Genomic DNA, 54500 nt, shown 5'->3' on the forward strand with positions numbered 1-54500 from the left:
CCGTCGGCCCACGCGCGCTCCAGCGCCCGCACCCCGCGCTCGGCGTCCGCCTTCGCCTCCCGGTTGGTCCACCACAGCTGGTGGACGACGAGGAGCAGCACCAACACCCCGGCGGTGACGACGACTTCGGCCCCGCACCACAGCACGCGCCGTCGCCGGGCGCGCCGTCGGCGCAGGCCGTGGTGCACGACGGGAACCCGCACGCGTACCCCTCCTTCCCTCCCGGCCGCCCGCACCATAGGCGCGGTGCCGTGAGGTCTCCAGCGTCCGGGGCTCGAACACTTCCTCCACAGGTTTGAGAAAGGGCTGTCAAAACCCTCGACAACACCACAGGTCACACCCGATGCTTCCAGCCGACACCAAAAGCGGGGGACCACGGTCCGGTTGGGGACGACCGGCGAGTCGACCGAAGCGAGGGATTTCCTTGATCCGACGCAGAACACTGCTGGCCGCCACCGGCGGCGCGCTCCTGGGGAGCGGCCTGGCGGCCGGCACGGCCCACGCCGACGCGACGATCGCCGTCAACCCGTCGACGACGTACGGGACGTGGGAGGGCTGGGGCACCTCGCTCGCCTGGTGGGCGAACGTGTTCGGCGCCCGGGAGGACTTCGCCGACATCTTCTTCACCACGAAGTCGGTGTCGTACGGCGGCCGCACCCTCCCCGGCCTCGGGATGAACATCGCCCGCTACAACCTCGGCGCGTGCAGCTGGAACAGCGTGGGCGGCGAGACGATGGTCGAGTCGCCGAACATCCCCGGCTTCAAGCAGATCGAGGGCTTCTGGCAGGACTGGAACAACGAGGACCCCACCTCCTCGGCCTGGAAGTGGTCGGCGGACGCCAACCAGCGCGCGATGCTGGTGAAGGCTGTGCAGCGGGGCGCGGTGACCGAGCTGTTCGCCAACTCGCCGATGTGGTGGATGTGCCTGAACCACAACCCGTCCGGCGCCTCGGGCGGCGGCAACAACCTCCAGTCGTGGAACTACCGCCAGCACGCCTCCCACCTGGCGGCCGTGGCGCTGTACGCGAAGAACAACTGGGGGGTGAACTTCGCGACGGTGGACCCCTTCAACGAGCCGTCCTCGTCCTGGTGGACTGCGACGGGCACCCAGGAGGGCTGCCACATGGACGCGACGGTCCAGGCCGCCGTCCTGCCGTACATGCGCAGCGAGCTGGACAAGCGCGGTCTGACGGGTGTGCGTATCGCGGCGTCCGACGAGACGAACTACGACACGGCCCGCTCGACGTGGGCGGCGTTCGGTTCCTCGACGAAGGCCCTGGTGAGCCAGGTGAACGTGCACGGCTACCAGGGGTCGGGCGGCCGCCGGGACCTGCTCTACACGGACGTGGTGACGACGTCCGGGAAGAAGCTGTGGAACTCCGAGACCGGCGACAACGACGGCACCGGCCTCAGCATGGCGAGCAACCTGCTCTACGACTTCCGCTGGCTGCACCCGACGGCCTGGGTGTACTGGCAGGTCATGGACCCGACGGCGAACTGGGCGATGATCGGCTATGACGCGAACACCCTCCAGCCGGGCGCGGTCACGACGAAGTACTACGTGATGGCCCAGTTCAGCCGGCACATCCGCCCCGGGATGACGATCCTCGACACGGGCGTGAGCTACGCGGTGGCGGCCCTGGACCGCGCGGCGCGGCGCCTGGTGATCGTCGCCGCGAACACCTCCTCGTCCGCCCAGACCCTGACGTTCGACCTGTCCCGCTTCTCCACGGTGACCGGTGGCTCGGGCGGCCTGGTGCCCCGCTGGAACACGGTGACGAACGGCTCCGGCGACCTCTACACGGCCCGCTCGGACCGCTTCCTCAGCGGCAAGACCGTGAGCGTGCCGTTCGCGGCGGGGGCGGTGCAGACACTCCAGGTGGACGGGGTGACGGTGTAGCTCTGACGTTCGTCACCGGCGGGCAGTACGGTGTCGTGCATGCGCCCCGACACGCCCGCCGAGAACGTCGACCACTCCGCCGAAGCGGCACGCCTGGAGCGGACCGCCGGCCTGTACCCCGAGGACGCCGAGGCCCTGCTGCTCCAGGCCGCGGCCCACCTGGAACTGGCCGGCGACCGCCCCGCCGCGAGCACCCTCTACGACCGCCTGCTGTCCTCCGGCACCCACCTGGACAACCCCCACCTGGTCCGCGCCCTGAAGGCCTCCAACCTCTGGGAGTACGGTCACGAGGCGGAGGCCCGAGCGATCATCGACGGCATCCGGGGCGCCGCCCCCCGCGACCCGGCCCCCTGGGTGATCGTCGCGGAGGCCCTGGAGTCCCACGACGAGCTGGAGGCGGCGCAGGAGACGTTCACGGAGGGCGTGCGGCTGCTGCTGACGGACGTGGCGGAACCCCCGTACTCCACCCATCCGCTCCTCTTCGGCCGCCACCGGGTGCGCAGGATGCTGGGCGCGGCGCACGACGAATGGGACGCCCTCGCGGACGTCCTGCACTCCTCCCCCGTGTCCCTCGACGAACTCCACGACCCCAAGCGGGTCTGGTCCCTGGGCTCCGAGAACCCGGCGGAGCTGGAGGCGGAGATCTCCCGCCTGCGCGCGGAACTGGGCACCTACCGCCAGGCCCTCTCCCGCCCCTTCCCGGTCGCCGTCCTCCACTGGCCGGCGGACGAGCTGACGGAACTCGTGGCCGCCTACCCGTCCCTGGCGGCGGAGTACCCCTCCCACGAGACTCACCTCGCGACGATAGAGGCGTCCTTGCGGGAGCTGGCGACCTCGGGCACGGCGAACCTGGGCATCGTCACGGGAACGGTCCCCTCCTACGAGGCCTTCGCCGCCTCGGAGGGCACCTCCCCGGGCGACACCGACCTGCTACCGCAGTACGCGACGACGCTGGCAGCCCGAGGCAGGGCAGTGGCTTGGCCGCCGCAGCGGGGGGCGGGGTGTTGGTGTGGGTCGGGGCGGGCGTATGAGGCGTGCCACGGTCATACGCATGGATAGGCCGGCTGCTCACAGCGGTGCAGACAGGGCGAACACATAAGGTTGGGCCCTCGGCCAGGGCCCAACTCTTCTGTTAGCTGGCTGGACTGCCCTGGTTCGCCCACCACTCGCGGTGGTAGCGAACGTAATCCTCATGCACCTTGTGCTCTCTGTGCATCTTGAGCTTCGCCCTCAGACCATCACCGAACACGCCGGCGCGCACAACGACGGACCAGTTGTCTTCGATAACGACAGCTCCGATGTCCAAGCGCACGTGGCAGTTGGGGCAGAGACAGAGGATGTTGCGCTCGACGTCAGGCCCGTGATGCGGGCTTCCGAGGGGCCTGATGTGGGCGCCCTCGCTATACGGCTTCTCATCGAGGCCAACCAAGCGCAGGCCACACATCTGGCATTCATGGTCATAGAGCGCCTTGACGCGCCGCACCGTGGCCGCATCCCGCACGAGGCGCTGGACACGCATAACCCGCGCCTTGGGGAACTTTACTTCCCCGGAAAACGCCGAGGTGCCCTGAACGTCTCCGACCGGCGTCTCTTCCTGTTGCTTCAGCACCTCGGCAATTTGACGTTCAGCAGTGGTGAGCTCCTGCTCCGGGTCCGCTAGACGCTCCAAGTCGAACTGGCAGATCATGATGTCCGAGCCATCAGGCGCAGGCGACTTGGATGTGGCGTCGCGGATAGCCGTGATCTTGTACAGGCCGTCGTACCTGTATCCCACGGCGGGCGAGTACCGCTTGTCACCATTACGACCGCGGATGATCCGAATGTGATAGCCACGCTCAAAGCTCATCTTGAGCGCTGCATTGTCCCGGTATTCCCAAGATTGGCTCCGGAGCAGCGACTTGCCGTCTTTCGCCTTGTCCTTGTCAGGCGACGCACCCGTGTACTGGACCCAGGACCAGCCATCCTCGTCGTCCACGTACCCACCGTTGAGCACGATGGCGTCGGCAACGTAGGTGCCATCCGTGTCCTTGAGCTGCGAGATGCCTCGCCTGACATCGCCGTGCAGATGGACGTTCTTCACTTCCTCACGCCCACTGAAGGCCTCACCAGGTAGGACGCCGTCTATGTGACCAATGACCCGCTCTCCCATCAGGCCATACTGATCGAAGATGATCAATGATGTCACTTCATATTCCCGTTCTGACCGGTAAGTGCTCACGATGCAGGTGCGCACGCTCGCTGTCAGACGTCCCTGTTACAACTGGTCGTGGCGCAGTCAGCGATCGAGGGGGCCGCCATGGTTCAGCCAGGGGATCTGTCACAACCTGTCGCAGGTGTGTACGAAGAGCTCATCACCGAAGGCATGCAGGCACAGATCGACCAGTTGAACGCGGCCGGTTGGAAGCCGATCCACACGGAGGTCAGTGCAGAGTCCTCACCACATGTCTTGGCCCGCTACATCGCGGAGGCCGCGCGGCAACGGCTGAGTCAGTTGCCGCCGAACCAACAGGTGGTCGTGGCGAACCACATCATGCAGTCTCTGATCACTCGCGTGCCGGATCCGGATGTAGACGAAGCGGTGACCGCCATCGTCGAGGGTCCGCGGCAGCTCCTGGCCCTGGCTGAGCAGGAAGCGCCTGGCGTCTACGCCATCCGGCCTTTGACGCCCCTATCCGAAACCGCACTGATCACCAACGCTCCCGACGATCCCAGCCTGGGAGCGGAGCTACGGGCAGAGCTCGCTACAGCAGACCGCATTGATCTCCTCTGTGCGTTCGTGAAGTGGTACGGCATAAGGGTCCTGGAGGACTCCCTCCGCGCAGCGAAGGAGCGCGGCGTCCCGATCCGAGTCATCACCACGACCTACATCGGCGCCACGGACCGCCTTGCCTTGGACCGACTCGTGCGCGAATTCGGCGCCAAGGTCAAGATTAACTATGAGATCCGGTCAACGCGCCTGCATGCCAAGGCCTGGTTGTTCCGACGCAACACGGGCTTCGATACGGCATACGTAGGCAGCTCCAACCTGTCGAAGGCCGCCTTGCTCGATGGTTTGGAATGGAACGTACGGCTGTCATCAGTCGCCACACCGAGGGTGCTCGACAAGTTCGAAGCAACCTTCGATGCCTACTGGGCCGACGCCGCCTTCGAGCTATACGACCCGGAGAAAGACGGCGAGCGGCTTACCGAAGCGCTCGCCCGAGCTGGAGGAGCCCACACCACCGGAGAGCTCAAGATCAGTCTCTCTGGTCTAGAAGTACACCCGCTCCCCCACCAGAAGGACATGCTGGAACGCCTTCGTGTCGAACGGGAGGTGCGCGGCCGCCATCAGAATCTGCTCGTCGCAGCAACCGGCACGGGCAAGACGGTCATGGCGGCTCTGGACTACCGAAACATGCGCGACAAAAGCCGCGGAGAGCTCCCCCGCCTCCTCTTCGTCGCCCACCGCAAGGAAATACTTAACCAGTCCCTGCGGACCTACCGCGAGGTGCTCGACAACGCCTCTTTCGGCGAGCTCCTCCACAGCGGGCAAGAGCCCAGCGACTGGACCCACGTGTTCGCCAGCGTCCAGTCGCTCAACGTCGAGCGGCTGGAACAGTTCGACCCTGAGCATTTCGACGTCATCGTCATCGACGAGTTCCACCACGCCACCGCTGAGACCTACAGGCGGGTCATCGATCACTTCAAGCCGGCCGAGTTGCTGGGTCTCACCGCGACTCCGGAGCGGATGGACGGGCGCAATGTGCAGGACGAGTTCTTCAACGGTCGTATAGCGGCTGAACTACGGCTCTGGGAGGCCTTGGAGAACGACCTGCTGTGTCCCTTCCACTACTTCGGTGTCCCGGACGGTACGGATCTGAGGCAGCTCGGCTGGCGATCAGGTACATACGACCGCGAGCAGCTGGGGAGCCGCTTTTCGAAGGATGAGGCGCGGGCTCGCATCGTCATCAAGCAGGTCGAGGAGAAGATCTCCGACCCGGGGGCCATGCGTGCCCTCGGCTTCTGCGTGACCAAGGCGCACGCGCACTTCATGGCCGAGTGCTTCCGCCGCGCGGGATTCCAGGCAGCCGCTCTTGACAGTGACTCGTCGGCTGAGGTCCGGGCCCGCACCTTGGAGGACCTCAAGGCGGGACGCATCCAGGTGATCTTCTCGGTGGACCTGTTCAACGAGGGCTTGGACATCCCTGATGTCGACACCCTTCTTCTCCTGCGGCCCACCAACAGCGCGACGGTCTTCCTCCAGCAGCTAGGGCGCGGGCTGCGTCGTACCGCGAACAAACCGGTCCTCACCGTGCTCGACTTCATCGGTCAGCACAGGGCCGAGTTCCGCTTCGAGGAGCAGTTCCGGGCACTGACGAACCTGTCGCGCAACCGCTTGGTCGACAACATCGAGCGGGACTTCCCACTGCTGCCCTCCGGCTGCCAAATCATCCTGGAGGGCAAATCGAAGGAGCTCGTCCTCGACAACATCCGTACGCAACTCAAGGCCACCATCACCACAATGGCGAAGGAGGCCAAGGCCTACAGCACTCCGCGACTGGCGGACTACCTGCGCGAAAGTCGCCGGGACATCCAGGAGCTCTATAAGAGCGACAACTCTTGGACCAAGGTGCTACGCAAGGCTGGATACATCGCGCAGGAGGCTCCGGCCGGCGAAGCCGACCTCCTCAAACGGGTCCACGCATTCCTGCACGTCGATGACTTGGAACGCGTCCAGGCCTATCTTCGTCTGCTTGCAGATGACGCTCCCGAATACGACAGGCTGTCTGCACCGGAGCAGGCGTACGCGCGCATGCTCTTCTTCAACCTCTGGGACAACGCCGGCGGCTTCTCCAGCTACCGCGACGGGCTTGCGTCCTTGCGTGCCCAGCACGTCTTCCGTGACGAACTCCAGCAAGTCCTGTCGTACGCCCTTGAAGAGGCCGACCACTTCCCTCTCCCCCTGGAAGGCTCGCTCGCTGAGCTGCCCTTGAAGATTCACAGCTCCTACAACCGCTCCGAGATCCTCTCCGCGTTGGGAGTGGCCCGCTTGGGCGGGCAGATGCCGCGAGACTTCGGCCAGGGAGTGCGGTGGGTGGAGGAGCTGAAGACCGATGCTCTCCTCATCACCCTGGAGAAGAGCGAAAGAGACTTCTCCCCCACGGTCCGTTACAAGGACTACGCGCTCAGCCCAACTCGCTTCCACTGGGAGTCCCAGAGCACCACACCCGCCAACTCCGCCACCGGCTTGCGCTATCAGCATCACGCTCAGCAGGGGAGTCATGTCCTCCTGTTTCTGCGCCGCTATAAGCGCAGCAGCATCGGCAAGGCCGAACCATGGATGTTCCTGGGACCGGCCACGTATGCCGGCCACACCGGCAGTAAGCCCATGGCGATCACCTGGGATCTACACCATGAGCTTCCTGCCGATGTGAGTGCGTACGCCTCGATCACGAGTGGTTGAGGGCCTCCACATGCGCGATACCTCGCGCTAACGAGGAGCCCTCAGGCCGCTCCCGCCTCCGCTTCGTAATGCATCTGTGCTCGGTCAAGGAAGTCGTCCGGGTCATGGCCGCGTGCGGCACTCCAGTGGAGGAGGTCTGCGATCAGTTCGATCGCGGACTCCTCCAAACCGATTCCCCGCCCCTTCGTTCTGAGCCGTCCGCCCTGGCTTCCCTGGTAGTGCTCAAGCACCACGGCGGCGCGTTCGAGACGTAGGCAACCGCTGGGCAGCGCACCGAGCGCGAGTTCGCACCAAACCGCCTTGCCAGCTGCGGTCAGGATGGTGCCCCAATCCGCGGCCAGTGAGGCGAGCAAATGCAGGCCGCGGCCACATTCCTGCTCAGCGCAGTCCGTCTGTCGTGTGAGCGAGGGGCCTACGTGGCTCTTGTCGTGGACTTCGAGCCGGAGCCGTTCGCCCTGCCATTCGAGGATCAGGGTCGCGGATGTGCCCTCACCGACGTGCTTGACGACGTTGGTGGCCAACTCCGTGACGAGCAGCTCCGCCTCGTCGACTGCGACGGGCGCGCCCCAGTGGCTCAGCTGCCTGACCGCGGCTCTGCGTAGGAGGCGCACCTCGGCCGGCGCCGCCTCGAAAGGCAGCACGCAGCGCAGTCGCGGTGGGGTGACTTCATGGCGGGGCATGGCTGCTCCTCCCTCCGGGCCACGCGCGCACTGCGCCCGTCCGTATCTGCACGGATGCGCTGCGTAGCAGTCGATGCACGAGCAGCATGCCACAGAGAATTCTCGCCATGTAACTTCTCACGAGAATCCATCGGGTGAACCCGGTGGTCATGTCGCCGCCCCGCTGCCTAGCCTGACGAGGGATCTCCGGGCTGTCGCCCGGCGCACGGCGAAGGAGCCGCATGTCCGAACGGGCCACGACACGCCGCCGCCAACTGGGGGCGATGATGCGCAAGTTGCGCGCGCGGAAAGGGCTAACACTGGAGGAGGCAGGGCGGATTGTCGGGGTGTCGAAGGCGACGATCAGCCGGTACGAGACGCAGTCGGGGCCGGTGAAGTGGATCGTCGTCGACGCACTATGCCGCGAGTACGGGGCAACCGACGCCGAGCGACAAGCAGTTGTGCGTCTGGCAAAGGAGGCCAAGCAGCAGGGGTGGTGGAGCTCCTTCGCCGACTCCATTCCGGAGAGCATGAATCTGCTGCTCACGCTGGAGGACGAAGCTGTACGTGAAAGCCACTTCGCGTGCGTGTACGTCCCTGGGCTTCTCCAGACCCGCGCCTACAGCACGGCCGTGCAGAAGGCCAACGAAGTGCCGTTGGCGCCGGCGGAGATCGAGCGGCTCGTCGACATCCGTATGAAGCGGCAGGAGATCCTCGCCCGCCCGAATCCACCGCACCTTTGGGCGATCCTCGACGAGTCGGTGATCCGCCGGGTCGTCGGGTCGCCCGAGACGATGAGGGAGCAGCTCAGCCGCCTCCTCGAAGCGACCGAGTCCAGTCACATCACCTTGCAGATACTGCCGTTCTCCCAGGGCGCCCACGCCGCCGCGCTGGGCAGTTTCGTCATCATCGGCGGCCCTGAGTTGAGCCTCGACGTGGTGTACGTCGACTTCCACACCGGCTCGCTCTTCCTGGAGAAGGATGAGGAACTGGACCGCTACAGACTTGCGTTCGAGTACCTACGCGCACAAGCGTTGGACATGGAGGCTTCCTCCGCCATGATCCATCGGGTCCGCAAGGAGCTGTGAATGTCCGTCCCGCCTCAGTCCGCGTCTGAGCTGGCCTGGTTCAAATCCTCGTACAGCGGCGGCAACGCCACGGAGTGCGTGGAGGCCGCCTTCGTACCCGCGGGCGTGCTCGTGCGGGACTCGAAGATGGCGGGCGGGCCGCGGGTGGCGGTGTCGGCTGAGGCATGGTGCAGGTTCCTGGACGGCTCGGCGCGAATGAAGCGCACGCCGTCGTAAACGTTCAGCGGCCTCCAGGGCTGAGCGGACCCGGTGGGGGTCTCGCCTCCCTGGATGCCTGCTGCACGCGTGCGAATCCGCCGCCGTCGATGCGCAACCGGGTCAGCATGAACGTTCTGACGACCGCCAACGCCGTGGCTGAGCTTCTCGTAGACAGGAGAGCATCGGAGTCATGGGCAAGCACTCCCGACCCGGACCGCCGAACCAGCCGTCCCGCGTGGCGCCGCGCATCGACGCGGACGATCCTCTGGCCGCGTACGAGAAGCGGCGCCGGCCGCCGCTGGACGTCCACCGTCGGCATCGCCCCCTTCATGGTGGCGCCGGGCACCTCCGCCCGGACGAGCCGCGGGCCTTGGAGGAGTGGAACGGGTTTGCCTACGAGCCCGCGGGCACCGCCGCGAACTTCGCGGAGGCCCAGCGGTGGGTGAACCAACAGACGACCGACACCGCCGGCGGCCCGGTCGAGGACCACCGGAACAGCGATGAGCGGTAGCCACTGTTGGCATGGCGCCTGGGACTACTCGCCCTGCCGGAGGAAGGGCGCAATCGACTGGTAGAGGGCCTGGGGCTGGTCCAGGTGGACGTCGTGGGACGCGTCGGGGACCGTGGCGAGGGTGGTGTCGGCCGGGCGGCGGGTCCGCATCTCCGTGGCCTCCTCGGCCGGCATCGTGCCCTTCTCGCCCCGGACCACCAGGGTGGGGCACCGCACCTGGGACCACTGCTCCCAGTAGTCCTCCGTGGCCAGTTCCCGTACCGCCGCGACCATCGTCTCCTTGTCGACGCGGGGGTGGCCGCCGTCCTCGCGCCAGTCGAGGCCGTCGGCCCAGGCGGGGTGGCCGAGGAAGGCCGTCGCCTCGGCGTGGGTGGGGAAGGGGGTGGGCCAGCTGTCCAGCCAGTTCGCGATCTGCCCGGGAGTCCCGGGGTTGCGGCAGGCCGGGCCCGCCTCCACCAGGATCAGGGACGTGACCAGCGCGGGGTGGGCCGCCGCCGTCAGGAGGGCCGTCAGGCCGCCCAGGGACTGGCCCACCAGGATCGCGGGGGCCAGGGACAGGTGCTCCAGCACGGTCACCGCGTCCCGTACCGCCGCCGCTCTCGTCATGTCGGCGGGGGTGCGGGTGCTCGCGCCGTGGCCACGGGCGTCGTAACGGACCACGCGGTGGCCGTCGGCCAGGAGGCGGGCGGTCAGGTCGTCCCATTCGGCCAGGTGGCCGGCGAGGCCGTGGAGGAGGAGGACGGGGAGTGCCGTCGGGTGGGCCCGCGCCGGGATGTCGTCGCGGTAGGCGAGACGGATGCCGTCGGGGGTGGTGACGTACTCGGTCAGCTCGGTGTCCTCTCCGCGTCCTGGCCGGCGCGATCGGCGCCGCCGGCGCATTGTCGTACGCCGACGGCGGCCCTGTCATCCGGTCAGCTGCGGGAGGCCAGTTCGGCCCGGCCGAACAACAGGGCGTAGCCGGGGGGAAGTTGGGCCAGGACTCGGTCGATCAGGGCCTCGCCCACCAGCGTCGGCAGGACGCTCAGGACCGAGCCGGCGTCCCAGCGGGCCGTGGCCGGCGTGGCTCCCTCCGTACGCGCCGCGACCGTGTCCACGAACTCCCGTGCCGTGCGGGGGCGGGTGGCCGGGATCTGCGACGCGATCACTCGGCCCGCCTCCGCGGGGAGCGCCTGGGCGAGGGCGACGCGTTCGTCGCCGGTGACGTGGCCGCCGAGGGCGGACAGGACGACGCGGGTGACGCGTTCGGCCTGAGCGGTGGTGGGGTACCGGCCTGCGTCCTTCACCGACTCGATCAGCTCGGCCCAGCCGTCCGCGTGCGCGGCGGGTCTCCTCTGCGGGCCGGGGATCACGGTCCTCGCCGTCTGCGGGACGGACGTCACGGTCATCGTCAGGGCTCCTCCTTCAGGTCGGCCGGGAAGTTCTTCAAGTCAGCCTGGAAGTGGTGACGGACAGGGGCGGCGGCGCCGTCCCGCGGTCCGGAGACCGGTCGTGTCGTCAGGGACACCGGGCCGCGGGACGCGCCGCGTGGTCGGGCATGGCCGGCGTGGCCGGCCCAGCGGCGTGGCGGTCGTGGCGGGCGTAGTCGGCAGGGCCGACATGGTCGGTGTGGCGGGCTGCCGCCGGTCGGCCGCTCGGTCGATCAGCCTTCCCTCGGCTGATCGGCTGATCGGCTGCCGCTCACCCGCTCAGCTGCCTGCGTCCGCCTTCGCCGCCCGAGATCTGGATGCGGCGCGGCTTGGCCTGTTCGGCCACGGGGATGCGCAGGGTCAGGACGCCGGACTCGTACGAGGCGTCGATGCGGTCCGTGTCGAGGGTGTCGCCGAGGAAGAGCTGGCGGGTGAAGGTGCCCGTCGGGCGCTCGGCGACCAGGACCTCCGCGCCCTCGGGGGCGGGGGAACGGCGCTCGGCGCGGACGCTGAGGACGTTGCGTTCGACGTCCAGCTCGATCGTCTCGGGGTCGATGCCTGGCAGGTCGAAGTGGACGAGGAAGTCGTCCCCGGACCGGTAGGCGTCCATCGGCATCGCGGCGGGGCGTTCTGTCGTGCCGAAGACCTGCTGCGCGAGTCGGTCGAAGTCGCGGAAGGGGTCCGTACGCATGAGCATCACAGGTCCACTCCTCTCATCGGGTTCTGCTGTGCGATGCCCTACGACTTCTTATATAGCTCGCCCGAGGAAAGTTGACAAGCCTCGACTCATGTTCGGCATGATGCCTGGTCCGGGGGCTAGCCTCGGGGTGACTTCGAGGAGGCAGGTATGGCGAAGGTTCCCAGTTCGGTGATCGCCGCGGGCGGGCTCGTCGGCGGGTACGGGGTGGCCCGGTGGACGAAGAAGCGGCCGCTCGGCGGGGCCGTACTGGCCGTCGCGGGGGCCGCGGCCGCGCAGCGGTGGCGGGAGCGGGCGGGCGGGAAGGCCGCGGGGGCGCTGGGCGCCGCGTACGTCGCCGCCTTCGCCGGGTCGCATCCGCTGGCCAAGAAGGTGGGCGCCTGGCCGGCCGTCTTCGGGGTGGCGGGGGCCGTCGCGCTGGCCTCCTGGGCGGTCGCCGACCGGCAGCGCTGAGCCGACGGTCACCGACCGGCCCGCGCCCTGCCGACGGGGTCGACGATGGCAACGAGGTCGACAGGGGCGACGATCAGTCGGTGTACGGGGCGTACGCCGGGGGCGCCGTGGCGGTCGGGGTGTACGGGGCGTACGGGGCGTACGCCGGGGGCGCCGCGGCGGTCGCGGTGTAAGGGGCATACGCCGGGGGCGCCGTGTACGGCGGCTGCGGCGCCTCGTCCCGCCCCAGCGCCGCCTTCATCGTCACGCCGTACCGCGTCCGCAGTCGCCGTATCTCCCACGCCGACAGGGCCGTCACCGAGAGCGGGCCGCCCAGCAGGAAGCTGTAGAGGACCAGCGGCGGGGCGGCTACTTCCGGGTTGTCGAAGAGGCTCAGGACGAACAGGGACCACACCAGGAACGGTGAGATCAGCGCGGGCAGCAGTTCGTGGACGTCGCCGACGCGGAAGCAGGAATTGAGCGAGTGCACCGCGGCGAGCAGGGTGAAGAACGCCACCAGGAGCAGGGCGAGCGCGGCGATGAGCATGCCGACGCAGAACAGCAGGAAGGACGTCAGCCAGGCGAGGTTGCCCGCCGCGCGGATGTCCGCCCACGGGATGATCTTGGCCTGTGCCAGCTGCACGAGCAGCAGGGTGCCGCCGGCGCACACGGCGGCGCTGAGCAGAAGGGTGCCGAGCGCGGTGCCGGGGCCGCTGAGGCGGCGGGCGTAGCCGCCGCGGAGGGGGGGGCGGGCCATGCCGATGAAGACGCTCAGGGCGATCGATCCGGCGACGAGGGTGATCCCGCAGCCGATCAGCACGTTCAGCACCTTGCCGAGCAGGATCTCCTGGCCGCTCTCGGCCAGCGGGTAGGCGAACAGCATCCACACCGACGCCACGGCCCCGGCCCAGGTACGGCCGGCCTGGAGCCGCTGGACGATCGGGTCCTCGACGCGGCCGGAACGGGACGCGGTCGCCGCGGCGGCGGCAGCGGCGAGCGGGTTGGACGCGGAGCGCAGCACGCTCGATATCCCGGAACGGCCGGCAGTCACTGTGACGTCTCCCCCGAGTACGTGACGGTGGTTCACGTGTGCGTACGTGCCACGGCAGCACACATTAACGGATCATCAGTGCGGCGCCGCTATCGGCCCAACGCCCCCCGCAGCGACATTCCGTACCGTCGCCGCAGTCGCCATATCTCCCACACCGACAGGGCCGTCACCGACACCGGGCCGCCCAGCAGAAAGGTGTAGAGGACGATCGGCGGCGCGGCGACCTCGGGGTCGTCCAACAGGTTCAGGCCGAACAGGGACCAGACCAGGAGCGGGGAGAGCAGCGGCGGCAGCAGCTCGTGTATGTCGCCCACGCGGAAACTGGAGTTGACGCCGTAGACGATGAGCAGCAGCGTGAAGGGGATCCCCACGATGACCCCGATGAGGCAGGCGAGGCCGCCGGCGAGGAACAGCAGCACGACCAGCAGGTTGACGAAGAAGCCGTGGCCTGCGAAGTCGGCCATGGAGACGACGTCCCCCTTCATGCACGCCAGCATGAACCAGCAGGCCCCGAAGCTCAGCAGGATCGCGCCGATGGTGTACAGGGGGCCCGGCAGGCGGCGCGCGTACAGGCCCTTGAGCGGGGAGCGGGCCGCGCAGATGAAGGCCGTCACCGCGAGGAACGCGGTCGTGAACATGATGACGCAGGCGTAGAGCAGGTCCTCGATCTTGCCCATGACGAACTCCTCCCGCCCCTGGGTGACCGGGTAGGCCATCACCAGCCACACCGTGGCGACCAGGCCGACGGCCGTGCGGGCCCACTGGAGTCCCCGTACGACGGGGTCGTCGATGCGGTCCTCGCGGGACGGCACGGCGAGGCGCGTGGCGACGGTGTGCGGGTTGGCCATGGAGCGGAAGGGCGCGGGCGGGGTCCGCCCTGTGGTGTTCACGTGTTCGTCTCCCCCGAGTACGTGACGGTGGTTCACGTGTTCGCACGTGCCACGGCGGGACACCTTATCCGATCTTTATCCGACCGACGATCACGGGCCCCCGGCGAGACCTGACCGACGGTCACGCTCCCGGCAGGCCCGAGCGGAACGCCCGTCGGTACCCCTGCGGGCTCGTCCCGACGACCTTGCGGAACCGCTCCCGGAAGGCCGTCGGTGGGCCGAACCCCGTCCGGCGGCAATGCGTTCGACCGAGTACGCGGTTCGACCTGCTGTGGGCGACGGTCACGGTGCTGATGATCGTGCGGCCGGGGTCGACGGCGGGCGCGTAGGCGGTCGTCCGGTTTTCGTTATCGGCCGGGGTTCTCACGCGTCTCCCCGGCATGCACCTGACTCGACCTCGACAGATCAGCCGCCGGAGCATGCTGAAGGCCACCGGTGCGACGGCCGCGGTGGTCGCGGGGGCGGGCGCCGGGGCGGTCGCCGCCCCCGCCCACGCGGCCGGCACCGCCTACGCCCACCCCGGTCTGCTGCACACCCGCGCGGACCTGGAGCGCATGGCCGCCAAGGTGAAGGCCGGCGCCGCGCCCTACACCGCCGGGTACGCCAAGCTCACCGCCAACCGGCACGCCCAGAGCGGCTGGACGGCGAACCCGCAGGCGACCGTGTACCGGGGCTCGGGCTCGCCCGAGAACTACCGGACCCTCTACAACGACATCCACGCCGCCTACCAGAACGCCCTGCGCCACCACGTCGGCGGCGACAGCGCGCACGCCGACACCGCCGTGGCGATCCTCAACGCCTGGTCCGCGAAGCTCACCTCGCTGGAGGGCTCCGCCGACCGGTTCCTCGCAGCCGGGCTCTATGGCTACCAGTTCGCGAACGCCGCCGAACTCGTCCGCGACCACGAGGACTTCGACCTGGCCCGCTTCCAGAAGATGCTGACGACCGTCTTCGCCCCGCTCAGCGAGGACTTCCTGAAGCGCCACAACGGCGCGGTCGTCACCAACTACTGGCCCAACTGGGACCTCACCGCCCTCGCCTGCGTCCTCGCCGTCGGCATCTTCTGCGACGACAGCGCGCGGGTCGGGCGGGCCGTGGAGTACTTCAAGAACGGCGCCGGCCTGGGGTCCGTCAAGAACGCCATCCCCGTCGTGCACGACGACGGACTCGGCGAGTGGCTGGAGGCCGGCCGCGACCAGGGGCACGCGCTGCTCGGCGTCGGCCTCATGGGCACCGTCTGCGAGATGGCCTGGAACCAGGGCATCGACCTCTACGGCTACGACGACAGCCGTTTCCTCAAGGGCGCCCAGTACGTCGCCAAGTGGACCCTCGGCGGTGACGTCACCTACACGGCCAACACCCGCAAGAAGGGCGCGATCGGCGGCTGGTCGGGGACGGAGACCGCCTCCGACGCGGCCGCCGTCGACCCGGCGATGACCCGGCCCATCTGGGCGATGATCGCCAACCACTACACCAAACGGCGGGGGCTGTCCGCGCCGTACCTCACCCGCGCCGCCGCCCGGTCCGCCCCCGAGGGCGGCGGCGGGGACTACGGGCCCAACAGCGGCGGCTTCGACCAACTCGGCTTCGGGACGCTGGCGTACACCCGGGACCGGTCGCCGGCGCGGGCGGGCGGCGCACCGTCGGCGAGCGCCTCCCCGGCGGGCTCGGCCCCGGACCCCACCGCGTCGGCCTCGGCCTCCCCCTCGGGCACGGCCTCCCCCTCGGGCACGGCCTCCGCCTCCGGGGCGGCTTCCGTCCCGCCCGCCGGCAAGAACGGCGGCCTCGCCTCCACCGGCTCCACCGACGTCGTCGCCTGGACCGCCGCCACCGGCATCACCGCCCTCGCGGGCGGCCTCCTGCTGCTGCGCCGGAGAGGGCGGACCGGAGGCGGCGCGCACAGCGAGTAGCGGACCGGAGGCAGCGCGCACAGCGAGTAGCGGACCGGGGCCGGTCCCGGCCGGATCGGGCCCGGCCGGGCCCGGCCCGCCGGCCGCGTCACGCCGTGGCCGTCCTCGGCCCCTGGGGGTTGCCGGGGCCCTGGTCCTCCCGGGCGCTGCCCGCGCGGGCCTTCGTGCGGGCCGCCGTCGCCGCCGCCGTCAGGGGCTTGGCGATGTCCTCCAGGGAACGGCGTTCGGCGCGTACCGCGAGGAGGGCGGCGACCAGCCCGGCCGCGCACATCAGCGTGGCGCCGATCTGGAAAGCGAGGACCGTGTCGCCGACCCGGCCCGTGCCGGTGAGGTCGGCGAACAGCAGCGGTCCGCTGATGCCGCCCGCGGCGGTGCCGAGGGCGTAGAAGAAGGCGATGGACATCGCGCGGGTCTCCATCGGGAAGACCTCGGAGACCGTGAGGTAGGCGCTGGAGGCGCCCGCCGACGCGAAGAACAGCACCGCGCACCAGCAGGCCGTCAGGGTGGCCGCGCTCAGCGAGCCCCGGTCGAACAGCCAGGCCGTGCCGAACAGCAGCAGACCGGAGAGCAGGTACGTCGACGAGATCATCACCCTTCGGCCGACCGTGTCGAACAGCTTGCCCAGCAGCAGCGGACCGCAGAAGTTGCCGAGGGCGATGACGGCGAAGTAGTAGCCGGTGTCGCCGCTCGGCACGTCGAAGAACGTCGTCAGGATCGCGCCGAAGCCGAAGGTGATCGCGTTGTAGAGGAAGGCCTGGCCGATGAAGAGGGAGAAGCCGAGGATCGCCCGCCGGCGGTAGTCGGAGAAGACCGTACGGCCGATCTCGACGAAGGACACGCTGCGGCGCTGGTGGATGGTGATCTCACCCTCGGCCGGCGGCAGCGGCTCGCCCTTCTCCGCCTCGACCTCCCGTTCGATGGCGGAGACGATCCGTTCGGCCTCGTCGTCCCGGCCGTGGATCAGCAGCCAGCGCGGGCTCTCCGGGACGTGCCTCCGTACCAGCAGGATCACCAGGGCGAGGACGGCGCCGAGGGCGAAGGTCAGCCGCCAGCCGACGTTCGCCGCGAAGACGTCCGTGTCCAGCGCGACGATCGACAGCAGCGAGCCGCCGACCGCGCCCAGCCAGAAGCTGCCGTTGATGATCAGGTCGACGCGGCCCCGGTACTCCGCGGGGATCAGCTCGTCGATCGCGGAGTTGATCGCCGCGTACTCGCCGCCGATGCCGAAGCCGGTGAGGAAGCGGAAGAGGAGGAACCACCAGGTGTCGAAGGAGATCGCCGTCAGGGCGGTCGCCGCCAGGTACACCGCGAGGGTGATCATGAACAGTTTTTTACGGCCCCAGCGGTCGGTCAGCCGGCCCCAGAACAGGGCGCCTACGCAGGCGCCCGCCACATAGAGCGCGGCCGCGATGCCGGTGACCTGCCCGGAGGTGATCGGCAGTCCGCTGCCGGGCTCCGAGAGCCGGCTCGCGATGTTGCCGACGACCGTGACCTCCAGGCCGTCCAGGATCCATACGGTGCCGAGACCGATCACGATCGTCCAGTGCCAGCGCGACCAGGGAAGCCGGTCGAGGCGGGCGGGAATGCTCGTGGTGACGGTACGACCGGTCTCGGCCGGAACACTGGCGGTGCTCATGGGCTCCCTCCTCGTCGAGCGAACCTCGGCCGGGTTCCCCGACGAAGAGCGACTACGCCCCGATGCCCCGCGTCACCGTGTAGATCACCAACCCCGCCAACGACCCCACGACCGTGCCGTTGATACGGATGAACTGCAGGTCACGGCCGATGTGCGCCTCGATCTTGCGAGTGGTGTGCTCGGCGTCCCAGCCGGCCACCGTGTCCGTGATGAGCAGAGTGATCTCACGGCGGTAGGTCGTCACGACGTGGACCGCGGCGCCCTCGACCCAGCTGTCGACCTTGTCCTGGACCTTGGCCTCGGTGGCCATCCGGGACCCCAGGGACAGCAGCGCGGCCCGCACCCGCAGCCGCAGCTCGCTGCGCTCGTCCTCGGCCGCCGCGACGATCATGGAGCGGACGGCGGTCCAGGTGGAGGCGATGAGGTCCTGCACCTCGCCACGCCCCAGCACCTCGCCCTTGAGCCGCTCCACCCGCGCCCGCGTGTCGGTGTCGGACTGGAGGTCGGAGGCGAAGTCCCTCAGGAACCGGTCCAGGGCGCCCCGGGCCGGGTGGGAGGGCATGTCCCGCATCTCGGCGCAGAACCGCAGCAGCTCCTTGTAGACCCGCTCGCCGACCTTCCGGTCGACGAAACGGGGCGTCCAGCCGGGCGCGCCGCCCTGCACCGCGTCCATCACGGAGTCCGCGTGCAGCACCAGCCAGTCGTGCGCCCGGGTCACCACCAGGTCGACGACCCGCTTGTGGCCGCCGTCCGCGACGACTCTCTCCAGCATCTTGCCGATGCCGGGCGCGATCTCCTGGGCGTCGGCCCGGCGCGTGATCGCCTCCCCGACCACCGCCTGGACGTCGGAGTCGCGCAGTACCGTCAGCGCGCCCCGCAGGGCGGTCGCCAGCTCCGCCGTCACCCGGTCGGCGTTGCCCGGCTCGGCCAGCCAGGCGCCCAGCCGGGTGCCGATGCCGACCGCGCGCAGCCGCTGCCGCACGACGTCCTCGGAGAGGAAGTTCTCGCCGACGAACTCACCCAGGGAGATGCCCAGCTGGTCCTTCTTCGTGGGGATGATCGCCGTGTGCGGGATGGGCAGGCCCAGCGGGTGGCGGAAGAGGGCCGTCACCGCGAACCAGTCCGCGAGGGCGCCCACCATGCCGGCCTCGGCGGCCGCCGCCACATAGCCCGCCCACGCGCCGGCGCCCTGATGGGAGGCCCACTCGGCGAGGACGTACACCACGGCCACGAACAGCAGCAGCCCGGTCGCGGTGAGCTTCATCCGCCGCACCCCGCGCCGGCGCTCCTCGTCGGCCGCGCTGAAAACGGTCATCGCGCGCGCCGCAGCACGCACCTTTTCATCCGGTTCCGTACGATCCATCCACTCCACCCGTCCTGGTCCCCCGCGTCCCACACGCCAACATTCTCCCTTCTTGACCGACTCCTGGAACGGAACAAGAGTTCCCGACGTCTGTCATACGGGGGAGCTCGACGGTGAACTCCTGCACGACCCTTCCGGAGCCCCACCGCTCCCTCGCCCTAGGAGAACCACACCCGCATGACCGCCAAGCGTCATGGTTATGCCCTGCTGTCCGCGATCACCGCCATGATCGTCGCCCTGTCCGCCGCCATATTCGTCGCGGTCGACGCCTCGGCCGGCGACAGCGGCCCACACGCCCTCGCCGCGCCCCGCGCGGCCCACCTGCCCGGCGCTCCCGCTGCCCCCGCTGCCCCTTCCTCAACGGGAGTCTGGATCGGCACCTGGGCCGCCGCCCCCGTCGGCGGCGAGCCGCGCACCGGGACCGACGGCCTCGCGGGCCGCACGGTACGCAACGTCGTCCACACCAGCGTCGGCGGTACGAGCGCCCGCGTCACCCTCTCCAACCTCTACGGCACCCGCCCGCTGATCGTCACCGCCGCCACCCTCGCCGTCGCCGCCGGCGACGACAGCCCGGTCGCCGCCCCCGACACCCTGCGCCGGCTCACCTTCGGCGGCGCCACCACGGTCGTCGTACCGCCCGGCGAGCAGACCGTCAGCGACGCCGTCCCGCTCGCCGTGCCGCGCGACGCCGACGTCCTCGTCAGCACCTACACCCCCACCTCCTCCGGCCCCGTCACCTTCCACCCGCGCGCCCGGCAGACCAGCTACGTCGCGGACGGCGAGCACACCGAGGACGTGACCGGGACCCCGTACACCGGGCAGAGCGCCTACTGGCGGTACCTGACCGCGCTGGACGTGCTCAGCGACGAGGCCGACGGCACCCTCGTCGCCTTCGGCGACTCCCTCACCGACGGCGTCACCTCCACCCCGGGCGCCAACCGCCGCTGGCCCGACGTCCTGTCCGACCGGCTGCGCACGGCCGTCGCCTCCGGCCGGGACGCGCCGCGCTACGGCGTCGTCAACGCGGGCATCAGCGGCAACCAGGTCCTCAAGGACTCCCGCAGCGGCGGCCCCAGCGGCCTGGAACGCTTCGAACGGGACGTCCTCGGCCGCCCCGACGTCAAGGTCGTCGTCATCGACCTCGGCATCAACGACATCCTGCGCAACCGGACCCTGGCCGACCCCGACGCCGTCCTCGCCGGTCTGCGCACCCTCGTCGACCGCGCCCACGCCCACGGCATCAAGGTCGTCGGCACCACACTGATGCCCTTCCGGGGCCACCGCGGCTACACCGCCGCCCGTGAGTCCGTGCGCCGGCAGATCAACGAGGAACTGCGCTCCGGCACCGTCTTCGACGACCTCGCCGACCTCGACAAGGCGCTCCGCGACCCCTACGACCCCCGCCGGCTCCACCCCGACCACGACTCGGGCGACCATCTGCACCCCAATGACCGGGGCTACCGGAAGATGGCGGAGACGATCAGGTTCGGACAGCTGGAGGGAGCACCACCGGCGAGCCTGTAGCCCCGCCGGCGAGCCCGTGGGCGCACGGCACGAAGACCCGCGGAGCACGGACACCGCGGGTCAGTGCCCCAGATGGCGCCGCTTCTCCCCGCTCCGCTTCAGCGCCTTCTCCGACTCCCGCTGCCTCTTCCTCTCCAGCTTCTCCAGCCGCCGCTCCTCCCGCGTCAGCCTGCGCTCGACACCCACCCCGCCCCAGAAGGCGAACCCGGTCACCACCACCCGGGGCGCCCCGGGATCGCCGGGCACACCCGTCTCCCCGTCGTCGAAGCCGCCCATGACCCCGATGCCGCGCACATCGACCTGGACACCCGGCGGCACGACGACGTTCACCCCACCCATGATCGCCACACAGTTGATCACGACCACGTCGTCCGCGAAGTTCGCCTCCCGCAGATCCAGCTCCCCGCCACCCCAGAAGGCGAAGCAGGTGAAACGCCGGGGCACGGTCCAGCGCCCCTTGCGCTGGAACCCCGACATCACCGCGGCGGCCCACGTCGACGTGCCGTCGCCGCCCACGATCCGCTCCGCCCAACCCCCACCGCCCCGCGGCTCCTTGCTCAGCGACAGCCCGGGCCGCGGCGGAGTGACGCCCGGCACCGGCAGATCCCGGGTGAGCGGCGTCAGCTCGCCGTACGTCCGCGCCCGGTACGTCGCCTCCAGGCGCTCGTCGAACTCGGCCATGTCCAGCCGGCCCTCGGCGAGGGCGTCCCGCAGGACCTCGGCGACCCGCTCACGATCGGCGTCGGAGGCGCGGAGGTCGGGGAGAGCGTCGTCGGTCATACACAGCAGCCTACGAGTTCACCCTCGGCCAGGGCCACGGATTCACCCTGGACCAGGGCCACGGAAGGACCCGGCCGCTCAGGAAGCCGCGTGCCCGGCCCGCTCCGCGTACATCTTCGCGATCACCGCCTCGATGTCCGGCTCCCGCACCGACAGGTCCAGCAGCGGGTACTCCGCCGCGATCCGCGCCACCAGCGGCGCCGCCGACTGCGACGCCGGGAAGGCCAGCCACTGCCGCGGGCCCTCCACCCGCACCACCCGGGCCGCCGGCCCCACGTCGATCGGCGGGACCTCCCGCTCCAGGTCCACCACCAGCGTCCGCTCACCGCCGCCCGCCTCGTGCAGACCGGCGAGCGAACCGTCGTACACCAGACGGCCGTGGTCGATGACCATCACCCGGGAGCAGAGCTGCTCGATGTCCTGGAGGTCGTGAGTGGTGAGCAGCACCGTCGTGCCGCGCTCGGCGTTCAGCTCGCGCAGGAAGTCGCGCACCCTCGCCTTCGACACGACGTCCAGGCCGATCGTCGGCTCGTCGAGGTAGAGGACGTCCGGGTCGTGCAGCAGCGCCGCCGCGATGTCGCCGCGCATCCGCTGGCCGAGCGACAGCTGCCGTACCGGCACGTCCAACAGGGCACCCAGATCCAGCAGTTCGACCAGACGGTCGAGGTTCTCCCGGTAACGGCCGTCCGGGATGCGGTACATGCGGTGCGTCAGCCGGTAGGAGTCGATCAGCGGCAGGTCCCACCACAGCGTCGTGCGCTGGCCGAACACCACCCCGATGCGGTGCGCCAGACGCGTCCGCTCCCGGGACGGGTCGATGCCGGCCACCCGCAGCCGGCCGCCGCTCGGCGTCAGGATGCCCGTCAGCATCTTGATCGTCGTCGATTTCCCCGCGCCGTTCGGCCCGATGTAGCCGACCATCTCCCCGCGCGCCACGCTGAAGGAGATCGAGTCGACCGCCCGCACCAGCCGTCGCTCCCGCTTGAGGAAGCCGGCCTTCTTGCGCACGTCGAAGACCTTCTCGACGCCGTCCAGTTCGATGAAGCCCTCGCCGCCCATGTCCCTCAACTCCCCGTACTCCGATACGACCGCAGCCCCGTCCGCCACGCCAGCCCCGCGAGCGCACAGCACCCCGCCGCCACCAGCGGCGGAGTGAACGCCACCCACCCGGGCAGCCCCAGCGGATACGGCCGCCCCAGCACATAGGCCGCCGGCACCCAGTTGACGAAGGCCAACGGCAGCACGAACGTCACCCCGCGCACCAGCTCCCTGCCGAACACCGTCGGCGGATACTGCAACAGCGTCTGACCGCCGTACGTGAACGCGTTCTGCACCTCGGCCGCGTCCTGCGTCACGAACTGGAACGCGGCGCCCGCCACCAGCACCGCACAGAAGATCCCCGCGCCGCTGAGCAGCATCACCGGCAGCAGCAGCACCTTCGACGGACTCCAGTCGACGTCCAGCGCGACCAGCGCGTAGCCCAGCACCAGCACGCCCTGGGTGATCCGGCCGACCCGGCGCAGCGCGAACCGGTCCGCGGCCACCTGCGCGAACACCGGCGCCGGCCGCACCAGCAGCGTGTCCAGCGTGCCGTCACGCACCCGGGTGCCCAGCCGGCCCGCCGAGCCGATCGCCAGGTCGGCCAGGCCGAAGGCGGTGCCGGCCAGGCCGTACAGAAAGGCGGTCTCCGGCAGCGTGTAACCGCCGAGCACATCGACCCGGGAGAACATCAGCAAGATCGCGACAAAGTCCAGACCGGTCACCACCAGGCTGCCGAGCACGGTCATCGCGAAGGACAGCCGATAGGCCATCGTCGAGCGGATCCACATCCCGGCGATCAGCCGATAGGCCCGCAGCCCCTCCAGGACCCGGTTCTCACCCACCCTGGACCACCACCCGCCGGGTCGCCGCCGCCTGCACCAGCCGCCCCGCCGTCAACAACACCACCGCCCACCCCGCCTGAAAGGCGTACGTGCCCAGCGCCGACGTCTCCCCCATCAGGACGTCCGCCGGCATCTGGAGCTGCGCCGCCCATGGCAGGGCGCGCAGGACCTCGCCGAACGCCCCCGGGAAGACGTTCAGCGGCAGCACCATGCCCGAGCAGAACATGCCCGTCACCATCAGCATCTGGAGCGCGCCCGTGCCGTCCATCAGCCAGAACCCGCTCAGCGCCACCAGATAGCGGATCGCGAAACTGACCACCATCGCGAGCGCCACCGCGACCACGAACGCGCCCCACACCAGCGGATCGTCCGGCACCGCCGTAGGGAACACCAGCATCCCGAAGACGAACGGGAGCACCCCCCGCCCGAGCAGCTGGAACAGCGACCGCCCCAGGTCGGCGGCGAGCCACCACAGCTGGAGGTCCACCGGCCGGTACAGGTCGATGGCCACCTCACCGGTGCGGACGCGCTCCATCAGCTCCGTCTCGAAACCGCCGCCCTGCAACGCCAGCGTCGCGAAGAGCGCCTGACCGAGCCACACGTACGTGACGGCCTGCGCCTGGTCGTACCCCCCGAGGTGCGGCCGCTCGTCCCACAACGCCAGGTATGTGTAGACCAGGATCAGGCCGAAAACGGTGTTGGTGAACACCCCCGCGGCCGTGGCCGCACGGTACGTCGCGTACCTTCTGAAACCTCCCACGGCCACGGCCGCGTACAACCGCACCGAACCCACGGCACCCGTCCTCCCCGGCCGCCCGACACCAAAGCGCAGGAGCGTACTGCGCGGGCACCGGCGCGTGCCACGCGTTTTCCGCCGATCACGCGGCACCCCGCAGAGCCCGGCGGACGACACGAGCACCGTCACCCCCTGTCACGACCCGTGACGCAACACGCGCCGATTGCCGGGAACGGAACGCCAGGTGCGAGAGTCTTCAACAGGGGGCGCAGAAGGCGTACGAGACGTACGGGAACGTACGACGCGAAACAGGAGTCCGAGCAGCACATGAGCGACCAGCCGCAGCCGCAACAGCCGTCCGAGGGGGCGTCCACGGAGCCCGGGCCGGCCGAGCCTGCCGAGGGCAAGAAGCCCAAGCGGCCCAAGCGCACGGGATGGCGCCGACTGCTGCCCACCTGGCGGATGGTGCTCGGCGCGTTCGTCCTCGGCACGCTGATCGTCGTCGGGCTGTTCTTCCTCGGCTACTCCATGGTGAAGATCCCGCCCGCCAACGCCCTCGCCACCAAGCAGAGCAACGTCTACCTGTACGCGGACGGCACCGAGATCGCCCGCGACGGCCAGGTCAACCGGGAGAACGTCACCCTCGCGCAGATCTCCAAGGCCGCCCAGCACGCCGTACTGGCCGCCGAGGACCGCGACTTCTACAGCGAGTCCGCCGTCGACCCCAAGGCGATGGTCCGCGCCGGCTGGAACACCGCCATGGGCAAGGGCAAGCAGTCCGGCTCCACGATCACCCAGCAGTACGTGAAGAACTACTACCTGGCGCAGGAGCAGACCGTCACCCGCAAGGTGAAGGAGTTCTTCATCGCGATCAAGCTGGACCGCGAGCAGTCCAAGGAACGGATCCTGGAGGGCTACCTCAACACCAGCTACTTCGGCCGCAACGCCTACGGCATCCAGGCCGCCGCCCAGGCCTACTACGGCGTCGACGCCGCCGAGCTGACCGCCCCGCAGGGCGCCTACCTGGCCGCGCTGCTGAACGCCCCCAGCGAGTACGACGTCATCGCCCACCCGGAGAACCAGAAGGCCGCCGAGGCCCGCTGGAACTACGTCCTGGACGGCATGGTCACCAAGGGCTGGCTGGAGAAGTCCGAGCGCGAGGGCATGAAGTTCCCCACCCCGCGCGAGACCAGCGGCACCGACACCGGCATGTCCGGGCAGCGCGGCTACATCGTGCGGGCGATCAAGGACTACCTGATCAAGAACAAGGTGGTCGACGAGGACCAGCTCGACGCCGGCGGCTACCGCATCACCACCACCCTGCAGAAGAAGAAGCAGGACGCCTTCGTCGACGCCGTCAACGACCAGCTGATGGCCAAGCTCGACAAGAAGAACCGCAAGGTCGACACCTACGTCCGCGCGGGCGGCGCCGCCGTCGACCCCAAGACCGGCAAGGTCCTCGCGATGTACGGCGGCATCGACTACGTCAAGCAGTACACGAACAACGCCACCCGCCGGGACTTCCAGGTCGGCTCCACCTTCAAGCCGTTCGTGTTCACCTCGGCCGTCGAGAACGACTCCGAGACCCAGGACGGCCGCCGGATCACCCCGAACACCATCTACGACGGCACCAACAAGCGCCCCGTGCAGGGCTGGAGCAGCGGCTACGACCCGGCCAACGAGGACGACGTCTCCTACGGCGACATCACCGTGCGCGAGGCCACCGACAAGTCGGTGAACTCGGTGTACGCGCAGATGGCCGTCGACGTCGGCCCCGAGAAGGTCAGGCAGACCGCGGTCGAGCTGGGCCTGCCCACCGACACGCCCGAGCTCCAGCCGTACCCGTCGATCGCGCTGGGCGTGGCCACCGCGAGCGTCCTCGACATGGCGGAGGCGTACGCCACGCTCGCCAACCACGGCAAGCACGGCACGTACACCATGATCGAGAAGATCACCAAGGACGGCTCGGACGTCATCGAGCTGCCCGCGCAGAAGTCCTCGCAGGTCATCAGCCGCGAAGCCGCCGACACCACCACGAAGGTCCTGCAGAGCGTCGTCCAGAACGGCACCGCGACCGAGGCGCTGGCCGCGGGCCGCCCCGCCGCCGGCAAGACCGGCACCGCCGAGGAGGACACCGCCGCCTGGTTCGCCGGCTACACCCCGGACCTCGCCACGGTCGTCGCCGTGATGGGCCAGGACCCGGTCACCGCCGCCCACAAGTCGCTGTACGGCGCGCTGGGCCTGCCCCGTATGAACGGCGGCGGCGCGCCCACGCAGATCTGGGCGCAGTTCACCAAGGAGGCCCTGGAGGGCACCCCGGTCAAGGACTTCGACCTCCAGCTCCAGGAGGGCGCCGACCAGATCGAGTACCCGCCGTCGGCCGAGCCGGAGGAGGAGCCCACCGAGGGCCAGGACGAGGACCCGACGAGCACGCCGGACGCCCCGTCCCCGGGCCAGAACCAGGGCCGCACCGACGGCGGCACCACCACCGGCGGCGGGACCACGGGCTCCACGACGACCGGCGGCACCACCGGCACGGGCGGCACGACCGACGGCGGCACCACCGGCGGCACCTCCGACGGCGGCGGCACCGGCGACACCACCACCAGTGGCGGCACGACCGGCGAGACGACCGACGGCGGCACCACGGGCGACACCTCGAACGGCGGGACCACGGGCCTGCCGGGCGGCGGCACGAGCCCACAGCTCACCACCCGCAGGCCCGTCGGTCAGTGACCCGAGGTCGCCTTGAGCCCCACCACGGCGACCAGCAGCAGAACCACGAAGAAGATCCGCGCGGCGGTGGCCGGCTCCCTCAGCCACACCATCCCGACCACCGCCGCCCCGGCCGCCCCGATCCCGGTACGGCGCGTCTCGTCGGGTGCCTTCAAGCTAGCAAAGAAAGACGAAAAGGGCTGGTGACCACCGTCACCAGCCCCTTTTTCGCCTTCGATTCAGAGGTACAGTCCCGTCGAGTCCTCGGACCCCTCGAAGCGGTCCGCGGCCACCGCGTGCAGATCGCGTTCGCGCATCAGCACGTACGCGACGCCCCGCACCTCCACCTCGGCCCGGTCCTCCGGGTCGAACAGGACCCGGTCGCCCGGCTCCACGGTCCGTACGTTCTGCCCCACCGCGACGACCTCCGCCCACGCCAGCCGACGGCCCACGGCCGCCGTCGCGGGGATCAGGATGCCGCCGCCGGACCGCCGCTCGCCCTCGCTGGTGTCCTGCCGCACGAGGACACGGTCGTGCAGCATCCGAATGGGAAGCTTGTCGTGGTGCTCGTTTCTGTTACCGCTCACGCCATCGAACCTACCTGCCTCAGCCGGACGGGCACCCCGCCGGGTCAGTCCTTACGACGCCGGGTACCCAGGGCCAGCAGCCCCACGAGCCCGACCACGACCAGGGCGACCGGCACGACCCGCTCCAGCCGGGGCGCGCCCTCCTCGTCCACGAACTGCGCCTTCACATCGCTCACGACCCGGTTGACCTGGACGTAGGTCTTACCGAGGGTGTGGTCGACGTTGGCGACGACCTTGGCCTTGGCATCCCCGACGATCGTCCTGGGGTGCACGCGCACCCCGATCTCGTCGAGCGTCTCGGCCAGCTTTTCACGGCGGCGCCTGATGTCCGCCTCGATCTGCGCCGGGGTTCTGGTGTCCGACGTGTCCGCCACGGTGGGGCCTCCGGTGAGCCGATACCTGCTGCTTGTTCTGGACAGTCTGTCAGCTCGGCCCGGGCCCGCACCGTCAGGACCCCCGGTTACGCTGGACCGATGAGCGAGCGACTCCAGCCCGGGGACGTGGCCCCCGCCTTCACCCTCCCCGACGCCGACGGCAACGAGGTGTCCCTGTCGGACCGCAAGGGCCGCAAGGTCATCGTCTACTTCTACCCGGCGGCCCTCACCCCCGGGTGCACCAAGCAGGCCTGCGACTTCACCGACAACCTCGACGTCCTGGCCGGCGCCGGGTACGACGTCATCGGCATCTCCCCGGACAGCCCCGAGAAGCTGGCCAAGTTCCGCGACAAGGAGTCCCTGCGGGTCACCCTGCTGGCCGACCCCGACAAGAAGGTCCTCGACGCGTACGGCGCCTTCGGCGAGAAGAAGAACTACGGCAAGACGTACCTGGGCGTCATCCGCTCCACGATCGTCGTCGACGAACAGGGCAAGGTCGAACGCGCCCTGTACAACGTCCGCGCGACGGGCCACGTAGCCAAGATCATCAAGGACCTGGGCATCTGAGCCCTCCCCCCTCCAGGCGGCCCGCCCCGGCACCCCCCGGCGCGGGCCGCTCCCCGTCCCCCACGTGACCACCCACCGCCCGCTTCGTTACTCCGTACGGATCACGAACGAGTGGACGAACAAGGGAGGGGACGATGGGGACCGGTGTCTACACCAAGGAGCGGCTTCATGAGGCGGCCCGGAGTGCTCGGACGCTGTCGGAGGCGTGCGAAAGTCTGGGCGTGGAGCCGAAGAGCTGGAAGCGGCGGTACGTCTACGAGCGGATGAAGAAGCTCGGGGTCGATGTGTCGCACTTCGAGCGGGAGGGCGCCAAGTGGACCAGGGAGATTCTTGAGCCCGTGGTCGCGGCTTCGACGAGCGTCAACGAAGTCCTGCGGCGGCTCGGGCTCGATGTGGTCGGCGGCCATCACACGAACATCTCCCGACGCATCAAGGCCTACGGGCTCGACACTTCGCATTTCTCGCCCGTGGCCCGCACGGAGCGGCAGCGGTACGGCCAGCGGCGCCGGACGGCCGAGGAGATTCTCGTCGAGAACACGTCGGCTCATGCCCGGCGCGTGCCGGGCAGCCGTCTGAAGCGCGCGCTGCGCGAGTCGGGCGTCGACGAACGCTGTGCCCTGTGCGGGATCGACGGGGTCTGGCTCGGGGAGCCGCTGCCCTTGGAGGTCGATCACATCGACGGCGACTGGCGGAACAACCGGATCGAGAACCTGCGGCTGCTCTGCCCCAACTGCCACTCCACGACGGACAGCTATCGGGGGCGCGCCAAGGCCCGTGCGCGGGAGCGCGCCTCATGAGCGGCGGTAAGCGATCCCGCCGCGCCTGGTGCAGGGTGCCCCGCCCCACCCCCGGGGAGTTGCGTACGGCGGTCGCCGGATCGACCTCGCTCGCGGAGGTGCTGCGCCGTCTGGGCCGCCCCGACAGCGGTGCACAACGTGCGCTGCTCCGCGGGTGGATCGCCGAGGAACGGATCATGACCTCGCACTTTCTCGGCCAGGCGAACAGGCGAGGCAAGCCGAGCGCGAACGCCAAGCACCCCGATGAGGTGCTGGTGCGGCACGACGGCACCCGCCGGACGGCGACCAAGCGCCTCTATCGAGCGCTTGTCGAGGTGGGCGTGGCAGAGCAGTGTGCTCGGTGCGGCATCGGCCCCGAGTGGCTCGGCAAGCCACTGACCCTGGAGGTCGATCACATCAACGGCGACTGGAGTGACGACCGGCGGGAGAACCTGCGGTTGCTGTGCCCCAACTGCCATGCCGTGACCACCACCTGGTGCCGAGGCGGCCGGCGACCACGAGTGCCCCGCGGCGCCCAGTAGAGTAGGCAGCGCTGCGGGCCCGTACCCCAGCTGGCAAGAGGGCGCCGGTTTAGGTCCGGTGTGTCGTGGGTTCGAGTCCCACCGGGCCCACAGCGAAGGGACCGTCCGCCAGGGCGGTCCCTTCGCTTGTTCAGCCCAGCAGGTCCCGTACCACCGGTACCAGGGACCGGAACGCCTTGCCGCGGTGGCTGATGGCGTTTTTTTCTTCGGGGGTCAGTTCGGCGCAGGTGCGGGTTTCGTGTTCGGGCTGGAGGATCGGGTCGTAGCCGAAGCCGTTGACGCCGACGGGGGCGTGGCGCAGGACGCCGCGCAGGCGGCCCTCGACGACGCGTTCCGTGCCGTCGGGCAGGGCGAGGGCGGCGGCGCAGGCGAAGTGGGCGCCCCGGTGTTCGTCGGCGATGTCCGACAGCTGGGCGAGGAGGAGTTCCAGGTTCGCCTTGTCGTCGCCGTGGCGGCCGGACCAGCGGGCCGAGAAGATTCCGGGGGCGCCGCCCAGTACGTCGACGCAGAGGCCGGAGTCGTCGGCGACGGCGGGCAGGCCCGTCGCCCGCGCGAGGGCGTGGGCCTTGAGCAGGGCGTTCTCGGCGAAGGTGACGCCGGTCTCCTTGACGTCGGGGACGTCGGGGTAGGCGTCCGCGCCGACGAGGTCGTGGGGCAGGCCCGCGTCGGCGAGGATCGACCTGAGTTCGGTGATCTTTCCGGTGTTGCGGGTGGCGAGGATCAGGCGGGTCATGGCCCCCAGTATCGCGGGGGCCGGTGCCGGCCGCTTACGGGGTGCAGACCTTCGTCAGTTCGCCGGCCGCGTCGGTGACCGGGCTGAGGTCGGGCGTGGTGTCGCCGCCGTCGACGGCCGTGCGGACGTTGGTGACGGCCTCGCGCAGGTCGTCCACCGCCTTGTTGACGTCGGTGTCGTCCGTCCTGTCGCCGATCTTGTCGAGGTTCTTCTCGATGGAGGTGAGGGACTCGTCGAGCTGCGTGGGGTCGTTCGCGGCGTTCTCCACGGCCTGCTGGAGGTCGGTGACGCTGTCGGCGATGGCGTCGGCGGTGGCGACGCAGTCGAGCGCCTTGTTGACGGCGTCGCAGCCGGTGGTCGTCAGGCCGACGGTGAGGGCCACGGCGGCCGTGGCGGCGGCGATGGCGGTGCGGCGGCCCCGGTGGCGTACTCGGCTCGCGGACATGGCTGTGTTCCTCCCCTAGTGCAGGCCCCGGGGGCCCCCGTGTGTGCGGCCGTGGTGCCGCCGTCGTGTACTGCCCAAGACGCCGTCGCGGGCGGCGGGGTTGCCGCGCGCGGCGGCCGTCTTTGGGACGCTCTTTACTTTTCCAGGACCGTATCAAGAGCCGCGCGCTGGAGGGCGGCCAATTGTGTGCAGCCCGAAACGGCCAGGTCGAGCAGGGAGTTGAGTTCCTCGCGGGCGAACGGCTCGGCCTCGGCGGTGCCCTGGACCTCGACGAAACGGCCGTCGCCGGTGCAGACGACGTTCATGTCGGTGTCGGCGCGGACGTCCTCCTCGTAGCAGAGGTCGAGGAGCGGGACGCCGCGGACGATGCCGACGGAGACGGCGCTCACCGTGCCGGTCAGCGGCTGGCGGCCGGCCTTGATGAGCTTCTTGCCCTGGGCCCAGGTGATCGCGTCGGCGAGGGCGACGTACGCGCCGGTGATGGCGGCGGTGCGGGTGCCGCCGTCGGCCTGGAGGACGTCGCAGTCCAGGACGACGGTGTTCTCGCCGAGGGCCTTGTAGTCGATCACGGCGCGCAGGGAGCGGCCGATGAGGCGGCTGATCTCGTGGGTGCGGCCGCCGATCTTGCCGCGGACGGACTCGCGGTCGCCGCGGGTGTTGGTGGCGCGGGGCAGCATGGAGTACTCGGCGGTGACCCAGCCCTCGCCGCTGCCTTTGCGCCAGCGGGGGACGCCTTCGGTGACGGAGGCCGTGCAGAAGACCTTGGTGTCGCCGAAGGAGACGAGGACGGAGCCCTCGGCGTGCTTGCTCCAGCCGCGTTCCAGGGTGACGGGGCGGAGTTGTTCGGGGGTACGGCCGTCGATGCGAGACATGGCGCCGAGCCTAGCCGGAGATGCGGAAGGGGCTCCTCCCCCGGTGGGGAGGGGCCCCTCGCGTGCGGTGAGCGTGGGCTCACATCATGTCTTCGATCTCCGCGGCGATCGGGTCGGCGTCGGTGCCGATGACGACCTGGACGGCGGTGCCCATCTTGACGACGCCGTGGGCGCCGGCGGCCTTGAGCGCGGTCTCGTCGACCAGCGAGGGGTCGGAGACCTCGGTGCGCAGTCGCGTGATGCAGCCCTCGATCTCCTCGATGTTGTCGATGCCACCGAGTCCGGCGACGATCTTCTCAGCCTTGCTGGCCATGGCCTTCTCCCTGAATTCCCTTACCGCTTTGTCGCAGTAACCCACAGTTGGCTCAACTTTGCGAGCGATCGCGCTGGATGTACCGAAAGATGACGTCACAGCAACGAAATCGTCCGTAGCTGGTCTACACCACCTGACAGGCGGTCGCCAAACCATGAGTTCCGAGAGGGCCCGGAACGCCGACGCCGCGGTCGGTCCGGCGCGCGCCCGCTGGAACAGGCTGTTCCAGGCGTTGCAGAAGATGGGCCGCAGTCTGCAACTGCCGATCGCGGTGCTGCCGGCCGCCGGCATCCTCAACCGGCTCGGCCAGCCGGACGTGTTCGGGGACGACGGGCTGGGCTGGACGAACGTCTCCAAGGTGATGACGGGCGCGGGCGGCGCCCTGCTCGACGGGCAGTTGGGGCTGCCGCTGCTGTTCTGTGTGGGTGTGGCCATCGGCATGGCGAAGAAGGCGGACGGCTCGACGGCGCTCGCGGCGGTGACGGGTTTCCTCGTCTACTACACCGTGTTGCGCCAGTTCCCGGAGGACTGTCCCGGGGGGTCACGGGCCGTTCCCACCATCGGCTGCCAGGCCGCGGCCGACGGCACGGTGACGGTGTTCACCTATCAGAACCCGGGGGTCTTCGGCGGGATCGTGATGGGGCTGCTGGCGGCCTGGTTCTGGCAGCGTTTCCACCGCACCCGGCTGGTCGACTGGCTGGGGTTCTTCAACGGGCGGCGGCTGGTGCCGATCATCATGGCCTTCGTGGCCATCGCGTTCGCGGCGCTGTGTCTGTGGGTCTGGCCGCCGATCGGTGACGGGCTGGAGAACTTCAGTGACTGGCTGAGCGACGCGGGCGCCTGGGGCGCGGGTGTCTTCGGGGTCGCCAACCGGGCGTTGCTGGTGGTGGGGCTGCACCAGTTCCTGAACGTGCCCATCTGGTTCCAGTTCGGCAGCTACACCAAGCCGGACGGGACGGTGGTGCACGGCGATATCAACATGTTCCTGGCGGGCGACCCGGACGCGGGGCAGTTCACCTCGGGCTTCTTCCCGATCATGATGTTCGCGCTGCCGGCGGCGGCGCTGGCCATCACGCACTGCGCGCGGCCGGACCGTCGCAAGGAGGTCGGCGGTCTGATGCTGTCGGTGGCGCTGACGTCGTTCGTCACCGGGATCACCGAGCCGATCGAGTACTCGTTCCTGTTCGTGGCGCCGCTGCTGTACGTGGCGCACGCGCTGCTGACCGGGGTGTCGATGGCGGTGACCTGGGCGCTCGGGGTGCACGACGGGTTCAGCTTCTCGGCGGGGCTGATCGACTACGTCATCAACTGGAACCTGGCGACCAGGCCGTGGGGGATCATCCCGATCGGCCTGTGCTTCGCCCTCCTCTATTACGTGATCTTCCGCTTCGCGATCACCAGGTTCGATCTGAAGACGCCGGGGCGGGAGCCCGAGGAGGAGCGGGAGGACGTCACCAAGGCCTGAGGGGTCACGAGGGCCCGAGGGTATGAGACCCCGAGGGGCCGGGGAGGCCGCTGAGCGTAGCGTTCCGGTCGCAGTTCTGACGGGTTACTTATATCGCCTTCATCGTGCTACAACATGGTCTACACCACTGAGTGGTGTAGACCACCACCCGATGGAGGAAGTCTATGAGCACCGCCACCTCGCCAACGGCGGCCCCCACGAAGAAGTGGGGATCCGGCCTGTTCCAGGGCCTGCAGAAGGTCGGCCGCAGTCTCCAGCTGCCCATCGCCGTACTCCCGGCGGCGGGCATCCTGCTCCGGCTCGGCCAGGACGACGTCTTCGGCAAGGACGGCCTCGGCTGGAACAAGGTCGCGGCCGTGTTCATGACCGCGGGCGACGCCGTCTTCGCCAACCTGCCCCTGCTGTTCTGCGTCGGCATCGCCATCGGCTTCGCCAAGAAGGCCGACGGCTCGACCGCGCTCGCCGCGCTGGTGGGCTTCCTCGTCTACAAGAACGTGCTGACCGCGTTCCCGATCTCCGAGGAGAAGATCCAGAAGGGCAAGGACGTCGCCGCGACCTACAACGACCCCAAGGTGCTCGGCGGCATCATCATGGGTCTGATAGCCGCGGTGACCTGGCAGCGCTTCCACCGCACCAAGCTCCCCGACTGGCTGGGCTTCTTCAACGGCCGCCGCCTGGTGCCGATCCTGATGGCCTTCATCGGCACCGCCGTCGGTGTCTTCTTCGGCCTGGTGTGGGAGCCCATCGGTGAGGTGATCACCAGCTTCGGCGAGTGGATGACCGGCCTCGGCGCGGCCGGCGCGGGCGTCTTCGGCGCGATCAACCGGGCGCTGCTGCCGGTCGGCATGCACCAGTTCGTCAACACGGTGGCCTGGCAGGAGATCGGCTCCTTCAAGGACGCCTCGGGTGCCGTCTGGCACGGTGACCTGCCGCGCTTCTTCCACGGCGACCCGACCGCCGGTCAGTTCATGACGGGCTTCTTCCCCATCATGATGTTCGCGCTCCCGGCCGCCGCCCTCGCCATCACGCACACCGCCCGCCCCGAGCGCCGCAAGGCCGTCGGCGGCATGATGGTCTCCCTCGCGCTGACCTCGTTCGTCACCGGGATCACCGAGCCGATCGAGTTCGCGTTCATGTTCATCGCGCCGCTGCTCTACGTCATCCACGCCGTGCTAACAGCCGTCTCCATGGCCGTCACCTGGGCCCTGGGCGTGCACCACGGCTTCAGCTTCTCGGCCGGCGCGATCGACTACTTCCTCAACTGGAACCTCGCCACCAAGCCCTGGCTCATCATCCCCGTCGGCCTGGTCTTCGCCGCGATCTACTACGTGGTCTTCCGCTTCGCCATCACCAGGTTCGATCTGGCCACCCCGGGCCGCGAGCCCGAGGAAGAGGTCGAGGACCTCACCAAGGCGTGAGCCTCTCGCGAGGCACGCGAAAGGCCCCCGGAGCCCTGAACCGCTCCGGGGGCCTTCGTCATGAGGATCAGATCTCGTACGTCTTCCGCGGCGCGGCCAGCTCCACCGGCCCGTCGTACACCGCGCGCGCGTCCGCGAGGTTGACCTGCGGGTCGGTCCACGGGGGGATGTGGGTGAGGACCAGGCGGCGGGCGTTCGCCCGGGCCGCCGTCTCCCCCGCCTCGCGGCCGTTGAGGTGCAGGTCGGGGATGTTCTCCTTGCCGTGCGTGAAGGCGGCCTCGCACAGGAACAGGTCGGCGTCGCGGGCGAGTTCGTCGAGGGCCGGGCTGACGCCGGTGTCGCCGGAGTACGTCAGGGTCCTGCCGCCGTGCTCGACGCGGATGCCGTACGCCTCCACCGGATGGGCCACGCGTTCCGTGTGCACCGTGAACGGGCCGATGTCGAAGGTGGAGGGCTTGACCGTGTGGAAGTCGAAGACCTCGCTCATGGAGGAGGCCGAAGGGGTGTCGGCGTAGGCCGTGGTGAGGCGGTGCTCGGTGCCCTCCGGCCCGTAGACCGGGAGGGGGGCGCAGCGTCCGCCGTCGTGCCGGTAGTAGCGCGCCACGAAGTACGCGCACATGTCGATGCAGTGGTCGGCGTGCAGATGGCTCAGGAAGATCGCGTCGAGGTCGTAGAGACCGCAGTGGCGCTGCAGCTCGCCCAGGGCGCCGTTGCCCATGTCGAGGAGCAGCCGGAAGCCGTCGGCCTCGACGAGGTAGCTCGAGCAGGCCGATTCCGCGGACGGGAACGACCCCGAGCAGCCGACGACGGTGAGCTTCATGAAGAGAAACCTCCGCTGGCGGGAACCGAGGAATGAGGAATACGGAACACCGGGAAAGATCCTGGAACGAACGGTCGGTCTAGGGGCGACGGGGGTCGTGCGGTCCGTCGAGCGTAAGGCGCAAAACCTTCGGTCGCTCCTCCGCCAAGGGCTGTTGTGGGCGAACTCACCTGTGGTGTCACCGGTTCGGCTGGACGCGGGGCGCGTGTAGCGCGCGCAAGGGCGCGCATGGTCGGACGCGCGCCGGTAACGTCGTCAGCATGGACACGTCCTGGTGGCCGGCGCTCGCGGCGGTGGTACTGCTCGCGCTCGTCGCGACGCTCGTCGACGGCTGGGGACGGGGCCGGCGTCCGCGGGGGCGCAGGATGCGGCCGCCCGGGCGGCCGACGCGCGGTCGCGGGGCGGCGGGGCGGCCGCGGCCGGCGGAGATCTGGTGGGCGAACGTGCCGTTCGAGGACGGTCCGGGCGCGAAGGACCGGCCGTGTCTGGTGCTGATGGTGCGCGGGGACCGGGTGACCGTCGCGAAGATCACCAGCAGGTACCGCGACGAGCGGCCCGGGGTGATCGCGCTGCCGCCGGGCGCCGTCGGGGACGCGCGGGGGCGGCCGAGCTTCCTGGAGACGGACGAGGTGCGGCAGGTCCGGGTGGGTGACTTCCGGCGCCGGGTGGGAGTGGTGGACCCGGTCCTGTGGGACCAGGTCCGTCACCTGACCGCCTGACGGCCCGAGGCCCGGGGCCCGGAAGGCCCGAGGCCTCGTCGAGGGGGCCTACGCCCAGAGCTGGCCCTGGAGCGTCTCGATGGCCTCTTCCGTCGTCGCGGCGGTGTAGACGCCCGTCGAGAGGTATTTCCAGCCACCGTCGGCCACGACGAAGACGATGTCGGCGCTCTCGCCCGCCTTGAGCGCCTTCTTGCCGACGCCGATCGCGGCGTGCAGCGCGGCGCCGGTGGAGACGCCCGCGAAGATGCCCTCCTGCTGGAGCAGCTCGCGGGTGCGGGTCACGGCGTCCGCCGAGCCGACGGAGAAGCGGGTGGTGAGGACGGAGGCGTCGTACAGCTCGGGGACGAAGCCCTCGTCGAGGTTGCGCAGGCCGTACACCAGGTCGTCGTAGCGCGGTTCGGCGGCGACGATCTTGACGTCCGGCTTGTGCTCGCGCAGGTAGCGGCCGACGCCCATCAGGGTGCCGGTGGTGCCCAGGCCGGCGACGAAGTGGGTGACGGAGGGGAGGTCGGCGAGGATCTCCGGGCCGGTCGTGGCGTAGTGGGCGCCCGCGTTGTCGGGGTTGCCGTACTGGTAGAGCATCACCCAGTCGGGGTGCTCGGCGGCGAGTTCCTTGGCGACGCGCACGGCGGTGTTGGAGCCGCCCGCGGCCGGGGAGGAGATGATCTGCGCGCCCCACATGCCGAGCAGGTCCCGGCGTTCCTGCGAGGTGTTCTCGGGCATGACGCACACCATGCGGTAGCCCTTGAGCTTGGCGGCCATGGCGAGGGAGATGCCGGTGTTGCCACTGGTCGGCTCGAGGATGGTGCAGCCGGGGGTGAGGCGGCCGTCCTTCTCCGCCTGCTCGATCATGTGCAGGGCGGGGCGGTCCTTGACCGAGCCGGTGGGGTTGCGGTCCTCCAGCTTCGCCCAGATGCGGACGTCGGTGGACGGCGACAGCCGCGGCAGGCGCACCAGAGGGGTGTTGCCCACCGCGGCCAGCGGGGAGTCGTAACGCATGGGGATCGGTGGCCGATCAGGCCATGCCGCCGGCCACGGCCGGCAGGATGGTCACGGTGTCGCCGTCGGTCAGCTTGCTGTTGATGCCGTCGACGAAACGGACGTCCTCGTCGTTCAGGTACACGTTGACGAAGCGGCGCAGCTGGCCCTCGTCCACGATGCGGGCCTGGATGCCCGCATGCCGGGTCTCGAGGTCGGCGAACAGCTCGGCGAGGGTCTCACCACTGCCCTCCACCGCCTTCTGGCCGTCGGTGTACTGGCGGAGGATGGTGGGGATGCGGACCTCGATGGCCATGGCTCAGGGCTCCTGTCGGAAGGTGTGGGCAGCGCGGGATACGTGCGTGTGAGATCGCCGCGGCTCACGGCCGGGCGGCAGGGCCGGGCGTCAACAGATGGCGCTGGCGAGCCTGCACAGGTCGACGTGCAGCCGCGCCACGAGCAGGGTGCCCGGCGTCTTGTCGCTCACGTCGTAGAAAACCATGGGCTCATCGTATCGATTCCCGGTCCGGGTCCCGGAATGTGATCTCACATGACGGACCTTTTCCGGCCGGGTAGTGAGACGCCGCGGTCAGGCCGAGCGTCGTCGCGCCAGCCGGGTCGGGACCACCACGGAGGGGGTCCGGGACATGGGCTCGAACAGCAGCCGGGCCATCGGCCGGCCCGTCTCCTCCGCGTCCTGGTCGACAACCGCGGGGGAGCCCGCCGGGCCGTCCGGCACGCGAAGAACGGGTCGAGGAAGAGACGGCCCCGCGGCGGACCCGCCACCACGGCGACGGTGTCGGCGCGCTGGGTCAACACCTGCTCCGTCGGGGCGAGTTGTCGTCCGAGCTTCAGTACGCCTGGACGATCTCGACCTCCTCCTCCGTGACCTCGCCCTCGACGATGCGGAAGGAGCGGAACTGGAACTCGCCGGCGCCGTCGGTGTCGGCGGTGGAGACCAGGACGTAGTGGGCGCCGGGCTCATTGGCGTAGGAGATGTCGGTGCGCGAGGGGTAGGCCTCGGTGGCGGTGTGGGAGTGGTAGATGACCACCGGCTCCTCGTCGCGGTCGTCCATCTCGCGGTAGAGCTTGAGCAGGTCGCCGGAGTCGAATTCGTAGAACGTGGGCGACATGGCCGCGTTCAGCATCGGGATGAAGCGCTCGGGGCGGTCGGAGCCCGCCGGGCCCGCGACGACGCCGCACGCCTCGTCGGGGTGGTCCCTGCGCGCGTGGGCGACGATCTTGTCGACGAGGTCCTGGGTGATGGTCAGCATGCCGGCCAGGATAAGCAGAGGGGCCCCTCCGTACCGATGGGTGGTACGGAAGGGCCCACATGCCGGACGTCCTGAGCGGCAGCCGGAGGGGGCGCCACGAGAGCTCCCTACGGCTGGACGTCCTGGGGGGTCAGCCCACCTTCTCCAGCTCCGACTGACGGCGCTGGGTGACCTCGGGGTGGCGGGACTTCAGCACGGCCCAGCCGATGCCGAGGGCGGCGGCCCAGCCGGCCATCACGTACAGGCAGACGCGGGAGTCGGCGTCGTAGGCGATGAGGCCCGTGACGAAAAGCAGGAACGCGATGGCGATGTAGGAGCACACCGCGCCGCCGGGCGCCGGGAAGGAGGAGGCGGGCAGGCGGCCCGCGTCGACCGCGCGGCGGTAGAGGACGTGGCTGATCAGGATCATCAGCCAGGTCCAGATGCCGGCGGCGGTGGCGACGGAGGTGACGTAGCCGAAGGCCTTCTCCGGAACGACGTAGTTCAGGACCACGCCGATGCCCATGAAGCAGACGGAGACGAGGATGCCGAAGGCGGGCGTCTTGGTCGACGACAGCTTCTTGAAGGCCGCCGGGGCCTCACCGCTGTCGGCCAGGTTCCGCAGCATGCGGCCGGTGGAGTACATGCCGGAGTTGCAGGAGGACAGGGCCGCGGTGAGCACGACGAAGTTGACGATGCCGGCGCCCGCCGGGATGCCGATCTTGGCGAAGGCGGCGACGAAGGGGCTCACGCCCGACGCGAACTCGGTCCACTTCACCACGCAGAGGATGACGGTGAGCGCGCCGACGTAGAAGAGCGCGATCCGCCACGGGAGGGTGTTGATGGCCTTGGGGAGGGTCTTCTCCGGGTCCTCGGACTCGCCGGCCGTGACACCGACCAGCTCGACGGCGAGGTAGGCGAACATGACGCCCTGGAGGGTCATCAGGGAGGAGCCGATGCCCTTGGGGAAGAAGCCGTCGAAGGCCCACAGGTTGGAGACGGCGGCGGTGTCACCGGCGGAGCTGAAGCCGAAGGTGAGGACACCGAGACCGATGACGATCATGCCGATCAGGGCGGTGACCTTGACCATGGAGAACCAGAACTCCAGCTCGCCGAAGAGCTTCACGGAGATCAGGTTGACCCCGAACAGGATCACCAGGAAGACGAGTGCCGTCACCCACTGGGGAATGGCCGGGAACCAGTAGTTGACGTAGATCGCGGCGGCGGTCAGTTCGGCCATGCCGGTGACCACCCACATCAGCCAGTACGTCCAGCCGGTGAAATAGCCGAAGAACGGGCCGAGGAACTCGCGGGAGTACTCCGCGAAGGAACCCGAGACCGGCCGGTAGAGCAGGAGCTCGCCGAGCGCCCGCATGATGAAGAAGATGATCACGCCCGCGAGGGCGTACATGAAGATGAGACTGGGTCCGGCCTTGGCGATGTTCGCCCCGGCACCCAGGAACAGGCCGACGCCGATGGCGCCGCCGATGGCGATCATCTGGACCTGGCGGCTGCCGAGGCCGCGCTCGTATCCCTCTTCGGAGGTCTTCTCCGTGTCGACCTGAGCGGAGGTCATATGTGTGGTGCGCCTTTCTCCATGCCGACCCGGGCCTCTTGTCGGCCTCGGATCGGGTCTCGATCCCCCCGGACTGCTGGAGCTGGGCGGACTGCGCGAGTCCACCCGTGCCTGGCCGGCGATCAACCGGCTCGGTGGCGCACCCGGCCGAACATACGGGTGGTGTTCGCCGGGCGGTCGTGAAGATTTATCACGCCCGCAATCTTGATCGCCCGGCGGCGCTGTGGCGCATCACACAAGAAGAAGCGGCCAAACTGGACACAAAAGGGACACAGTCGGCCGCACCGGTGACGCGATCGTTATCCGGATTTGAGCGTCCGCTGAGCGAACACGAAACCTTCACACGTCGGGCGGGAAAGCCCCTCACGCCTCGGAGCGGAAGGGCCCTTCACACCTCGGAGCGCAAAGGGCCCTCTCGCGCCTCAGGGCATAAGAGTGGTGACGAGGGTCTCCTGGAGTCCGCCCAGCCACAGGTAGGCCATCACCATCGGCTTGCGCGGGTCCTCGTCGGGCAGCCGGTAGAGGAGGTCGGTGTCCTCCTCCTCGGTGATCTCCAGCCGGGAGCCGATCGCCAGGCGCAGGTCGTTGAGCGCGCCGAGCCACTGACGGGACTGCTCGGGCGACAGCTCCAGCAGGACCGTCTCCTCGCCCGCCGGGGTCAGCGCGTCCAGCGAGCGCACCACCGCGAGGGCGTTGTCGCGCTTGCCGGCCCGCAGGTCGTTCTCCGTGTAGCGGCGGAACTCGGCGGAGTGCGCCCGCCGCTGCTCGGCCTCCCGGGGCCCGGGGGTGGCCTCCGGGTCGGTGTAGGCGTCGGGGAAGAGCCGCTTGAGGACCGGGTCGGCGGGCGGTTCGCTCGGCCCCTCGGCGAACAGCTCGGCGAGCGGGTCGTCGGGCGCCTCCTCGGCGGGGCCCGGGCCGATCAGCTCCAGGAGCTGGACGGCCAGCGACCGGATGATGGAGATCTCGACGGTGTCGAGCGCGACGGCCGCGCCGCCGCCGGGGAGCGGTTCGAAGTGTCCGGGCATCAGTGGGGTGACTACTTCCGATCCTGCTGGAGGGTGGCCCACAGGCCGTAGCCGTGCATCGCCTGCACGTCGCGTTCCATCTCCTCGCGGGTACCGCTGGAGACGACCGCGCGACCCTTGTGGTGGACGTCGAGCATGAGCTTGGTGGCCTTGTCCTTGGAGTAGCCGAAGTACGTCTGGAAGACGTACGTCACGTAGCTCATCAGGTTGACCGGGTCGTTGTGGACGATCGTGACCCAGGGGACGTCCGGCTCGGGTACGGCGAAGACCTCCTCCGCCGACTCGGTGCGTTCGATCTCAAGGGGAGCGGGTGACGTCACATGGCCATGCTGCCACGCGTCACGGAAATCGTCACACTGACGAAATGGGGGTACCATGCTTGCCATGAACACAGCGGACCTTGGGCTGCCGGTGGATGTTCCCTCGACGGCACTCTTCACGGACCAGTACGAGTTGACGATGCTGCAGGCCGCGTTGAAGGCGGGCACCGCCGGGCGGCGCAGCGTGTTCGAGGTCTTCACCCGGCGGCTGCCGGAGGGGCGGCGCTACGGAGTGGTGGCGGGCACCGGGCGAGTCCTGGACGCCGTGGAGAACTTCCGTTTCGACGCGGGTGTGCTGGGCTTCCTGCGCGAGCGGAAGATCGTCGACGAGCAGACTCTGGATTGGCTGGCCGCGTACCGCTTCTCGGGTGACATCTGGGGCTACCCGGAGGGCGAGGTGTACTTCCCGGGCTCGCCGATCATGCGGGTCGAGGGCACCTTCGCCGAGTGCGTGCTGCTGGAGACCGTGATCCTGTCCATCCTCAACCACGACTCGGCGATCGCGGCCGCCGCCTCCCGGATGGCCTCCGCCGCCGGGACGCGCCCGCTGATCGAGATGGGCGCCCGCCGCACCCACGAGCTGGCCGCCGTCGCCGCCTCCCGCGCCGCGTACGTCGGCGGCTTCACCACCACCTCCGACCTCGCGGCCGGCTTCCGCTACGGCATCCCCACCGTGGGCACGAGCGCCCACGCCTTCACCCTGCTGCACGACACCGAGCGCGATGCCTTCCAGGCGCAGGTGAACTCGCTGGGCGGCGGCACCACGCTGCTGGTGGACACCTACGACGTCGCCGAGGCCGTCCGTACGGCCGTGGAGGTGGCCGGGACCGAGCTGGGCGCGGTTCGCATCGACTCCGGCGACCTGCTGCTGGTCGCGCACCGGGTGCGCCAGCAGCTCGACGAGCTGGGCGCGACCGCCACCAGGATCATCGTGACCTCCGACCTCGACGAGTACGCCATCGCCTCGCTGGCCGCCGCGCCGGTGGACGCGTACGGCGTCGGCACCCAGCTGGTGACCGGCTCGGGGCATCCGACGGCCGCCATGGTCTACAAGCTGGTCGCCCGCGCCGAGTCCGACGACCCCAAGGCGCCGCTCACGCCGGTGGCGAAGAAGTCCTCCGGCGGCAAGACCTCGATCGGCGGCCGCAAGTGGGCCGCGCGACGCCTGGACGCCGACGGTGCGGCGGAGGCGGAGGTCGTCGGCACGGGCGCGGTCCCGGCCGAGCTGGCCGACCGGCAGCTGCTCGTCCAGCTGGTCGAAGGCGGTGAGATAGTCGCCCGCGAGCCGCTGGACGTCGTACGCGAGCGGCACATCGCCGCCCGAGCGAATCTCCCACTGTCCGCGACACAGCTCTCCCGCGGGGAACCCGTCATCCCGACGGAGTACCTCCAGGGACGGTCGGGCAGCTAGGCCCGGCGCCGGCGAGAAACCCGGTGTCGGCAAGAAGCCTGGCGCCGCCCCCTCCCGCCCCGCCGTCGAAGTCTCTAGGCTCGATTACTTAACTCATAGTCGAAGGACACCCACCATGCGCCGCGCCTTGATCGTCGTAGACGTGCAGAACGACTTCTGCGAGGGGGGCAGCCTCGCGGTGGCCGGGGGTGCCGACGTGGCCGCCGCGATCACCGAGCTGATCGCGCAGGCCCCCGCCGGGTACCGGCACGTCGTGGCCACCCGGGACCACCACATCGCGCCCGGCGGCCACTTCGCCGACAACCCCGACTTCGTCCACTCCTGGCCCGCGCACTGCGTCGCGGGCACCGAGGGCGTGGGCTTCCACCCGAACTTCGCGCCGGCGGTCGCCTCCGGCGCCATCGACGCCGTGTTCGACAAGGGCGCCTACGCGGCCGCGTACAGCGGCTTCGAGGGCGCCGACGAGAACGGCGTGCAGCTCGGCGACTGGCTGCGCGCCCGGGAGATCACCGAGGTGGACGTGGTCGGTATCGCCACCGACCACTGCGTCCGCGCCACCGCCCTGGACGCGGCCCGTGAGGGCTTCCGCACCCAGGTCCTGCTCGACCTGACTGCCGGGGTCTCCCGCGACACCACCGAGCGCGCCCTGGAGGAGCTGCGGGAGGCGGGCGTGGAACTGACCGGCAAGCCGGTCGTCAACCGCTGACGGTCCCGGCGGAGGGCTGGGGCCGGGGCGGGGCCGGCGGGCGGCGCAGGAGGGCCCGGATCGGGCGCCACAGCTCCGGGGCCGTGCTGACAGCGTTGTCCGGGGCGGTGCGCCATATCAGTCCGTCCGGGTGGTGCAGGACCGCCGTGATCTCGTCCGGGGTCGGTGGCGCCGCGTTGCCCCGCAGGTAGACGGCGCGCAGGCCCAGGTTGCGCAGCCTGGTCAGGGCGCGGGCGCGGTTCTGGGCGAGGACGAGGAAACGCAGTCCCGCCGCGCCGTCGGCGGCCGGGCTGGGCAGGTTCAACGCCACCACCACCGTGCCGTTGGGCAACTTGCAGAAACCTCCTGCGGCCATGCGGTCACACCCCCGTGTGTATCGGTGTCGGCGCAGCCGTCCATGCGGCTGTCAATAAGGAAAGCACAGGAGGCACCTAAACACGATCGACGGCAACCCGCCAGGGGGTTGCCGTCGATGCGCGTCTGACCTGGGAAAACGTCGACTACTTCAGCGACGGCCCGACCTTCACCGTGATCGTGGAGCCGCTCAGGGGCTCGTGGACGATCTTGATCGAGGTGTTGGTGTCAGTGATGCGGACACCCGCCAGCGGGGTCGACTCGTCGTAGTAGCTGGACAGGCTGTCGTCGAAGAACGGAACGCCCGGACGCGCCTTGATCTTGGTGGCGACGTCGTCCTTGTGCAGCGTGATCGCGTCCGTCGGGTACCAGCTGAAGGTCGAGTCGAAGGACTGGATGCGGTTGCGCATCAGCGTGCCGTCGGACCACTTCAGCGGGGTCGGGTGGGAGTCGATCGGCAGGATCAGACCCTCACCGGGGTGCTGGCTGGTGTTGTCGTCCGCCTGGGAGGTGTCCCACTTCCAGATCAGCAGACCGTTCTGGTACGGGTAGTGCTCCACCCACTCCGGACGGGTCGTGGAGAAGCCGTAGTTGTACGGGCCGACCTTGAGGGTCTTGTCGTACGACACGTACTGGCGGTTCTCGGCGATGTAGTACTGGGCGTACTCGTCCGTGATGGACGCGCCGATGCGGGAGAAGCCGTTCGCGGTCCAGGCCGCGTCGGCGGACTCGGCGTCGTCGGCGAACAGGGTCGCGCCGTCGGCCGTCACCGTGATCCGGTCGGCCGCGAAGCCCATCTGGGCCACGCCGCCGTCGGTGGCGTAGCGGAAACGCACGCTGATCTTCTGGCCCGCGTAGGCGTCCAGCGGGAACGTCAGCTGCTTGTAGGCGTCGACCGTGCCGGTGAGCGCGGGCTTGCCGCTGCCGTCGCGCGGGATGGCGCTGCCGTCGGCGAGCTTGCCGTCGATCGGCGTGTAGCTGGCGCCGCCGTCGGTGGAGACCTCGGTGTAGAGGTAGTCATAGTCGGTCTCGATGTCCCACCAGCCGTCGAGGGACAGCGACGCCGACGACTTGCCGGTCAGGTCGACCGTGCGGGTCAGGGTGTTGCGCAGGTCGTCACCGCTGCCGCTCCACCACTGCGTGGCGCCCTGGGCCGGGGCGACCACGTCGGTCGTCTTCCGCTTCTTGGGCAGTTCGACGACGAGGGCCTGCGGGTTCTTGGTGTTGTACGACGCCACGCCCAGGGTGTGGGTGGACTTCACGCCCGCCTTGGCGACGTCGTAGTCGAGCCAGCCGAGCTGGAGCTTGTCCCAGGCGTTCATGTCGCCGGGCAGGTCGCCGATGGACTCCTTGCCGGTGCCCAGCCAGGAGCCGGAGGACATCAGCGTCCAGAAGCCGGTGGAGTTCTCGCCGCCGCCGGAGGTGTCGTACTCGTCCGGCAGACCGAGGTCGTGGCCGTACTCGTGGGCGAAGACACCGAGGCCGCCGTTCTCCGGCTGGATGGTGTAGTCGCCGACCCAGATGCCGGAGTCGCCGATCTGCGCGCCGCCGAGCTTGTTGCCGTCGGGGCCGGTGGAGCCGGAGTCGGTACCGAAGGCGTACCAGCGGTGGGCCCAGATCGCGTCCGCGCCCTGGGCGCCGCCGCCGGCGGACTCGTCCTCACCGGCGTGCACGATCTGGAAGTGGTCGATGTAGCCGTCGGACTCGTTGAAGTCGCCGTCGCCGTCGAAGTCGTAGCGGTCCCACTGGTCGAACTCGGCGAGCTCCGCCTTGATCTCGGCGGCGGTCGCGCCGGCGGCCTCGCGCTCGGCGACCCAGGCGTTGACGCCGTCCTGCACCGCGTACCAGGCGCCGGTGGCGGCGTCGTTGGATCCGTAACGGGCCTCGTTGTAGGGGACCTTGACCCAGTCGGTCACCTTGCCCTCGACCGAGTAGCGGCCCGAGGACTGCTTCTCGTAGTACTTCTTCAGCGACTCGACGCCCGGACCGGTGCCGAAGTAGAGGTCCTCGAAGTGCTTCTGGTCGTAGTCCGCCTGCCAGGCCGTGCTGTTGTTCCGGGTGCGGTCCGGCTGGGCTATCTGGTTGTGCAGCGGGCCGGGGGTGCCGCCGTAGCGGGGATCGATCTGGTCGCCGAACTCGACGAGGATCGTGAAGATCTTGTCGGTCTTCTCACGGCCGAGCTCGACGTACTTGCTGTCGCCCTTGCGGCTGTCCAGCTCGACGACCTTCGAACCCTCACGGTTCGTCACCTTCGCCTCGCCGGATATGACCTGCTTGAGGGCCTCCTCGCGCTGGGCCTCCTGCCTCTTGCTGAGCGGCCCGTCGAAGTCGTGCTCGTGGTGGACCTCGGCCGGCTGCGGGTCGTGCCGGTCCACCGCCGGGGCCTTCACCGACGGGTCGTCAGCGGCCTGGGCCACGGCGAACGTCGAGAACGTCGCCGAGACCGCCGCGAGGGCGACGACGGTGGCGGCCGTCCTGAACGTCCAGGATCTACTGGTCACTTGATGCCTCCCACTCACGCGCCCGGCAACGCGGAAGGGGATCCATGTCAAGGGAAGTCCGCGAGCGGTTATACGCGTGTAGTCAAGTGACGTCATTTGACTACTGGTTAGTCAGAAAAGACAGATCTTGACTTGAGCAGGACAACTGCATTATTGGGACCTGGCGTTCGCATTGCGGACACGTGACCGTAACGAGACGGGCGCGTGGACCCGTCCACGGAGTGGACCGCATGACTCCGTGCGCCCCCTGTGCACCGGCACCGTGGGTTAGGTCACGCTTACTGCTCGTTCCCCTCGGGCATGCAGCCGAATAGAGTCGAGATCGCCCCCGTTCCCGAGGACACGATTGCCATGCCTCGTCCGACTGTCGCACAGCTCACGTACGGTTCCTGCACCGTCATCGTCTCGACGCTCGCCATGCTGGTGCTGTCACAGACGAGTTCGGGCCCCCTGATCGCGGTCATCGCCGTCACCTCGGTCGCCCTCGGTGTACTCGTCGCCATGACGCTCCCGGTCCACAAGCGGACCCATGTCGTCGTGGCCCGCTCCGGCGTGGACGAGCCCGTGCCCGCCTCGGTCGCCGCGGCGCCCGAGCCGGTCCGGGAACCGTCGGCACCCTGAACCACATGACGCAGGGCCCGCGCCGGGAGACCGGCGCGGGCCCTGTCGTCGTGCTGTCGGGGCTGTCGGGGTGTCAGGTGGTGCTGACCACCACCGTCTTGGCGGCCTTGTCGTGCAGGCCCTGCTTGTAGGGCTTGTCGAAGTAGCTCCAGCCGCCGCAGATCGCCGTCCACAGGCAGGCGCAGCAGAACGCGAACGGCACCCACAGCACCAGGGCGCGCACCAGTGAGGTCTGCATGGACGGGGTGGAGCCGTCGTCGAGGTTGGCCACGCGCATGCCCAGCCACTTCTTGCCGAGGGTCTGGCCGTTCCTCGCCGTCATGAAGGTGTCGTAGCCGATGAAGAGGAGCGCGGCGACGAGGGACTGCGCGAGGGACTTGCCGACCTCGATCCGGTCGCCGTCCGTCTCGTACTCGTTGACGCCGAAGCCCCACGTCAGCAGCCAGACCACGACGGCCACCAGGATCAGGTCGATGATCCGGGCGAGCGTGCGCTTGCCGCTGTCGGCGAGCGGCGGCATGCCGGCGAGCGGGTCGGCGGGGCCGCCACCGTAGGGACCACCACCGTAGGGGCCGCCCCCGTAGGGACCGCCGGGGCCGCCGCCTCCGTACGGTGGGGGCTGGCCGCCGTACGGGCCGCCCGCGCCGTACGGCGGGCCCTGCGCGCCCTGGCCCTGACCGTACGGGGGCTGCTGTGGTGGCTGCTTCCGGAACGGATCGTCCTCCGGCGGCTCGCCGCCGGAACCGGGGGGCGGTTCGGTCGTCATGGCCCGAGTCGACCGCGAACCCGCCGCCCGCGCATCCGGCGAGCGGCCGTCCGGGGTACGAAATCAGGTGGGCCGACCGCGGTAGGGCCGGGTAGTCGAATCAGCCCGCCACGAACGTATGGGCCGCCTTGTCGTGCCAGCACTGACGCCACGGCCTGTCGAACAGGCACCACAGGACACCCAAGACTCCCACGCCGAGCAGGCCGGGCACGCTGTAGACGAGCCAGCGGCGCAGGGCCGCGCCGAAGGTCGGCGGCTGGTGCCCCTCGATGTCCCGCACCTCCAGGCCGAACAGCTTCTTGCCGAGCGTGCGGCCCCACTTGGCGGTCGGCAGCGCCTCGTACACGATCCCGAAGACCAGCAGCACGCCGAGGACGATGCCGAGGTACGCGGACGTCGTGCCGTCCAGCAGCCAGACGGTGACGGTCTCCCCGGTCAGCTTGGCCGCGTCGATCTTGTCGTTGACGTGCTCGACGGCCTGCGCGCCCAGGGGGACGGCGGCGGCCGAGGTGACGGCGGCGAGGACGAGCGTGTCGACGAGCCGGGCCGCGAGCCGCTTGCCGAGCCCGGCGGGACGGGCCGCCGCCTGCCGCCGCGCTGCCGCCTGGAAGGGGTCCTCGACCGGCGGCTTCCAGGGGGCCACGGGCTGGTCGTCGCCGCCCGCGCCCGCCAGCCGGTGCACCTGCTGGGCCCAGGAGGGCTGACCGCCACCGTGACCGGCGCTCATGGGGGTTCCGGCCTGCGGTCCGGCGGGCTGCTGGGGCAGGCTCGGGGCCGGCGCGACGGGGAAACCGGCGGAGGCCTGGGCGACGGGGGTACTCCCGGGGGCCTGCGCGGCGGGGGTACTAGCGGCGGCCTGCGCGGCGGGGGCGGACTGCGGTCCGGAGGCGGGCACCGCCGACTGCGCGGCCGCCGCCCGCTCGACGGCGGCCTTGCCCGCGCCGAAGCCGGGCTTGGCCGGGGTCGTTCCCGAGGGCGCCGTCCCCGCGGCGGGGGTGTGCGGCGCGAAGCCGCCCGCGCCCGACGCGGAGGCGTGCTGCGGACCGAAAGCGGGCCCACCGGCCCCGGCCTGACCGGCCGTGCCCTGCGGGCCGAACGCCCCCGCCCCGCCGACACCGTCGGCCCCGCCCGGACCCCCCTGGTCCGCCCCGGTGTCCGTGCTCCCGGCGGACGCGGCGGACGCGCTGTCCGTGGGGCTCGTGCGCGGGCGGAACACCATCGTGCCGGGATCCGGCGCGGCCGATCCGCCGGCCGTCGGGCGGCGGAAGACGAAGGTGCCCGGGTCCTGCTCCGGCCCGGCGGGCGGGATCGTCGCCGTGCCCTCGGTGCTCGCCGACTGCCCGGACGGCTGCGCCGCCGGCACCCTGGGGTCCGGGCCCTGCGGCGCGCCCCAGGAGACCTTGCGGTCCTGGTCGCCGCCGAAGCCGGACTGGTGGGCGCGGTCGGCACCCCACGAGGACCCCGGGTCGGGACGGTCGGAGTACGGCTCGTCCGGCGCCGGGTCCTCGTCGAAGAAGTGCGGGCCGGTCTCCTCCACCGAGGGACGGGCGGGAGCCGCGAGCGGCTCACCGTCGGACGGCGCCGGTCGGCTGGTGCCCGGCACCCAGGAGGCACCGTTCCAGTACCGGACGTATCCAGGGATGGACGGGTCCGGGTAATACCCTTCGCGGGGCCTGTCGTCGCCGGGGGCCGGGGTTGGGGCGCTCATGTCCGTCGTCCCGTATCTGCTCGGGGGTGGGATGGGGGCCTCCACATCTATCAGACGAGCGCAACCCCCACCGCACGTCCCGCCGGACCCGCCCCTTTCCGGGCAACCCCGTGCATGTCCTTCACACGTTCGGACCGGCCCGGAAACGCGCGTTGGGATTCCGGGCCGTCACCGGAGGGATCCCCAGCCACGGTCCAAGGAGGCGTCCGACGGCATCGGGACCAGGGCCGGAGGCGCCCCCGGCCCGCTCCCGGAGGAATGCCAGGGCACTCCCGGGAAAAAAGTTCCGCGAACCCGCGTAATGATCCGGGCCCACGCCGCTCTCCCCTGCGTACGGGCTTTCCGTGCGGATCGGCCCCGACCAGGAGCAAGAGGAGAACGGACATGCATCCCACCGTGGTGGAACGCGAGCTGGAGCTGCGGCTCGTCCTGTCGCCGGAGCGCGGCATCCCGGTACCGGCCCGGCTCGGCTACCGCAGCGACGACCCCTTCGCCGTGCACATCGTCTTCCACATCAACTCGGAGCACCCCGTCAACTGGACGTTCGCCCGAGAGCTGCTCGTGGAGGGGGTGTTCCGGGCGTGCGGGCACGGGGACGTACGGGTGTGGCCGACGAAGGTGAACGGCCGCAGTGTCGTGCTGATGGCGCTCAGCTCCCCCGACGGCGACGCCCTGCTGGAGGCGCCGGCCGCCCAGGTGTCGTCCTGGCTGGAGCGGACGCTGCGGGCGGTGCCGCCGGGGACCGAGGGCGAGCAGCTCGGCATCGACGACGCGCTCGACCAGCTGCTCGCCCGGTGAGCCGGGCCCCGGCGGACGCCGGGTCAGAAGAGCTTGCCCGGGTTGAGGATGCCCAGCGGGTCGAAGACCTGTTTGACGGCCCGCTGCATCTCCAGGCCGACCGGGCCGATCTCGCGCGCCAGCCACTCCTTCTTCAGCACGCCCACGCCGTGCTCCCCGGTGATCGTGCCGCCGAGCTCCAGGCCCAGTTCCATGATCGCGTCGAAGGACTCGCGGGCGCGCCGGCACTCGTCGGGGTCCCGCGCGTCGAAGCAGACCGTCGGGTGGGTGTTGCCGTCGCCGGCGTGGGCGACGACCCCGATGGTGAGCCGGTACTTCTCGGCGACGCGCTCCACGCCCTCGATCATGTCGCCGAGCCGGGAGCGGGGCACGCACACGTCGTCGATCATCGTCGTGCCCTTGACGGCCTCCAGGGCGACCAGCGAGGACCGGCGGGCCTGCAACAGCAGTTCGGACTCGGCGGCGTCCTCGGCCGGGACGACCCGGGTGGCGCCGGCCGCCTCGCACAGCGCGCCGACGGCGGCGAGGTCGGCGGCCGGGTCCGGGGTGTCGAACGCGGCGAGGAGCAGCGCCTCGGTGGTCTCGGGCAGACCCATGCGGGTCAGGTCGTTGACGGCCTTGACGGTCGTACGGTCCATCAGTTCGAGGAGGGACGGCACATGGCCGCCCTCCATGATCCGGCAGACGGCGGCGCAGGCGGCGGCGCCGGAGGCGAACTCGGCGGCCAGTACCAGCTGTTGCGGCGGCTGCGGCTTCAGCGCCAGCACGGCGCGGACGACGATGCCGAGCGAGCCCTCGGAGCCGACGAAGAGACGGGTGAGGTCGTACCCGGCGACGCCCTTGGCGGTGCGGCGGCCGGTGGACATCAGCCGGCCGTCGGCGAGGACGACGTCCAGGCCGAGGACGTACTCGGCGGTCACGCCGTATTTCACACAGCACAGGCCGCCGGAGCCGGTGCCGATGTTGCCGCCGATCGTGCACATCTCCCAGCTGGAGGGGTCCGGCGGGTAGTACAGGCCGTGCTCGCCGACCGCGCGGGACAGGGCCGCGTTGACGACGCCCGGTTCGACGACGGCGACCCGGTCGACCGGGCTGATCTCCAGGATGCGGTCCATCTTCGTCAGTGACAGCACGACGCAGCCGTCGGAGGCGTTGGCGGCGCCCGACAGGCCGGTGCGGGCGCCCTGCGGGACGACCGGGACGCGCAGCTCGGTGGCGGTGCGCATGACGTGCTGGACCTCCTCGACCGTGCGTGGCAGCACGACCACGGCCGGGGTGCCGGCCGGGCAGAAGCTCGCCATGTCGTGGGCGTAGGAGGCCGTGACGTCCGGATCGGCGAGGACCGCCTCGGCGGGCAGACCGTCGAGCAGCCGGTCCAGGAGGTTGCCGGTCGTCTCGTCGCGGGGCGCTTCGATACGGCTCATGATCACAGCGTCGCACCCGGGGCCATCGGTGTGAACCCCGTCTGCGGCACCCGGAGCAAAACGGGACGAGATCGGCGTACTGGCGCACAGTGAGCGCCATGGAGAGCAGGGTGGAGACCGAAGGTGGGCGACCGGGGCGGGAAGGGGACCGCTCGTGGCCGCGCCGGCGGCTGCTCGTCGGCTCGCTGGCCGGGTCCCTGGTGCTGGGCGGGCTGCTGCTGTGGCTGCTCACCGGCCCGGCGGAGCGGCGGGCGCCCGCATCGGCCCCGGGGGCGCAGGCGCACACGGCGGTCCGTACGGGGGTGGCGGCCGCGCTGTCCGACCTGGCGGTGCTGATCGACGAGCGGCGGGCCCGGGTGCGCGAGCATCCGCGCGACGCCCGCTCCTGGGCGGTCCTCGGCGCGGCCTACGTCGAGCAGGGCCGCCGCACCGCCGACGCCGCCGTCCACTACCCCGAGGCCGAGCGGGCGCTGCGCACCTCGCTGAAGGTGGCTCCGCGGGGCAACGCGCAGGCGATGGACGGGCTGGCCGCGCTGGCCGTCGCCCGCCGGGACTTCCGGGCGGCGCGGGCCTGGGCCGAGGCCGCGCGGAGGGCGGCCCCGCGGCGGTGGACGACGTATCCGCTGCTGATCGACGCCTACACGGGCCTCGGCGACCTGAGGAAGGCCCGGGCCGCCCTGGCCCGGTTGCAGGAGCTGCGCTCCGGGCCTGCGGTGATGGCGCGGGCGGCGGGCGTCTACCGGGACATGGGGTGGCGGGAGGACGCGGCGGCCGCACTGTCCGACGCGGCGGCCGGGGCGTCGACGCCCGCGGAGCGGGCCGCGTGGCTGGAGCGGGCCGGGCAGCTGGCCTGGGAGCGCGGCGACCGGGAGGCGGCCCTGCGGCACTTCCGGGAGGCGGTGCGCCTCGACCCCGACCTGCGGGCGGCGCAGGCCGGGCAGGGGCGGGCGCTGGCGGCCCTCGGGCGGATGCCGGAGGCGCTGACCGCGTACCAGGTGGCGCTCGCCCGGCAGCCGCTGCCGCAGTACGCGCTGGAGCTGGGCGAACTGTACGAGTCGCTGGGGCTGACCCAGCCGGCCCGTGCGCAGTACGACCTGCTGCGCGAGCGGGTGCGGCGGGACGCGGCCGGCGGGGTGAACGCGGAGCTGCTGATGGGCCTGTTCGAGGCGGACCACGGCGATCCGGTGGTGGCGGTGCGGCAGCTGCGGGCGGAGTGGCGGCGGCAGCCGGGGATCGCTGTGGCGGACGCGCTGGGCTGGGCGCTGCACCGGGCCGGCCGGCACCGGGAGGCGCTGCGGTACGCCGTGATCGCCACCGACAAGGCGCGGCGCGGGACGGTGCGCAGCGCGCCGTACGCCTATCACCGGGGGATGATCGAGCGGCAGCTGAAGCGGGAGGGGCCGGCCCGGCGGTACCTGGAGGAGGCGCTGCGGATCAACCCGTACTTCTCGCCGCTGCACGCGCGGACGGCCCGCACGGCGCTGGCGGCGCTGGGCGAGCCGTCGGTGCGCGACCTGCCGGAGGAGCTGTCCTGACGGCGCCGTAAGGGGTTGCCTCCGTCAGGGGCCGCCGTCGGGGGTCGCCGCTACAGGTTGCCGTCAGGGGCCGCCGCTACAGGTTGCCGCGCTTGGCCTGCTCGCGTTCGATCGCCTCGAACAGGGCCTTGAAGTTGCCCTTGCCGAAGCCCATCGAGCCGTGCCGTTCGATCAGCTCGAAGAAGACGGTCGGGCGGTCCTGGACCGGCTTGGTGAAGATCTGCAACAGGTAGCCGTCCTCGTCACGGTCGGCGAGGATCTTCAGCTCGCGCAGCGTCTCCAGCGGGACACGGGTGTCGCCGACCCACTCACCGAGGGTGTCGTAGTACGAGTCGGGCGTGTCGAGGAACTGCACGCCGGCCGCCCGCATGGTGCGGACCGTCTCCACGATGTCGTTGGTGTTCAGCGCGATGTGCTGGACGCCCGCGCCGCCGTAGAACTCCAGGTACTCGTCGATCTGGGACTTCTTCTTCGCGACGGCGGGCTCGTTGATCGGGAACTTGACCTTGAGCGTGCCGTCGGCGACGACCTTCGACATCAGCGCGCTGTACTCGGTGGCGATGTCGTCGCCCACGAACTCCTTCATGTTCGTGAAGCCCATGACCTTGTTGTAGAAGCCGACCCACTCGTTCATACGGCCGAGCTCGACGTTGCCGACGCAGTGGTCGATCGCCTGGAACGTCCGCCGGGCGGGCGGCTCGACCATGGGCGCCACCGCCACGAACCCCGGCAGGTAGGGACCGTCGTAGCCGGAGCGGTCGACGAGCGTGTGGCGGGTCTCGCCGTACGTGGCGATCGCGGCCAGCACGACCGTGCCGTGCTCGTCCTTCAGCTCGTACGGCTCGGCGACCGAGCGGGCGCCGTGTTCGATCGCGTAGGCGTACGCGGCGCGCGCGTCCGGGACCTCGATGGCGAGGTCGACCACGCCGTCGCCGTGCTCGGCCACGTGCCGGGACAGGAAGTGGCCCCAGGTGGTGGCGGGCTTGATCACGGAGGTCAGGACGAAGCGGGCGGAGCCGTTCTCCAGCACGTAGCTCGCGGTCTCGCGGCTGCCGTTCTCCGGTCCGGAGT

56 protein-coding genes, 1 tRNA gene and 2 pseudogenes (1 of these 59 only partly in view) are annotated in these 54500 nt (G+C 70.2%); 22 read left to right on the forward strand and 37 right to left on the reverse strand.

The annotated features are described in order from the left end of the window. Positions 1-203: pseudogene (locus ALMP_RS21640) on the reverse strand (class E sortase); the annotation flags it as partial. Positions 204-424: 221 nt separating this feature from the next. Between ALMP_RS21640 and ALMP_RS21645 the strand changes: the two are divergent. Together ALMP_RS21645 and ALMP_RS21650 are read left to right on the forward strand one after the other, a co-directional pair. Further along, a complete protein-coding gene (locus tag ALMP_RS21645; protein WP_264930778.1) occupies positions 425-1900 on the forward strand; it encodes a glycoside hydrolase in 1476 nt (491 codons plus the stop codon). A gap of 39 nt (positions 1901-1939) precedes the next feature. Then, on the forward strand, positions 1940-2959 hold the full coding sequence (locus ALMP_RS21650; protein WP_264930779.1) for an SEC-C domain-containing protein: 1020 nt from the start codon (positions 1940-1942) through the stop codon (positions 2957-2959). 73 nt (positions 2960-3032) lie between these two features. Here the strand turns inward: ALMP_RS21650 and ALMP_RS21655 are convergent, their stop codons facing one another. After that, positions 3033-4133 carry a YDG/SRA domain-containing protein gene (locus tag ALMP_RS21655; protein ID WP_264930781.1) on the reverse strand — a complete coding sequence of 367 codons (1101 nt, stop codon included), beginning with the start codon at positions 4131-4133 and terminating at the stop codon, positions 3033-3035. Between the two features lie 63 nt (positions 4134-4196). On the opposite strand from ALMP_RS21655, the gene ALMP_RS21660 reads away from it, so the two are divergent. Beyond that, on the forward strand, positions 4197-7343 hold the full coding sequence (locus tag ALMP_RS21660; protein WP_264930970.1) for a DUF3427 domain-containing protein: 3147 nt from the start codon (positions 4197-4199) through the stop codon (positions 7341-7343). Between the two features lie 41 nt (positions 7344-7384). Here the strand turns inward: ALMP_RS21660 and ALMP_RS21665 are convergent, their stop codons facing one another. Next, positions 7385-8023, reverse strand: a complete 639-nt coding sequence (locus ALMP_RS21665) for an ATP-binding protein (protein ID WP_264930783.1) — start codon at positions 8021-8023, stop codon at positions 7385-7387. A gap of 221 nt (positions 8024-8244) precedes the next feature. Between ALMP_RS21665 and ALMP_RS21670 the strand changes: the two genes are divergently transcribed. The 3 genes from ALMP_RS21670 to ALMP_RS21680 all read left to right on the forward strand — a co-directional run bounded on the left by ALMP_RS21670 (position 8245) and on the right by ALMP_RS21680 (position 9799). Continuing rightward, entirely contained in the window at positions 8245-9090 is an 846-nt protein-coding gene (locus tag ALMP_RS21670; RefSeq protein WP_264930784.1) for a helix-turn-helix transcriptional regulator, read from the forward strand. After that, positions 9091-9306: a DUF397 domain-containing protein gene (locus ALMP_RS21675; protein ID WP_264930785.1), complete on the forward strand. Its 216-nt coding sequence runs from the start codon at positions 9091-9093 to the stop codon at positions 9304-9306. A gap of 172 nt (positions 9307-9478) precedes the next feature. Then, the gene (locus ALMP_RS21680; RefSeq protein ID WP_264930786.1) at positions 9479-9799 is read left to right on the forward strand and encodes a DUF6087 family protein; all 321 of its coding nucleotides are present in this window, start codon (positions 9479-9481) and stop codon (positions 9797-9799) included. 24 nt (positions 9800-9823) lie between these two features. Here ALMP_RS21680 and ALMP_RS21685 read toward each other — a convergent pair whose 3' ends face one another. The 3 genes from ALMP_RS21685 to ALMP_RS21695 form a co-directional block, all read right to left on the reverse strand. Then, on the reverse strand, positions 9824-10678 hold the full coding sequence (locus ALMP_RS21685; protein WP_264930787.1) for an alpha/beta fold hydrolase: 855 nt from the start codon (positions 10676-10678) through the stop codon (positions 9824-9826). 32 nt (positions 10679-10710) lie between these two features. Then, positions 10711-11184: a DUF2267 domain-containing protein gene (locus ALMP_RS21690; RefSeq protein ID WP_264930788.1), complete on the reverse strand. Its 474-nt coding sequence runs from the start codon at positions 11182-11184 to the stop codon at positions 10711-10713. 292 nt (positions 11185-11476) lie between these two features. Beyond that, a complete protein-coding gene (locus tag ALMP_RS21695) occupies positions 11477-11902 on the reverse strand; it encodes an Hsp20/alpha crystallin family protein (protein WP_264930789.1) in 426 nt (141 codons plus the stop codon). Between the two features lie 150 nt (positions 11903-12052). Here ALMP_RS21695 and ALMP_RS21700 point away from each other — a divergent pair, with 150 nt between their 5' ends. Further along, positions 12053-12355, forward strand: coding sequence for a hypothetical protein (locus ALMP_RS21700; RefSeq protein ID WP_264930790.1), 303 nt, complete (start codon positions 12053-12055; stop codon positions 12353-12355). A gap of 73 nt (positions 12356-12428) precedes the next feature. Here ALMP_RS21700 and ALMP_RS21705 read toward each other — a convergent pair whose 3' ends face one another. The 3 genes and pseudogenes from ALMP_RS21705 to ALMP_RS44415 form a co-directional block, all read right to left on the reverse strand. Next, positions 12429-13385: a hypothetical protein gene (locus ALMP_RS21705; RefSeq protein ID WP_264930791.1), complete on the reverse strand. Its 957-nt coding sequence runs from the start codon at positions 13383-13385 to the stop codon at positions 12429-12431. Positions 13386-13474: 89 nt separating this feature from the next. Further along, on the reverse strand, positions 13475-14275 hold the full coding sequence (locus ALMP_RS21710) for a hypothetical protein (RefSeq protein ID WP_264930792.1): 801 nt from the start codon (positions 14273-14275) through the stop codon (positions 13475-13477). 121 nt (positions 14276-14396) lie between these two features. Then, positions 14397-14536 (reverse strand): annotated as a pseudogene (locus ALMP_RS44415) (AraC family transcriptional regulator); the annotation flags it as partial. A gap of 158 nt (positions 14537-14694) precedes the next feature. On the opposite strand from ALMP_RS44415, the gene ALMP_RS21715 reads away from it, so the two are divergent. Continuing rightward, on the forward strand, positions 14695-16185 hold the full coding sequence (locus ALMP_RS21715) for an alginate lyase family protein (protein WP_264930793.1): 1491 nt from the start codon (positions 14695-14697) through the stop codon (positions 16183-16185). A gap of 88 nt (positions 16186-16273) precedes the next feature. Here ALMP_RS21715 and ALMP_RS21720 read toward each other — a convergent pair whose 3' ends face one another. Together ALMP_RS21720 and ALMP_RS21725 are read right to left on the reverse strand one after the other, a co-directional pair. Further along, positions 16274-17821: an MFS transporter gene (locus tag ALMP_RS21720; protein ID WP_264930794.1), complete on the reverse strand. Its 1548-nt coding sequence runs from the start codon at positions 17819-17821 to the stop codon at positions 16274-16276. Positions 17822-17873: 52 nt separating this feature from the next. Continuing rightward, entirely contained in the window at positions 17874-19184 is a 1311-nt protein-coding gene (locus ALMP_RS21725) for a DUF445 domain-containing protein (protein ID WP_264930795.1), read from the reverse strand. A gap of 177 nt (positions 19185-19361) precedes the next feature. Between ALMP_RS21725 and ALMP_RS21730 the strand changes: the two genes are divergently transcribed. Then, positions 19362-20708, forward strand: coding sequence for an SGNH/GDSL hydrolase family protein (locus tag ALMP_RS21730; protein ID WP_264930796.1), 1347 nt, complete (start codon positions 19362-19364; stop codon positions 20706-20708). 60 nt (positions 20709-20768) lie between these two features. Here ALMP_RS21730 and ALMP_RS21735 read toward each other — a convergent pair whose 3' ends face one another. From ALMP_RS21735 to ALMP_RS21750, 4 genes are all read right to left on the reverse strand, one after another. Then, the gene (locus tag ALMP_RS21735; protein WP_264930798.1) at positions 20769-21488 is read right to left on the reverse strand and encodes a DUF1707 domain-containing protein; all 720 of its coding nucleotides are present in this window, start codon (positions 21486-21488) and stop codon (positions 20769-20771) included. Between the two features lie 78 nt (positions 21489-21566). Beyond that, complete coding sequence (locus ALMP_RS21740; protein WP_264930972.1) at positions 21567-22547, reverse strand: ATP-binding cassette domain-containing protein; 981 nt, start codon at positions 22545-22547, stop codon at positions 21567-21569. 5 nt (positions 22548-22552) lie between these two features. After that, positions 22553-23317, reverse strand: coding sequence for an ABC transporter permease (locus ALMP_RS21745; protein ID WP_309299518.1), 765 nt, complete (start codon positions 23315-23317; stop codon positions 22553-22555). Between the two features lie 46 nt (positions 23318-23363). Continuing rightward, positions 23364-24164, reverse strand: coding sequence for an ABC-2 family transporter protein (locus tag ALMP_RS21750; RefSeq protein ID WP_264930802.1), 801 nt, complete (start codon positions 24162-24164; stop codon positions 23364-23366). Positions 24165-24434: 270 nt separating this feature from the next. Between ALMP_RS21750 and ALMP_RS21755 the strand changes: the two genes are divergently transcribed. Beyond that, positions 24435-26843, forward strand: coding sequence for a transglycosylase domain-containing protein (locus ALMP_RS21755; RefSeq protein WP_264930804.1), 2409 nt, complete (start codon positions 24435-24437; stop codon positions 26841-26843). Here ALMP_RS21755 and ALMP_RS21760 read toward each other — a convergent pair. The 3 genes from ALMP_RS21760 to ALMP_RS21770 form a co-directional block, all read right to left on the reverse strand. After that, positions 26837-26998, reverse strand: coding sequence for a hypothetical protein (locus ALMP_RS21760; protein WP_264931002.1), 162 nt, complete (start codon positions 26996-26998; stop codon positions 26837-26839). The two genes, ALMP_RS21755 and ALMP_RS21760, sit on opposite strands and share 7 nt — an antisense overlap. Positions 26999-27061: 63 nt before the next feature. Continuing rightward, the gene (locus ALMP_RS21765) at positions 27062-27364 is read right to left on the reverse strand and encodes a co-chaperone GroES (RefSeq protein WP_205615585.1); all 303 of its coding nucleotides are present in this window, start codon (positions 27362-27364) and stop codon (positions 27062-27064) included. An 89-nt stretch (positions 27365-27453) separates the two neighbouring features. Beyond that, complete coding sequence (locus ALMP_RS21770; protein ID WP_264930805.1) at positions 27454-27783, reverse strand: DUF3618 domain-containing protein; 330 nt, start codon at positions 27781-27783, stop codon at positions 27454-27456. 99 nt (positions 27784-27882) lie between these two features. Here ALMP_RS21770 and bcp point away from each other — a divergent pair, with 99 nt between their 5' ends. The 4 genes from bcp to ALMP_RS21790 all read left to right on the forward strand — a co-directional run bounded on the left by bcp (position 27883) and on the right by ALMP_RS21790 (position 29758). After that, positions 27883-28350 carry a thioredoxin-dependent thiol peroxidase gene (gene bcp / locus ALMP_RS21775; protein WP_264930806.1) on the forward strand — a complete coding sequence of 156 codons (468 nt, stop codon included), beginning with the start codon at positions 27883-27885 and terminating at the stop codon, positions 28348-28350. Between the two features lie 134 nt (positions 28351-28484). Continuing rightward, the gene (locus tag ALMP_RS21780; protein WP_264930807.1) at positions 28485-29147 is read left to right on the forward strand and encodes an HNH endonuclease signature motif containing protein; all 663 of its coding nucleotides are present in this window, start codon (positions 28485-28487) and stop codon (positions 29145-29147) included. Further along, positions 29144-29668, forward strand: a complete 525-nt coding sequence (locus tag ALMP_RS21785; RefSeq protein WP_264930809.1) for an HNH endonuclease signature motif containing protein — start codon at positions 29144-29146, stop codon at positions 29666-29668. Before ALMP_RS21780 ends, ALMP_RS21785 begins: the two co-directional genes overlap by 4 nt. Positions 29669-29683: 15 nt before the next feature. Next, positions 29684-29758: transfer RNA gene (locus tag ALMP_RS21790), tRNA-Leu, on the forward strand. 40 nt (positions 29759-29798) lie between these two features. Here ALMP_RS21790 and rdgB read toward each other — a convergent pair. From rdgB to ALMP_RS21810, 4 genes are all read right to left on the reverse strand, one after another. Continuing rightward, a complete protein-coding gene (rdgB, locus tag ALMP_RS21795) occupies positions 29799-30401 on the reverse strand; it encodes an RdgB/HAM1 family non-canonical purine NTP pyrophosphatase (RefSeq protein ID WP_264930810.1) in 603 nt (200 codons plus the stop codon). 34 nt (positions 30402-30435) lie between these two features. Continuing rightward, positions 30436-30846 (reverse strand): hypothetical protein, encoded by a 411-nt coding sequence (locus ALMP_RS21800; protein ID WP_264930811.1) that lies wholly within the window; start codon positions 30844-30846, stop codon positions 30436-30438. Between the two features lie 134 nt (positions 30847-30980). Continuing rightward, on the reverse strand, positions 30981-31718 hold the full coding sequence (gene rph / locus ALMP_RS21805; RefSeq protein ID WP_264930812.1) for a ribonuclease PH: 738 nt from the start codon (positions 31716-31718) through the stop codon (positions 30981-30983). 79 nt (positions 31719-31797) lie between these two features. Then, entirely contained in the window at positions 31798-32187 is a 390-nt protein-coding gene (locus ALMP_RS21810) for a PTS glucose/sucrose transporter subunit IIB (RefSeq protein WP_309299516.1), read from the reverse strand. Between ALMP_RS21810 and ALMP_RS21815 the strand changes: the two genes are divergently transcribed. Together ALMP_RS21815 and ALMP_RS21820 are read left to right on the forward strand one after the other, a co-directional pair. Then, the gene (locus ALMP_RS21815; RefSeq protein ID WP_264930814.1) at positions 32186-33496 is read left to right on the forward strand and encodes a PTS transporter subunit EIIC; all 1311 of its coding nucleotides are present in this window, start codon (positions 32186-32188) and stop codon (positions 33494-33496) included. The genes ALMP_RS21810 and ALMP_RS21815 overlap by 2 nt on opposite strands. Positions 33497-33660: 164 nt before the next feature. After that, positions 33661-34914, forward strand: a complete 1254-nt coding sequence (locus tag ALMP_RS21820; RefSeq protein ID WP_264930815.1) for a PTS transporter subunit EIIC — start codon at positions 33661-33663, stop codon at positions 34912-34914. A 67-nt stretch (positions 34915-34981) separates the two neighbouring features. Here the strand turns inward: ALMP_RS21820 and ALMP_RS21825 are convergent, their stop codons facing one another. Continuing rightward, positions 34982-35734, reverse strand: a complete 753-nt coding sequence (locus ALMP_RS21825) for an MBL fold metallo-hydrolase (protein ID WP_264930816.1) — start codon at positions 35732-35734, stop codon at positions 34982-34984. A 260-nt stretch (positions 35735-35994) separates the two neighbouring features. Between ALMP_RS21825 and ALMP_RS21830 the strand changes: the two genes are divergently transcribed. Beyond that, complete coding sequence (locus ALMP_RS21830; RefSeq protein WP_264930817.1) at positions 35995-36453, forward strand: type II toxin-antitoxin system PemK/MazF family toxin; 459 nt, start codon at positions 35995-35997, stop codon at positions 36451-36453. Positions 36454-36501: 48 nt separating this feature from the next. Here the strand turns inward: ALMP_RS21830 and ALMP_RS21835 are convergent, their stop codons facing one another. The 8 genes from ALMP_RS21835 to clpS all read right to left on the reverse strand — a co-directional run bounded on the left by ALMP_RS21835 (position 36502) and on the right by clpS (position 41662). Beyond that, the gene (locus ALMP_RS21835; protein ID WP_264930819.1) at positions 36502-37452 is read right to left on the reverse strand and encodes a PLP-dependent cysteine synthase family protein; all 951 of its coding nucleotides are present in this window, start codon (positions 37450-37452) and stop codon (positions 36502-36504) included. 16 nt (positions 37453-37468) lie between these two features. Then, the gene (locus ALMP_RS21840) at positions 37469-37747 is read right to left on the reverse strand and encodes a MoaD/ThiS family protein (protein ID WP_264930822.1); all 279 of its coding nucleotides are present in this window, start codon (positions 37745-37747) and stop codon (positions 37469-37471) included. Between the two features lie 90 nt (positions 37748-37837). Beyond that, positions 37838-37933: a putative leader peptide gene (locus ALMP_RS44420; RefSeq protein WP_375803514.1), complete on the reverse strand. Its 96-nt coding sequence runs from the start codon at positions 37931-37933 to the stop codon at positions 37838-37840. Between the two features lie 87 nt (positions 37934-38020). Then, positions 38021-38170: a hypothetical protein gene (locus ALMP_RS21845; RefSeq protein WP_264930824.1), complete on the reverse strand. Its 150-nt coding sequence runs from the start codon at positions 38168-38170 to the stop codon at positions 38021-38023. Between the two features lie 112 nt (positions 38171-38282). Next, positions 38283-38705, reverse strand: coding sequence for a M67 family metallopeptidase (locus tag ALMP_RS21850; RefSeq protein ID WP_264930826.1), 423 nt, complete (start codon positions 38703-38705; stop codon positions 38283-38285). 130 nt (positions 38706-38835) lie between these two features. Next, the gene (locus ALMP_RS21855) at positions 38836-40260 is read right to left on the reverse strand and encodes an amino acid permease (protein WP_264930827.1); all 1425 of its coding nucleotides are present in this window, start codon (positions 40258-40260) and stop codon (positions 38836-38838) included. A 422-nt stretch (positions 40261-40682) separates the two neighbouring features. Continuing rightward, the gene (locus ALMP_RS21860; RefSeq protein WP_264930828.1) at positions 40683-41285 is read right to left on the reverse strand and encodes a DUF2017 domain-containing protein; all 603 of its coding nucleotides are present in this window, start codon (positions 41283-41285) and stop codon (positions 40683-40685) included. Between the two features lie 11 nt (positions 41286-41296). Beyond that, positions 41297-41662 carry an ATP-dependent Clp protease adapter ClpS gene (gene clpS / locus ALMP_RS21865; RefSeq protein ID WP_264930976.1) on the reverse strand — a complete coding sequence of 122 codons (366 nt, stop codon included), beginning with the start codon at positions 41660-41662 and terminating at the stop codon, positions 41297-41299. 7 nt (positions 41663-41669) lie between these two features. Between clpS and ALMP_RS21870 the strand changes: the two genes are divergently transcribed. Then, positions 41670-43016, forward strand: a complete 1347-nt coding sequence (locus ALMP_RS21870; protein ID WP_264930829.1) for a nicotinate phosphoribosyltransferase — start codon at positions 41670-41672, stop codon at positions 43014-43016. Positions 43017-43131: 115 nt separating this feature from the next. After that, a complete protein-coding gene (locus tag ALMP_RS21875) occupies positions 43132-43722 on the forward strand; it encodes an isochorismatase family protein (protein ID WP_264930832.1) in 591 nt (196 codons plus the stop codon). On the opposite strand, the gene ALMP_RS21880 is transcribed toward ALMP_RS21875, so the two are convergent. Both ALMP_RS21880 and ALMP_RS21885 read right to left on the reverse strand, forming a co-directional pair. Next, positions 43712-44077, reverse strand: a complete 366-nt coding sequence (locus tag ALMP_RS21880; RefSeq protein WP_264930834.1) for a hypothetical protein — start codon at positions 44075-44077, stop codon at positions 43712-43714. The genes ALMP_RS21875 and ALMP_RS21880 overlap by 11 nt on opposite strands. A 145-nt stretch (positions 44078-44222) precedes the next feature. Next, complete coding sequence (locus tag ALMP_RS21885) at positions 44223-46577, reverse strand: immune inhibitor A (RefSeq protein WP_264930836.1); 2355 nt, start codon at positions 46575-46577, stop codon at positions 44223-44225. Between the two features lie 351 nt (positions 46578-46928). Between ALMP_RS21885 and ALMP_RS21890 the strand changes: the two genes are divergently transcribed. After that, a complete protein-coding gene (locus ALMP_RS21890; protein WP_264930838.1) occupies positions 46929-47198 on the forward strand; it encodes a hypothetical protein in 270 nt (89 codons plus the stop codon). Between the two features lie 73 nt (positions 47199-47271). Here the strand turns inward: ALMP_RS21890 and ALMP_RS21895 are convergent, their stop codons facing one another. Continuing rightward, positions 47272-47964 (reverse strand): RDD family protein, encoded by a 693-nt coding sequence (locus ALMP_RS21895; RefSeq protein WP_264930840.1) that lies wholly within the window; start codon positions 47962-47964, stop codon positions 47272-47274. Positions 47965-48064: 100 nt separating this feature from the next. Further along, entirely contained in the window at positions 48065-49672 is a 1608-nt protein-coding gene (locus ALMP_RS21900; protein ID WP_264930842.1) for an RDD family protein, read from the reverse strand. 384 nt (positions 49673-50056) lie between these two features. Here ALMP_RS21900 and ALMP_RS21905 point away from each other — a divergent pair, with 384 nt between their 5' ends. Beyond that, entirely contained in the window at positions 50057-50470 is a 414-nt protein-coding gene (locus ALMP_RS21905) for an SsgA family sporulation/cell division regulator (RefSeq protein ID WP_264930844.1), read from the forward strand. A gap of 23 nt (positions 50471-50493) precedes the next feature. On the opposite strand, the gene ALMP_RS21910 is transcribed toward ALMP_RS21905, so the two are convergent. Beyond that, the gene (locus ALMP_RS21910; RefSeq protein WP_264930846.1) at positions 50494-51900 is read right to left on the reverse strand and encodes an FAD-binding oxidoreductase; all 1407 of its coding nucleotides are present in this window, start codon (positions 51898-51900) and stop codon (positions 50494-50496) included. Between the two features lie 92 nt (positions 51901-51992). Here ALMP_RS21910 and ALMP_RS21915 point away from each other — a divergent pair, with 92 nt between their 5' ends. Beyond that, positions 51993-53429 carry a tetratricopeptide repeat protein gene (locus ALMP_RS21915; RefSeq protein WP_264930848.1) on the forward strand — a complete coding sequence of 479 codons (1437 nt, stop codon included), beginning with the start codon at positions 51993-51995 and terminating at the stop codon, positions 53427-53429. Between the two features lie 76 nt (positions 53430-53505). Here ALMP_RS21915 and hppD read toward each other — a convergent pair whose 3' ends face one another. Then, on the reverse strand, positions 53506-54500 hold the 3' portion of the coding sequence (gene hppD / locus ALMP_RS21920) for a 4-hydroxyphenylpyruvate dioxygenase (protein WP_264930850.1). It continues 151 nt past the right edge of the window; 995 of the gene's 1146 nt are visible here — the last part of the coding sequence; the start codon falls outside the window, past its right edge — the gene reads right to left on this strand; it ends in the stop codon at positions 53506-53508.

Source organism: Streptomyces sp. A012304, from assembly GCF_026008495.1.
In the GTDB taxonomy this organism is placed as follows: domain Bacteria; phylum Actinomycetota; class Actinomycetes; order Streptomycetales; family Streptomycetaceae; genus Streptomyces.

What these genes read in the sequence shown, in the direction of transcription:
- ALMP_RS21650 (WP_264930779.1), top strand. Translation starts at nt 1,940, where the DNA reads ATGCGCCCCGACACGCCCGCCGAGAACGTCGACCACTCCGCCGAAGCG.
- ALMP_RS21660 (WP_264930970.1), top strand. Translation starts at nt 4,197, where the DNA reads ATGGTTCAGCCAGGGGATCTGTCACAACCTGTCGCAGGTGTGTACGAA.
- ALMP_RS21665 (WP_264930783.1), bottom strand. Translation starts at nt 8,023, where the DNA reads ATGCCCCGCCATGAAGTCACCCCACCGCGACTGCGCTGCGTGCTGCCT.
- ALMP_RS21670 (WP_264930784.1), top strand. Translation starts at nt 8,245, where the DNA reads ATGTCCGAACGGGCCACGACACGCCGCCGCCAACTGGGGGCGATGATG.
- ALMP_RS21675 (WP_264930785.1), top strand. Translation starts at nt 9,091, where the DNA reads ATGTCCGTCCCGCCTCAGTCCGCGTCTGAGCTGGCCTGGTTCAAATCC.
- ALMP_RS21680 (WP_264930786.1), top strand. Translation starts at nt 9,479, where the DNA reads ATGGGCAAGCACTCCCGACCCGGACCGCCGAACCAGCCGTCCCGCGTG.
- ALMP_RS21685 (WP_264930787.1), bottom strand. Translation starts at nt 10,678, where the DNA reads ATGCGCCGGCGGCGCCGATCGCGCCGGCCAGGACGCGGAGAGGACACC.
- ALMP_RS21690 (WP_264930788.1), bottom strand. Translation starts at nt 11,184, where the DNA reads ATGACCGTGACGTCCGTCCCGCAGACGGCGAGGACCGTGATCCCCGGC.
- ALMP_RS21695 (WP_264930789.1), bottom strand. Translation starts at nt 11,902, where the DNA reads ATGCTCATGCGTACGGACCCCTTCCGCGACTTCGACCGACTCGCGCAG.
- ALMP_RS21700 (WP_264930790.1), top strand. Translation starts at nt 12,053, where the DNA reads ATGGCGAAGGTTCCCAGTTCGGTGATCGCCGCGGGCGGGCTCGTCGGC.
- ALMP_RS21715 (WP_264930793.1), top strand. Translation starts at nt 14,695, where the DNA reads ATGCTGAAGGCCACCGGTGCGACGGCCGCGGTGGTCGCGGGGGCGGGC.
- ALMP_RS21720 (WP_264930794.1), bottom strand. Translation starts at nt 17,821, where the DNA reads ATGAGCACCGCCAGTGTTCCGGCCGAGACCGGTCGTACCGTCACCACG.
- ALMP_RS21725 (WP_264930795.1), bottom strand. Translation starts at nt 19,184, where the DNA reads ATGGATCGTACGGAACCGGATGAAAAGGTGCGTGCTGCGGCGCGCGCG.
- ALMP_RS21730 (WP_264930796.1), top strand. Translation starts at nt 19,362, where the DNA reads ATGACCGCCAAGCGTCATGGTTATGCCCTGCTGTCCGCGATCACCGCC.
- ALMP_RS21735 (WP_264930798.1), bottom strand. Translation starts at nt 21,488, where the DNA reads ATGACCGACGACGCTCTCCCCGACCTCCGCGCCTCCGACGCCGATCGT.
- ALMP_RS21740 (WP_264930972.1), bottom strand. Translation starts at nt 22,547, where the DNA reads ATGGGCGGCGAGGGCTTCATCGAACTGGACGGCGTCGAGAAGGTCTTC.
- ALMP_RS21745 (WP_309299518.1), bottom strand. Translation starts at nt 23,317, where the DNA reads ATGTGGATCCGCTCGACGATGGCCTATCGGCTGTCCTTCGCGATGACC.
- ALMP_RS21755 (WP_264930804.1), top strand. Translation starts at nt 24,435, where the DNA reads ATGAGCGACCAGCCGCAGCCGCAACAGCCGTCCGAGGGGGCGTCCACG.
- ALMP_RS21765 (WP_205615585.1), bottom strand. Translation starts at nt 27,364, where the DNA reads ATGCTGCACGACCGTGTCCTCGTGCGGCAGGACACCAGCGAGGGCGAG.
- bcp (WP_264930806.1), top strand. Translation starts at nt 27,883, where the DNA reads ATGAGCGAGCGACTCCAGCCCGGGGACGTGGCCCCCGCCTTCACCCTC.
- ALMP_RS21780 (WP_264930807.1), top strand. Translation starts at nt 28,485, where the DNA reads ATGGGGACCGGTGTCTACACCAAGGAGCGGCTTCATGAGGCGGCCCGG.
- ALMP_RS21785 (WP_264930809.1), top strand. Translation starts at nt 29,144, where the DNA reads ATGAGCGGCGGTAAGCGATCCCGCCGCGCCTGGTGCAGGGTGCCCCGC.
- rdgB (WP_264930810.1), bottom strand. Translation starts at nt 30,401, where the DNA reads ATGACCCGCCTGATCCTCGCCACCCGCAACACCGGAAAGATCACCGAA.
- ALMP_RS21800 (WP_264930811.1), bottom strand. Translation starts at nt 30,846, where the DNA reads ATGTCCGCGAGCCGAGTACGCCACCGGGGCCGCCGCACCGCCATCGCC.
- rph (WP_264930812.1), bottom strand. Translation starts at nt 31,718, where the DNA reads ATGTCTCGCATCGACGGCCGTACCCCCGAACAACTCCGCCCCGTCACC.
- ALMP_RS21815 (WP_264930814.1), top strand. Translation starts at nt 32,186, where the DNA reads ATGAGTTCCGAGAGGGCCCGGAACGCCGACGCCGCGGTCGGTCCGGCG.
- ALMP_RS21810 (WP_309299516.1), bottom strand. Translation starts at nt 32,187, where the DNA reads ATGGTTTGGCGACCGCCTGTCAGGTGGTGTAGACCAGCTACGGACGAT.
- ALMP_RS21820 (WP_264930815.1), top strand. Translation starts at nt 33,661, where the DNA reads ATGAGCACCGCCACCTCGCCAACGGCGGCCCCCACGAAGAAGTGGGGA.
- ALMP_RS21825 (WP_264930816.1), bottom strand. Translation starts at nt 35,734, where the DNA reads ATGAAGCTCACCGTCGTCGGCTGCTCGGGGTCGTTCCCGTCCGCGGAA.
- ALMP_RS21830 (WP_264930817.1), top strand. Translation starts at nt 35,995, where the DNA reads ATGGACACGTCCTGGTGGCCGGCGCTCGCGGCGGTGGTACTGCTCGCG.
- ALMP_RS21835 (WP_264930819.1), bottom strand. Translation starts at nt 37,452, where the DNA reads ATGCGTTACGACTCCCCGCTGGCCGCGGTGGGCAACACCCCTCTGGTG.
- ALMP_RS21840 (WP_264930822.1), bottom strand. Translation starts at nt 37,747, where the DNA reads ATGGCCATCGAGGTCCGCATCCCCACCATCCTCCGCCAGTACACCGAC.
- ALMP_RS44420 (WP_375803514.1), bottom strand. Translation starts at nt 37,933, where the DNA reads ATGGTTTTCTACGACGTGAGCGACAAGACGCCGGGCACCCTGCTCGTG.
- ALMP_RS21850 (WP_264930826.1), bottom strand. Translation starts at nt 38,705, where the DNA reads ATGCTGACCATCACCCAGGACCTCGTCGACAAGATCGTCGCCCACGCG.
- ALMP_RS21855 (WP_264930827.1), bottom strand. Translation starts at nt 40,260, where the DNA reads ATGACCTCCGCTCAGGTCGACACGGAGAAGACCTCCGAAGAGGGATAC.
- ALMP_RS21860 (WP_264930828.1), bottom strand. Translation starts at nt 41,285, where the DNA reads ATGCCCGGACACTTCGAACCGCTCCCCGGCGGCGGCGCGGCCGTCGCG.
- clpS (WP_264930976.1), bottom strand. Translation starts at nt 41,662, where the DNA reads ATGGTACCCCCATTTCGTCAGTGTGACGATTTCCGTGACGCGTGGCAG.
- ALMP_RS21870 (WP_264930829.1), top strand. Translation starts at nt 41,670, where the DNA reads ATGAACACAGCGGACCTTGGGCTGCCGGTGGATGTTCCCTCGACGGCA.
- ALMP_RS21875 (WP_264930832.1), top strand. Translation starts at nt 43,132, where the DNA reads ATGCGCCGCGCCTTGATCGTCGTAGACGTGCAGAACGACTTCTGCGAG.
- ALMP_RS21880 (WP_264930834.1), bottom strand. Translation starts at nt 44,077, where the DNA reads ATGGCCGCAGGAGGTTTCTGCAAGTTGCCCAACGGCACGGTGGTGGTG.
- ALMP_RS21890 (WP_264930838.1), top strand. Translation starts at nt 46,929, where the DNA reads ATGCCTCGTCCGACTGTCGCACAGCTCACGTACGGTTCCTGCACCGTC.
- ALMP_RS21895 (WP_264930840.1), bottom strand. Translation starts at nt 47,964, where the DNA reads ATGACGACCGAACCGCCCCCCGGTTCCGGCGGCGAGCCGCCGGAGGAC.
- ALMP_RS21900 (WP_264930842.1), bottom strand. Translation starts at nt 49,672, where the DNA reads ATGAGCGCCCCAACCCCGGCCCCCGGCGACGACAGGCCCCGCGAAGGG.
- ALMP_RS21905 (WP_264930844.1), top strand. Translation starts at nt 50,057, where the DNA reads ATGCATCCCACCGTGGTGGAACGCGAGCTGGAGCTGCGGCTCGTCCTG.
- ALMP_RS21915 (WP_264930848.1), top strand. Translation starts at nt 51,993, where the DNA reads ATGGAGAGCAGGGTGGAGACCGAAGGTGGGCGACCGGGGCGGGAAGGG.